Below are 57671 nucleotides of genomic sequence, written 5' to 3'. Positions count from 1 at the left end.
GCCCGCCGAAACGAAGGCGCCCAATGCCACTTTCAGAAGAGTTTTCATCTTATTCTCCCATTTGTCGTTGCAGTTCCAATCCCTCTGGCGCCGTTTTCCGGCCGCGACGATCGGCTCACGTCGCGGATCGGGTGGCCGCTTTGCGGGCCTTTGCCGACGCCAATCGCTGCTCGCCCGTGGTGTTGCCGCGGGCTGTTGTTGATAATCGCCCGGCCGAGAGCGCTACGCGAAGCTCCTCGCGCAACGGCTTCATGCCGATGACGTCGATCGGCTGTGCGGCGAGCCAGTCGCGAAAGCCCTGGTCGCGGAACAGTTCGTACTCTTCGGTGCGGATGTAGGCGGAGCGCGGCTCGATCAGCTCGAGTTCACCGGGCGCGTTGCAATGCAGGCAAAAGAAGGTCAGGCCGTCGCGCACACCGTCGATGAGCGCTTTGTAAGCCGGCTCGATCGGCCTGGAACGCGGCCGGCCCCAGGTCGTCTGGATGGCGGCGTCGAAAATGGCAAAGCCGCCGGCACGGGCCAGCGCCACGCCGCGCTGGAACGCCTCCTCGGTGACGCCGACCAGATTGTCGTTGGGGGAATAGGCGGACAGCGTCTTGGTCAGCAGCACGGGCAGTTGATATTCGAGCCCGAGCTTGATGTAGATGTTGCAGAATTCCGGCGACAATGCCGCTCCCATATGCGCGTCGAGATGGGTGACGTCGATGCCGGCGCGATAGGCGGTGTCGATCTGGGCGCGAAGCTCGGCCTCGACCGCCTGCGGCACCGCCTTGCGGCGCGTGGTCGCCACATCCGGCCACAAGAAGCCGAACTCGTCGGTCAAGCCGGCCGCCCGCGACGGCGCGGTCAACGGCCGCCATTTGTAGTGCTGCTTCTCGCTGTTCAGCGTAAGGTGGACGCCGAGGTCGAGGCCAGGGTTGGCGGCGGCGCTTTCGGCCATTTCGAGGAACCACGGGCACGGCACCATCACCGCGCCGGAACTGCAGACACCCAGCCCGCTCAATTCGAGGAAGGCGCTGTTGGCGCCGTGGCACATGCCGACATCGTCCTCGTGGAGTACGATCCGTTTGCTGGAGCCGGCGGCGTTCACGAACGGCCGCCTTTCCGCCGGCACGCCGGTTTCCAGGGTCTTCCAAAGTGTGTCCCGTATTTCATGGAACCAACCGTTTGCCCAACTGGCCGGAATGGAACGCCGAAACCTGCCTTTCCGACAGGGCCACTTTGGCGAATTCGGATGGGTACGATTTGCCTGCCGGCTGAGACACTTAGCTGCCGATTTCCCCAATCACGGTTCAAAACCAGTCATAGGAACCGTCTTCCGGGCGCAGATGGCTTGGTCGAATAGCGGCGGAGTGGTTCTTTCAAACCGTGCCGACAAGCCTACAGCTGTCCACACCATCAAGCGACCACATTATCAAGTGACCCACATTATCAAGTGACTGGAGGCCTGTCATGTACACCGCCGGCGAAGAGGAAATCGAAGCCATTGCCAGGGTGATCCGCTCGGGCGCGCTGTTTCGTTACGGCAAGGACAGCGAATGCGACCGCTTTGAGGCCCGCTATGCGCAGCATCTTGGCGTCGAGCATTTCGCGCTGGCCGCCAGCGGCACCTATGGGCTCGCCGCCGGCCTGATCGGCCTCGGCATCGGCCCGGGGGACGAAGTGCTGGTGCCGGCGCACACCTATATGGCGACAGCGACCGCGGTGCTGTCGGTCGGGGCCATTCCCGTCATCGTCGACATCGACGAGAGCCTGACCATCGATCCCATCGCCCTGCGCGATGCCATCGGGCCGCGCACCAGGGCGGTCATCCCGGTGCATATGTGGGGCGCGGCCTGCAACATGAATGCGATCATGGACATTGCTGCCAAGCGCGGCTTGCTGGTGCTGGAGGATGTCTGCCAAGGCATCGGCGGCGGCTATGAGGGCCGCAAGCTCGGCTCGATCGGCCATGCCGGCGCCTATTCCTTCAACTACTTCAAGAACATGACCTCGGGCGAGGGCGGCGGTATCGCCACCAGCGACCCGAAAGTGGCGGAGCGGGCGCGCTGCGCCATCGACCCTTGCCATTTCTACTGGCAGGGCAGAAGCGACAGCATCAAACCCTTCGCCGGCATCGGCGCGCGTGCTTCCGAACTGATGGGGGCGATGCTCAACGTCCAACTCGACCGGCTGGACGGCATCATCGAGGCGATGCGGGTCGAGAAGAAGACGGTGCTGGCCGGTACCCGCCACCTTAGCAATCTTGGGCTGACGCCGTCGCCGATGAACAGCGCGGACGACGATTGTGCCGCACAGGTGATGTACCTGCTGCCGAGCGAGCAGGCGGCGCAGACTTTTTCGAAGACCATTCCGAGCGTCGTTGCCGGCAAGACCGGCCGTCACAATTTCACCCAGTGGGACCAGGTGCTGATGCATGAAGGCGCGCATCATCCGGCGCTCAATCCTTACGCACTGCCCGAGAACCAGGGCCTGCGGCTGGATTATTCCGACGACCTCGGCAAGCGCTCTCTCGACATCCTCAACCGCACCGTGATGGTCGCCATGAACCCGGCGCACAGCGATACCGACATTCAGGACATGATCCACAACATCGACGCGGCGGCGCGGGTGGCGCTGGAGAATGCTTCGCTCGATGATATCGAATTGCGCAAGGCGGCACCGGTTGATCTGCAGAAGTTCGACAGTGTGAACTAGACCAGATCCGGCGCGGTTTGCTACCCTGCGGTCGAGTTCCTTGCCCGGTGGCCGGCCGAGGATTCCGGCCGGCATAACCGGCCGCCAAAAAATCCGCAGGCCCGTGTCGGATAGGCCGGGCTCCGCTCGTCCTAGGGGGCATCGATCACCAACACGGAGGATTAACGATATGCCCGGCACCGTACGGCTGCACCGCGTTCTGACAACCAGCTCGGAGAAAGTCTACCGCGCGTTCCTTGAAGCGGATGCACTTGCGAAATGGCTTCCGCCGAACGGCTTCACCTGCACGGTTCATCACTTCGAGGCGAAAGTCGGCGGTGCGTTCAAAATGTCCTTCCGCAACTTCACCACCGGCGACAGCCACTCGTTCGGCGGCGAATATGTCGAGCTCGTGCCCAATGAGCGACTGCGTTACACCGACCGGTTCGACGACCCCAACCTGGCCGGCGAGATCGAGGTGACCGTGACATTGAAGAAAGTGTCGGTCGGCACCGAAGTGAATATCACGCAGGCAGGTATCCCAGACGCCATCCCGGTTGAGGCCTGCTATCTCGGCTGGCAGGAGTCGCTGCGAAATCTGGCGAAGCTCGTTGAACCCGAGATCAACCAGTAAGGTAAAGCGCTGCGCTGGCGGGTTGGCGTCGCTAACCGGAAACCCAGGGATGACGCCGGTCTTCCCACCCAACATGCGCCGGGGCCGGAAAGGCGGGATCGGCGAAGCAGCCGACCGCGACGGCGATCCATTCAGGCTTTCGCTCGGGCTCCCAGAAGACGCTCGAGCCGCAGCCCGGGCAGAAATGGAAAGTGATATGGTGGCCGCTCCGAGCTGATCGCCTGTAGGTACTGGCGTCGCCTTCGGCTTCTACCTTGTCGCGCGCAAAGAAGGCGGCGACGCCGTATGTGCTGCCGGTCCGTTTCTGGCAGTCGAGGCAGTGGCACTGTGCGACCAGCTGCGGCTCTCCGTTACAGGAGATCCTCAGTTGCCCGCAGGCACAGGATGCGGTTCTCATGGCAATCCTCATGGTTCAGATGAATGCGTTGCCCGCCAATACCGGCGGTGGGCATGCTTCTGGTTTTCGGGGAGGTTCGGCCTTGGGAAGCGCGCTTTGCGCGAACGCCGAAAACAAGGACCGACGCCCCATATTCCTAATCACTGCGGGCGACCGACTCAACCCCGCGGTGAACGAGATGGAGAGCCTGGCTCTAGCTTCTATCCAATCTTAGGAACGCGGCGCGCAACGCCAGAACGGCGCGCAGGATCTGACGTTCGTCCATCGCCGCATAGCCGAGCAGCAGGCCGTGCTCGGGCTCAGTGGAATGATAGTTGATGGAGATGCCCTGAACGTCGAGCCCCTCCTTGAGGGCGGCGGCGACCACGTCGCTGTCCTTATAGGGCCTGACGAAGCTCGCCAGCAGCTGCATGCCGGAATCGTTTTCCGTGACGATCAGCCATTCGGCCAGATGCTCCTGGCACAGCTTGACGAAGTTCGCCTGCCGGCGCGCGTAGAGCCGGCGCATGCGCTTGAGGTGCGTGGCGAAATAGCCCTGCATGATGAAGTCGTTGACCGTTGCCTGCAGGATCAGCGGCGCGAACTGGCCGGTGATGCTCACCGCCCGGTCGAACGGAACCGACAATTCGCGCGGCACGATCAGATAACCGATGCGCAGCGCCGGAATCAGCGTCTTGCCGAAGCTGCCGATATAGACGACGCGGTCGGCATGGTCGAGCCCGCGCAGCGCCGGCACCGGCCGGCCGCGGAACCGGTATTCGCCGTCATAGTCATCCTCGACGATCCAGGCGCCGTTGCGTTCGGCGATGTCGAGCAGCTGCAACCGCTCCTCGATGCGCATGATGGTGCCGAACGGCCATTGGCAGGATGGCGTCACATAGATTAGCCGCGGCGGCGGCAGCTCCGGATCGGCAAGATGCCAGCCGCGCCGGTCGACCTTCAACGGTGCCAGCTTGGCGCCGCTGGCGAGAAAGGCGCTTTTGGCGCCGAGATAGCCGGGCTCTTCCATCCAGACATGGTCGCCTTCGTCCATCAGCACGCGCGAGACCAGATCGAGCGCTGCCTGCGCACCGGTGACGATGATCACCTGGTCGGCGGTGCAACTGATGCCGCGCGACAGGCCGATGGTCGAGGCAATGGCCTGGCGCAGGCCGGGGTGACCGGCAAAGGAGAGATAACCAAGCAGACTATCGTCGCGGCTGCGTGCATTGCGCACCAGAAGGCTTGACCAGATGGTGAACGGAAACGATGCCGTTTCAGGCACGCCGGGATGGAAATTGATGACGCCGGCATTACGCGGCGGTTGCGGGCCGTTGACGATGGTCTGACCGCGCCGCGACAGCTTTTGCGGCGCTGCCAGTCCGGCGCGCAGGGATGCCAAGGGGCGGTTCTGCTGGATCGGCGCCACCCAGGTGCCCGATCCGGCACGCGCCTCGATAAAACCTTCGGCAAGGAGCTGGTCATAGGCGGCGATGACCGTGTTGCGCCCGACCTTCAGATCTTCGGCCAGCGAGCGCGTCGACGGCAGCAGCGTGTTCTGCGGGATCTGGCCGTCAAGAATGAAGCGTCGCAAGGCGCCGTAGATCTGACGATGCATCGGTTCTTCCGAAGCGCGGTCGACCGACATGATGTCGAGGGAAAGGCGCATGTGGTCGGGCAAGGCACTATCCCCCGACGAACCGGGCGGCGCGGGCGATCTTTTCCTCGTTGAGCCGGCAGACGGTGTCGAGCACCAGCCGCCTGGTTTCGGGACGGATCTCGCGGCTGTTCTTCAGCGCGCGATGCACGGTGGCGGCGCCAAGTTCCGCCTTCTCGGCAATCTCGCGGATGGTGCAAAGCCGTTCCATGCCAAGCGCAGCTTCGAAAGCCATATCGCTCCTCCTCGGTTGCATCAAGGCACGGCTTCCGGTCGGCCTCAAGCTTGAAAGTCGGGGTTTGCAATCCAGAGCCGGGATTCTGCGATCCGCGCCGCGCAGGGAGCAAGGCGGCGCGGATCGCCGGGCGCTTTCGCGTCGCTAACCCCATCGCGGCGCGCGCTCATCGTGTCCCCCGGCTCGCAAATGCGGGCCGGTCAGTTTGCCTGCCGCGTCGCCACTTCGAAGCCGGCCTCGCGGGCGGTGGCGAGCAGCGAGAAATAGCCCTTGCTGGCATAGGTCAGCGGATGCGCCTTGGCCGGATCCTGCTCGGCCTCGACAACGAGCCAACCTTCATAGCCGCGCGCGGCGAGGGGCTTCAGCAATGACAGGAAATCGACCGAGCCGTCGCCGGGCACGGTAAAAATGCCGTCCATTACCGCCGCCATGAAGCTCATGTCCTCGCGGCGTGCCCGTTTCAGCATCGCCCTGCGAACATCCTTGCAATGGAAATGCACGATACGGTCGAGATGCCGTTGCAGCAGCGATTGCGGGTCGCCGCCCGAAAACAGGCAGTGGCCGGTATCGAACAAAAGGCCGACGCTTCGGCCCGTCGCCGCCATCAGCCTGTCGACTTCATCGTCCGTCTCGACGATGGTGCCCATGTGGTGGTGGAAGGCCATGCCGACCCCGAATGCGGCCATGCGGTCGGCGAGGGCGGTCAGTTTCTCGCCATAGGACGGCCAGTCCCTGTCGGCGAGGCGCGGACGCTCGGAGATCGGTGCGAAAATGCCGTCATGGCGACCGCGCGAGGTGTCGGCGTAGACGACGATCCTGGCGCCAAGGTCGCGCAACAGCTGAAGATGTGGGGTGATCGCCGCGAATTCCTCGTCGACCGTGCGGTCGAGAATGCGGCCATCATACCAGCCGGAGACGAGTTCCGGGCCATAGGAAGACAGGAGCGGCCCAAGCACTTCAGCCTGGCGCGGAAATTTGCCGCCGAGTTCGGTGCCGCGGTAGCCGGCCAGCGCCGTTTCCGACAGGCAGGTCTCCAAGGACGTATCCCCGCCAAGCGCCGGAACGTCGTCATTGCTCCAGGTGATGGGATTGATGCCGATCTTGACCGTCATGACGCCAGGCTTTTGCGGGCTTGGGAATACAAGCCGAGCCTGCAGACTGGCGACAAAGAGGCCCTGTCACTAGGTCCAGTTCAGCCGAATTTGGCAGAACCAATTAATGGAGACCGACCCTAATCTTCCTTTGGGCGGCCAAAAAGGGCGCGCAGCTCGTCTTTGGCGTCCTCCAGCACTTTCTTCTGCGCCGCCGGCAGGTTCTTGCCGGCGCGGTTGATGTAGAAATTCAGCATCGACATGGCGGATTGAAACGGCCCTGCCTTGCGTCGGTCGCTGTGCTCGGCCGATCGCTTCAAAGAGGCGGCGATCTTCTTGGGATCGTGGGATTCGAAGATGTGTTCCTCGAGGTCCAGCGCGTCGCTGTGCCCGGTGACGTCGGCGGACCATTTCCGTTGCGCGGTCATGGCAAACTCCTTCCACTAGGTCGTTGCCGGAAAACGCCTTATGGCGCACCCCTGTTCCACTTCGGCCCGAATCCCTGGAGCCACGGATTTGCCTGTCGTGGCGCTGCTCGGCGATGCGAATGCGCCGATAGTGGTCAGAACCGCCGATTCAAGAACTGCGGACAGGAAACGCTCTTGACCCCAATCGTCTCAAGCCAGGCAGGAAGTTCCGGCATCGACAGTGCCTATGCCTGGATACGGCTGGGCATCTCGATGCTGCTGGCAACGATCGGCGGGGTCGGCATGTGGGCGGTGGTCGTGGTGCTGCCTGCCGTGCAGGCAGAATTCGGCGTCGACCGCGCCGCTGCCTCGATGCCCTACACCGCGACCATGGTCGGCTTTGCCGCCGGTAATGTGCTGTTCGGCCGCGCCATCGACCGCATGGGGTATTGGATCCCGGCGCTGATTGCCGCGATTACACTTGGCGCCGGCTTCCTGCTGGCGTCGCTGACCAGTTCGATCCTGCAGTTCACCCTCGTCCAGGGCCTGTTGATCGGCGTTGGCTCGTCGGCGATCTTCGGGCCGCTGATCGCCGACATCTCGCACTGGTTCAACCGGCGCCGCGGCGTCGCGGTGACTGCTGCCGCATCCGGCAACTATCTCGCCGGAGCGATCTGGCCGACGGCGATGCCCTATGTCATGCAGGCGCAAGGCTGGCGCTTCACCTATGCCGCGATCGGCGTTGTCTGCCTGGTCACCATGGTGCCCTTGATCCTGCTGCTCCGGCGCGGCGCATCGCCCCAGGCGGCTCCGGGATCGCCGGGCAGCCGCGTGGTTCAGCCGATCTCCCTGTCGCCGGCCGCCTTGCAGGCGCTGCTCATCGTGGCCGGGCTCGGCTGCTGCGTGGCGATGTCGATGCCGCAAGTCCATATCGTCGCCTATTGCATTGATCTCGGCTACGGCGTGGCGCATGGCGCCGATATGCTGTCGATCATGCTGGCGGCGGGCGTCGTCAGCCGGCTTGGCTCGGGTTTCCTTGCCGATCGCATCGGCGGTGTGAAAACCCTGCTGATCGGCTCGGTGCTGCAATGCCTGTCGCTGTTGTTCTATATCCCGTTCGACGGGCTTGCCTCGCTTTATGTCGTCTCGCTGGTTTTCGGCCTGTCGCAAGGCGGCATCGTGCCCTGTTATGCGATCATCGTGCGCGAATATATGCCAGCCAAGGAAGCTGGCCAGCGCGTCGGCATCGTCATGATGGCGACCATCTTCGGCATGGCGATCGGCGGCTGGATGTCGGGCTGGATCTACGATCTGACCGGCTCCTATGCCGCCGCGTTCCTCAACGGCATTGCCTGGAACCTGCTGAATATTTTGGCCATGGTGCTGCTGCTGTGGAAGGCCCGGCGCAGCGCTGCTGTGGCGGCCTGAAGCACAGCGGTACGGATACAGTCTCTCCGGCCGTCGCTTGACAACAGCCGAAGGCTGCGCGACGCCAGACAAGGTGTGGCAACGGGCCAGTTTGGCATGGCAGCAGTTTCAAAAACGCTGAACATCGTTTCACGGTCGCGTGTGGGCGGTTGCCCGGCGTCCGGACGAGTACGGTGATCAAGCCGCGCTCACGCCGCGGCGGCGGCCGCCCGACCATCGCCGACGTCGCCCGCAAGGCCGGCGTCGGCGCCATTACCGTATCGCGCGCCCTGCGTGAGCCGGGGCGTGTCTCGGAAGATCTGCGCCGCCAGATCGAGTCGGCCGTGAACGAGCTCGGCTATGTGCCCGACCCGAATGCGCGGGCGCTGGCTTCGGCGCGCGCCGAGGTCTTTGGCGTTCTGGTGCCGTCGCTTACCAACAACGTCTTTGCCGAAGTGGTGCGCGGCATCTACGACAGCCTGTCGGACGGCCCTTTCCGGATTCAGCTCGGCAACACCCACTATTCCGGCCTTGAGGAAGAGCGGCTGCTGCAGGTGTTTGGCCCGCAACGCCCGGCGGCGCTGATCGTGGCCGGCATCGACCAAACGCCGGCCTCGCGAAAACTGCTGGAAACGGCAGGCTGTCCGGTGGTGCAGGTGATGGAGACCGGGCCCGATCTGGTCGACATGATGGTCGGTTTCTCACATTTCGAGGGCGGCAAGGCGGCTGCGGAACATCTGATCGAGGCAGGCTATCGCCGGATCGGCTTCATCGGTGCGCGCATGGATCCGCGTTCGCAGCGGCGGCTCGCCGGCTATCGCGCGGCGATGGAGGCGGCCGGCCTGTTCGATCCGAGGCTCACCACCACGACGCCGGTGCCCTCCAGCGTCACCCTCGGCCGCGAATTGTTCCGCGACGCGCTGGCCAAGGTGCCGAGCCTCGATGGGGTGTTCTGTAACAATGACGATATCGCCCTTGGCGTGCTGTTCGAATGCCACCGCGCTTCGATCGCCGTGCCGAAGACGATCGGCGTCGTCGGCTTCAACGATCTCGACATGATGGAGGTGGCGTTTCCGTCGGTCACCAGCGTTCGGACGTATCGCTACGAGATCGGCCGGCGGGCGGTCGCCATGGCGCTTGCGGCGATCGAAGGCAACAGGCCGGAACAGCGGGTCGTCGACCTCGGCTTCGAACTCAAGCGGCGTGAAAGCACGGCGCGCTGAAAGCTCGAAAAAAGGGTCCGGCGATCCGGTAGTACTCGAGCACCATCGCGATGCGCCGGAGGTGTTCGAGGAACTGAGTAGGTCTCGGACACCTACGCAGGCCAGGGTCCATGAACATCTGGGCGACTTCCTATGGGAAAATCCGGAGGCCGAACCGCTTCATTGAGGCGCATGGTTCTCCAGACGGCAAGGTCGTTCTTGGCCCAGTTCTCCACAATCTGGCGGTCTTCATCGGAAAGAAGGAGCGCAAGGCTCGCCAGTACATCGAATACGCCAGCTGAGTAGCCACGGCGGTACATGTGTTCCAGTTTTGGATCAATATGTCCTTCCATCATTGGCTCCCCACATCCAGCGTTGTTCTGCGCAAAGCGACGAAACAGTAATGCGTTTCATAGACGCTGTCGCCGTTTTGGATGCAACGGATCGACGGGTGGCGCAGGTGTCGTCGCGACCTCGGCTTCGAACTCAAGCGGCGTGAAAGCACGGCACGCTGAAGCGCGCTTCAACGCAATGGCGCTTTACACTACGTCATGGTAGCGCTACCAGTTATCGCCGGGCGGTACTTCGCTCAGAAGATGGGGGCTGTTTATTATACATAAGCGACAGCTCATGCTTGTTTATTATGTATAATATGATAGTTTTTGCGGGACTAGCCGGGCAGCAAAGGAGGGGATCGGGTCGGCATTCGGCCACCTGAACGCGCGACGGGTACGGCGGGAGGTGCCGGGCCGGAAAAGCGCAAATTCATCGGCGTAACAACAAACAAAACTGCAACTGGGAGGAATATCGATGATCAAGTCACTCGTTGGCGGTATCGTTGCCGCCACTGCTTTCGTCATGCTGAGCTCGTCGGCGATCGCCGATCCTGAAATCGTCAAGGGGCCATCGGCCGAGCCTGACTGCTTCGCGCCCTGGTCGGCCGATACGCAGTTCTTCAAGTTCCCCAAGAAAGACGGCCCGTACCGCATCGCTCTGGCCAACGGCTATATCGCCAACACATGGCGCATCCAGATGGTGCAGACGGCAAAGGCCTATGCAGCGCAGCCGGACGTCGCGGCCAAGCTCAAGGAATTCAAGGTGGTCTCGACCGGCGAAGACGTGCCGGCGCAGATTTCGGCGATCAACAATTTCATCGATTCCGGCTATGACGCGATTGTCGTCAACGCCCAGAACCCGACCGCATTCGGTCCTGTCATCAAACGGGCCAAGGAAGCCGGCGTGGTGCTGGTCGCCTTCGACAACATCCTCGACACCAAGGATGCCATCAACGTCAATGTCGACCAGAAAGGCCTTGGCGAATTGTGGGGCAACTGGCTGGTCAAGCACGTGCCGAACGGCGGCAAGGTGCTGGAAGTGCGCGGCGTCGCCGGCACATCCGTCGATACCGACCGCCATAACGGCATCCACGAGGTTCTCGACGCTTCCGGCAAGAAATGGGATGTCACCGAGGTCGTCGGCAAGTGGGATGACGGCGTTGCGCAAAAGGCTACGGCCGATGCCATTGCCACCAACGGCCCCTTCGACGGCATTACCGGACAGGGCGGCGATACCGGCATCGTGCAGGCGATGATCGATGCCAAGCATCCGTTCGTGCCGTTCGGCGGCGAGACGGAGAACGGCTTCCGCAAATTCTGCGCCAAGTTCGCCGCTGACGGCCTGAAATGCTCGTCGGCCGGCACCGGCCCGGCGCAGGTCGCGGTTGCCATCAAGACGGCGATTGCAGCACTTGAAGGCCAGGTCGTGCCGCAAGCGGTCAAGCTGCCGCTGGCGATCGTCGAGGATCCGAACTTCAAGGCAGGCCAGGACTACTTCCCCGACCAATCCGACAATTTCTTCGTCGGCAATTCCTTCCCGACCTGCGGCATCAATTTCACGGCGCAGGAAATCATGGGCCAGAGCAAGGAAAACCAGTAAACTCCGACAGCCCGACATCCTGATTGCCAAGCGCCTGGGGAGGGCCGATGGACGGTGCGGTTCCGCTCTTCCGCATGGAAGGCATATCCAAGCGCTATGGCGGCGTGCGGGCGCTGGAGAAGGCCGAACTGTCGGTCACTCCAGGCAGCATCCACGCCATTCTCGGCGAGAACGGCGCCGGCAAATCGACGCTGATCAAGGTCATGGCGGGGGTCGTCGCGCCCGACGAGGGCCGCATGATGCTGGACGGAAGCGAAGTTACCTTCGCTTCGCCGGCCGCTGCCAACCAGGCCGGCATCGTCTGCATCTTCCAGGAACTGTCGCTCGTCCCCGAACTCAGCGTTGCCGACAACATCGTCATTTCCGATCCGCCGAAGCGTTTCGGCATGATCGACCGCAAGGCGCAGCGCCGCATCGCCGAAGAAGCCCTGGCTCGCGCCGGCGCTTCCGATATCCATCCGCTGGCGCTGGTCAAGGATCTTCCCCTTTCAAGAAGGCAGATGGTCGAGATCGCCAAGGCACTGGCGCGCAAGCCACGCATCCTGATCCTCGACGAGGCGACCTCGGCGCTGACCGCGGCCGACGTCGCCAGAGTTTTCGCCGTGTTGAAGCGGCTGCGTTCGGAAGGGCTGGCGCTGCTCTATATATCGCACCGCATGAACGAGATCGCCGAGTTGGCCGACCAGTGCACGGTGTTCCGCAATGGCCGCAATGTCGCCAGCTACGCGGCCGGTACAAAAAGCGACAACGAGGTCGTCGAACTGATGATCGGGCGCGAATACAGCCACGTCTTTCCGCCCAAGCCCGCGCGGGCGGCTGCCGCAGCCACGCCGGTTCTGGAGGCGCGCAGCCTGTCCTGGACGGATCGGCTGCACGATGTCTCGCTATCGGTCGGGGCGGGCGAGGTGGTCGGGCTTGGCGGCCTCGACGGCCAAGGCCAGCGCGAATTGCTGCTCGCCTTCTTCGGTGTGCTGCGTGGCCTGTCGGGCCAGATCCTGATCGACGGCAGGCCGGTGGCGATCGCCAGCCCGGCCGCGGCGCGCGATGACCGGATCGGCATGGCGCTGATCCCGGAGGACCGCAAGACCGAGGGGCTGATGCTGCCGATGACGGTGCGCGAAAACCTCTCATTCGCTGCCCTCGACCGGCTGTCCAGGGCCGGCATCATCGATCGCGCCGCCGAGCAGCGGCTGATCGACGATATGGTGGGTCTCCTGGCGATCAAGACCGCCGGCCTCGACATTCCGGTCGGCGCGCTATCCGGTGGCAACCAGCAGAAGGTCGTCATCGCCAAATGGCTGATGCGGCAGCCGCGCATCATCCTGCTCAACGATCCGACGCGCGGCATCGATGTCGGCACCAAGCAGGAGCTTTACCAGTTGATGCGCAAGCTTGCCGACCAGGGTGCGGCGATCCTCTTCTATTCGACCGACTATGACGAGCTGATCGGCTGCTGCGACCGCGTGCTGGTGCTCTATGACGGCGCGGTCAAGCGCGAACTGGTCGGCGCCGAAATCACCGAGCGGGCGCTGATCGCCAGCGCGCTCAACATTCACGAAGAGATGCCAAAGCAAGGAGCGGACGCGTGAAGGATTGGCGCTACTGGCTTGCCGAACAGCGCGGAACGCTGCTGGCGTTCGGCATCTTCGTCGTCATGTTCGTCATCTACACCTCGAACCATCCGGCGGGCTTCACCGCCAATGTCGTGCAGACGGCCTCGAACAAGGGCGTGCTGCTCGCCTTCGTCGCCATGGCGCAAACGCTGGTGGTGATCACCGCCGGCATCGATCTTTCGGTCGGGATGATCTTCACCCTGACCAACTGCCTGGCGTCGTGGCTGGTCGTCGGCACCGGCATCGAGACCGCCGTCGGCGTCATCGCCGTGCTCGGCACCGGGCTGCTGTGCGGGGCAATCAACGGCGCCATCGTCATCTATGGACGCCTGCAGCCGATCGTCGCCACTATCGCCACCGGTGCGGTCTATTTCGGCATTGCGCTGCTGCTTCGGCCGTTTCCGGGCGGCTCGGTCAATGAGGGGCTCGCCGATGCGCTGACCGGGCGCCTGCTTGGTATTGTGCCGGCGAGCCTGGTGGCGCTGCTGGCGGTCGTGCTTGTCGTCTGGGTGCCGTTCAGCCGGTCGGTGCTCGGCCGCGCCGCTTATGCGGCCGGCTCCTCGGAGATGGCGGCCTACATGTCCGGCGTGCCGATCCGGCGTGGAAAGTTCGCCGCCTATGCGCTTGCCGGTCTGCTTGCCGCGATCGGCGGGCTGTTCCTGACGTTCTTCACCTATACCGGTGATGCGGCCTATGCCAGCGGCAACGCCTATACGCTGTTTTCGATTGCCGCGGTCGTGCTTGGCGGCGTGTCGCTGTTCGGCGGCAAGGGCAGCGCCATCGGCGCGATCTTCGGCGCGCTTGCCTTCCGCACCATCGGCGACCTGCTGTTCGTCTTCGATTTCGATCCGCTCTGGCAGCCCCTGTTCCAGGGCGTCATTCTGCTGATCGCGGTCAGCCTCGGCGCCTTCGCCCTGTTTCGGGTCCGCAATCGGCTGGAGTGGTTCCTGTGAGCGAAACGACTGTGAGTGGTCTCGCCGGCCGCATGCCGAAATTCCTCCGCCGCGCCGACCCGGCGGTGCTGACGGCGTTCGCCTGTATCGTGCTGCTGCTGTTCCTCGGCAGCCTCTATTCGCGCAGCTTCCTGTCGCCTGAATACCTTTTGCAGCAGCTCAAGGTGGCGTCGTTTCTTGGCGTCATCGCGACCGGCATGATGCTGGTCATCCTGCTCGGCCAGATCGACCTGTCGGTGCCCTGGTCGGTGGCGGCCGGCGCGATGATGGCCTGTGCCGCGGCCGCATACGGCCCGGTCGGCGTGGCGCTTGCCATTCCGTTCGGCATCTTCTGCGGTGTTCTGATCGGCATCGTCAACGGCATCGGCGTCGCCTATCTGCGCATTCCCTCGATGATCATCACGCTTGCCACCAACGCCGTCGCGCAGGGGCTGATGGTGGTCTACACGGGCGGTTTCTCGCCGCAGGATTCGGCGACCGGTGCGATGCGCTATCTGGCGACCGGCTTTGCCGTTCCTGCCGTGCCCAACGCCGTCCTCATCTGGGCGCTGATCGGCGCCGCAATGGTGTTCGTGCTGACCCGCACCGGCTTCGGCCGCACCGTCTATGGCATCGGCAATCGCGAGCGCGCAGCCTATCTTTCCGGCATCGATACAAGGCGCGTGGTGATGATCGCCTTTGCGGTTTCGGGCGGGCTCTCCGCCTTCGGCGGCGTGCTGTTGGCCGGCTATGCCTCCAAGGCGGCACAGTCGATGGGCGACGCCTATCTGCTGCCGTCGATCGCCGCGGTGGTGCTCGGCGGCACGTCGATCCTCGGTGGGCGCGGCTCCTATCTCGGCACAGTCGCCGGGGCAATCCTGATCACGCTTCTGCAGTCCATTCTCTCTGTCATGCAGATGCCGGAGGCGGGACGGCAGATCATCTACGGCGTCGTCATCGTCGCCATGCTGCTGCTCTATGGCCGCGCGCCGGCAAGCCGCTGACCTGCATGACCGGTAAAGACGTGGCATATAAGCCGGCGAGCACTGTTCGAACGGTACCCGCCATCGTGGTGATGGGCGTTGCCGGCTGCGGCAAGTCGGTTGTCGGCGAAGCGCTTGCAGCGGCATTGGGCGCCGTCTTTATCGAAGGCGACAGGCTGCATCCGCCCGAAAACGTCGCGCGCATGGCGAGCGGCCAGCCGCTCACCGACGCGCTGCGCGAAGGCTGGCTCGACGCGATCGGCCAGCGGATGGCCGCGTCGGTCGCAAGCCGGCAAGGTGTAGTCGCCGCCTGCTCGGCGCTGAAGCGCAGCTACCGCGATCGCCTGCGCGGCTTTTGCCCGGATATCGTTTTCGTTTACCTGGAGATCGACCCGGCAACAGCAAAACAGCGCGTCGGCAATCGCAAGGGTCATTTCATGCCGGCAAGCCTGGTCGACAGCCAGTTCGCCACGCTCGAGGCGCCAGCGGCGGACGAGGCGGCAATGGCCCTGGATGGCACGCGTCCGGTCGCCGACACCGTCGCGACTGCCTTGAGCCTGCTCGCGCGCTAGATTTGCGACGTCAGTTCGACTGGGAAATCGTCATTGTCGGCGTCGCGCATGGCCGCGAGGCTGCGGTTGTCCAGCACCTCGGCGATCGCCTGCCGGACCTCCAGCATCATGTGCCGAACCTGGCAGGTCGCCTCGTCGCAATCCTCGCAGCGCTGGTATTGGGTGCGGCTGGCGCAAGGGATCGGCGCCAGCGGCCCGTCGAGGACACGCACGACATGGCCGATCTTGATCTCGGAAGCCGGCCGGGCAAGGCGGTAACCGCCTTCCTTGCCCTTGCGGCTCTGGACGAAGCCGGCGTTACGCAACTCGCCCAGGATGGCATCCAGGAATTTCTTGGGGATGTTATTGGCGACCGCAATGTCGTTGACGAATGCGAGCTGGCCGACCGGCAGGCCCGACAGATGCACGAGGGCCTTGAGGCCGTATTTGCCTTTTTTGGTAAGCATGCCCCGAGTCAACCCATGAAGCCCCAACCACCTGCGTCTGGCGGCTGTTTGTGTGCAAATCATGACGGTTTGATCACGCGAAGCCGTTCGCGAAAACAAGCCGTCCGTTCTCACGGTAGGCACAAACGCGTTGATTCTTTGTAACGTTTTGGACGGAATGCGCCCGGAAAGTGCCAGAAATCACCTTTCGCGGCGCGAAAGCAAAGAAGCCGGCAAAGCCGGCTTCTGTCAAAGTTGGAACATCGCCTCAGCGGCTGCCATAAGTCTGGTCGAGCAGGCCGCCCGCTGCAAAGTGCTCGGCCTGGACCTTGGCCCAGCCGCCGAAGACCTCCTCCACCGTCAGCAGGCGGACATCGGGAAACTCAGCCTTATATTTGGCGGCGACCGCCGCGTCCCGGGCCCGCAGGCCGTTGCGGGCGGCGATGTCCTGGCCCTCCGGTGTATAGAGGAAGTCGAGATAGGTCTTGGCGAGATCGCGCGTGCCATGCTCGTCTGCAACGGTGTCGACGATCGCCACCGGAAATTCCGCCAACAGGCTGACCGAAGGCGTTACCTGCTCGAACTTGTCCTCGCCATACTCCTTGCGGACGCCGCGCGTTTCCGACTCGAAGGTGATGAGTACGTCGCCGATTTCGCGCTGCACGAAAGTGGTGGTCGCGGCGCGCCCGCCGCTGTCGAACACCGGCACGTTGTTGAACAGCTTTGTCACGAACTCCTTCACCTTGGCATCGTCGCCCTTGAAGGCTTCCTTGGCGTAGGCGGTGGCCGCGAGATAGGTGTAGCGCGCATTGCCCGATGTTTTCGGATTAGGGAAGATCACCTGGACGTCGTCGCGCACGAGATCGTTCCAATCCTTGATGTGCTTCGGATTGCCAGCGCGCACCAGGAAGGAGGGCAGCGAATAGAAAGGCGAGGCGTTGTCCGGAAAGTCCTTCTGCCAGTCGGCGGAGATGAGGCCCTTCTTGACCAGGAAGTCGATGTCGATGACCTGGTTGAACGTGACCACGTCGGCGCCGAGGCCTTCGGCGATGGCGCGTGCTTGTGCCGAGGTTCCGGCATGCGACTGATCGATGGTGACGCCGGGGTGGCCGGCGACGAACGCCTTGTTGACCTGCGCAAACAGTTCGCGCCCGACATCATAGGAAGCATTGAGCAATTTGTCGGCCGACCAGGCTTGGGAGGATGCGAGGAAGAGGCCGGCCAACGTGGCGATGCCAAGCAAAAATCGCTTCATGAAAACAGGCTCCAATGCCATGAGCTTAATGCCGGACCATAGCGGCAAGGCATCGTGCGCGACGAGGCACGCAGAGCGGCCGCTCCACGTTGTCGATAGAAGAAATATTCCCGCTGTGGGCGATTTCTGGTTTTTTCTTTCAAGCAGAGTCTCAGGACAGCTTGGCAGCGGCGCCGATGCCGTCGGCGTGCACGATGGTTCCCGGCCGGCCAACGCGGTGCAAGGCGATTGCATCGCCGCCCTGTCTGGCATATACAAATAGTATATACAAGGGAGCTGTTGTCATGTCTCAACACCGCCATTCAACAACCCCGCCGAAGGAGGCGAAGCTGTTTCGTAACAATCGCAGCCAGGCGGTGCGCATTCCCGTGGAGTTCGAACTTCCCGGCGAAAAGGTCTTGATCAGCCGTGAAGGCGACCGCCTGATCATCGAGCCGGTCCGCAAACCTGGCCTCACCGCACTGCTCGCGCAATGGGCGAAAGAGCCGCCGCCCGGTGCCGAGGAAGACTTTCCCGAAGTCGAGGATATGCCTGTCAAATCCGAGGAATTTTTTTGATGCGGTTCATGCTGGACACGAACATTGTCAGCGACATGATCCGAAATCCGGCCGGGAAAGCCGCAAGCGCTGTCCTGCGCGTGGGAGACGCCGCCGTGTGTACCAGCATCGTGGTCGCGTCGGAACTGCGATATGGCTGCGTCAAGAAAAGATCAGCCAAGTTGCACAAGAAGGTCGAGGAATTGCTGGCTGAGATTCCCGTCTTGCCGCTCGATGTGCCGGTGGATGCCGAGTACGGCGCGATTCGCGCAGAACTGGAAGGCAGGGGCCAGACCATCGGCCAGAATGACCTTTTTATTGCTGCCCACGCCCGTGCGCTTGGAACTACCCTGGTGACCGCCAACACCGGGGAGTTCAACCGGATCAAAGGCCTGAAGGTCGAGAACTGGCTGGTGTAGCGCCTGATAGAGGATCAAGCAGCCGGAAAAAGCTTCCAGCGCCGCGGCCTGAAAGCCACGCGACTTTTCTGCGCCGCCGGATGATCGACGGGCAATTCGATCTCGACCCGCTGACGTTCGCCGCCGATTTCGAGCTCGACCCGCCTGGTGCCGGCGACGCGGCGGCTGGCGGCGACCGTGCCGGCGATGCAGCCGTTGCATTCTTCCACCAGATCGACATCGTGCGGGCGGAAGAACAGCGTCGCTTCGCCTTGCGGTGCGTGCGGCGCGGAAAGCCCGATCGGCCGGTCGGCGATCCAGACCTGGCCGTCCTCGACCTTGACCGGAAGCGAACTCGATTCGCCGATGAAGCCGTAGACGAAGGGAGAGTTCGGCGTGTCGTAGATCTCGTCGGCGGTGCCGACCTGCTCGATGCGGCCCTGGCTCATCACCACGACACGGTCGGCAAGCTCCAGCGCCTCTTCCTGGTCATGGGTGACGAAGACCGTGGTGTGGCCGGTGGCGTCGTGGATGTCGCGCAGCCAGCGACGCAGTTCGCGGCGCACCTGCGCATCGAGCGCGCCGAACGGCTCGTCGAGCAAAAGCACGGCCGGTTCGATCGCCATGGCGCGGGCCAGCGCCACGCGCTGGCGCTGGCCGCCCGAAAGCTGTGCCGGATAGCGTTTTTCCAGACCGGAAAGCTGAACGAGGTTGAGGAGTTCCGAGGCGCGGCGTCGGATTTCCTTCGCCGACGGGCGTGACGGCCCGTGCCGGACCTTGAGTCCGAAGCCGATATTGTCGGCGACCGTCATATGGCGAAACAGCGCGTAGTGCTGGAAGACGAAGCCGACATTGCGCTCCTGAATCGACTTTTGGGAGGCATCCTCTTCGCCGAAGAAGATCTTTCCGCGGGTCGGCCGCTCCAATCCGGCAATCAGCCTGAGCAGCGTCGTCTTGCCGGAACCGGACGGTCCCAGCAGGGCGATCAGTTCTCCCGACTTGATGTCGAGCGAAACGTCGTGGAGGGCCGGAAACCGCTCAAACTCCTTGCGCACGTTGGCAACGCGAACTTCCATGCAAATCCCTTTTGTAGTTGATGCATGCCGTTATCCCAAAACCGGTTCCCACTTTTGGGCGACATCAAATCTTTGTTTTATGCATGTCGTTGTCCAAAAACCGCTACACACTTTTGGGCGACATGCATTTGTCAGTGTCCGCGCGTCGCGGCGATCTCGGCGCCGTAGCGCATCTCGAGAAGTGTTTTCAAGACCAGCGTGACGAGCGCCAGGCCGGCAAGCAGCGAAGCGACGGCAAAGGCGGCGGCGGCATTGTACTCGTTATAAAGGATTTCGACATGCAGCGGCATGGTGTTGGTCAGCCCGCGTATGTGGCCCGACACGACCGAGACGGCGCCGAACTCACCCATCGCGCGGGCATTGCACAACAGCACGCCGTAGAGCAATCCCCATTTGACGTTGGGCAACGTCACGTACCAGAACGCCTGCCAGCCATTGGCTCCAAGCGACAGGGCAGCCTCCTCGTCGCCATTGCCCTGTTCCTGCATCAGCGGGATCAATTCGCGGGCGACGAAGGGGAAGGTGACGAAGACGGTGGCCAGCACGATGCCCGGCACGGCAAACAGGATGACGATGCCATGTGCTTTCAGCCAGGCGCCGAGCAGGCCTTGCGCGCCGAACAAGAGCACGTAGACAAGCCCCGAAATGACCGGCGAGACGGAAAAGGGCAGGTCGATGAGTGTGGTCAGGAACGCCTTGCCCTTGAACTCGAACTTGGCGATCGCCCAGGCGGCGGAAATGCCGAAGACGATGTTGAGCGGCACCGAGATCGCCGCGACCAGAAGCGTCAGGCGGATCGCTGAGCGCGTATCCGGTTCGCCTAGCGCCTGTGTGTAGGCCTCGATGCCCTTGGCGAAAGCTTCCTTGAAGACGATGATCAGCGGCAAGAGCAGGAAGATGGCGAGGAACGCAAACGTTACCGCCATCAGCACGGCTTGCGCAGGGCGGCTTTCGGTTACCGCCGCCGAGCGGCTTTCGTGGTGCGGCGCGTAGGATTTGATCTCCGGGTCAGCCATAGCGCTTGCGGCTCCAGGTCTGCACCAGGTTGATAACCAGCAGCATCACGAAGGACAGCGCCAGCATGATCGCCGCGATCGCGGTCGCCGCGGCATAATTATATTCCTCGAGCCGGATGACGATCAGAAGCGGTGCGATCTCGGATTTGTAGGGCAGGTTGCCGGCGATGAAGATAACCGAGCCGTACTCGCCGACGCCGCGCGCGAAGGCCAGCGCGAAACCGGTGACGATGGCCGGTGCCAGTCCGGGAAGCAGAACACGGCTGATGATCTGGAAGCGATTGGCGCCGAGCGTGGCGGCCACTTCCTCTACCTCTTTGTCGATTTCCTCCATGATCGGCTGCACAGTGCGCACGACGAAGGGCAGCCCGATGAAGATCAGCGCGATGACGATGCCGAGCGGCGTATACGCGACCTTGATGCCGAGCGGCGTCAGCAGGCTTCCGATCCAGCCATTCGGTGCGTAAAGCGTGGTCAAAGCGATGCCGGCAACCGCCGTCGGCAGCGCGAAGGGCAGGTCGACCATGGCATCGGCGATGCGGCGGCCTGGAAAGCTGTAGCGCACCAGCACCCACGCGACGATCGTGCCGAAGACGACGTTGACGGCGGCGGCAATGAAGGCGGTGCCGAAGCTGATTTCAAGCGCGTTGATGGTGCGGCGGTCGGTGACGATCGCCCAGAAGTCGGTCCAGCCGAGCGCCGCCGAGCGCCAGATCAGCCCGGACAGGGGAATGAGGATGATGAGGGTGAGGTAGGCAAGCGAGAAGCCGAGCGTCAATCCGAAACCCGGAATGACGCTCGGCTGCCTGAATCGCCACCCCGCCTTGGCGGGTGCTGTGGTCATGTCGTCCTGATCTAAATGCTACTGGGCCGGCTTGTAGATCTGGTCGAATATACCACCATCGCCGAAATGATAAGGCTGTGCTTTCTTCCAGCCGCCAAAAAGCGGGTCGTCGATGGTGACCAGCTTGATCTCAGGCAGCTTGGCCAAGTCCTCCGCCGGCACCAGTTCGGGCTTCGAAGGGCGATAATGGTTTTTGGCGATGAGCGTCTGGCCTTCCTTGGAATAGAGGTAGCTCAGATAGGCTTCGGCAACTTTGCGCGTGCCTTTGGCGTCGACATTGGCGTCGACCACGGCGACCGGCGGCTCGGCCAGGATCGAGGTCGGCGGGTAGACGATATCGAAATTGTCGGCGCCGAACTCGTCGAGCGCCAGATAGGCCTCGTTTTCCCAGGCGAGCAGCACGTCGCCCAGTCCTTTTTGCGCGAAGGTCACGGTGGCGCCGCGCGCACCGGTGTCGAGAACCGGGACATGCGCATAGAGATTGCCGACGAATTCCTTGGTCTTGGCCTCGTCGCCGCCATCCTTGGCGCTGGCATAGGCCCAGGCGGCAAGATAGTTCCAGCGCGCGCCGCCGGAGGTTTTCGGATTGGGCGTGATCACCTGGACATCGTCCTTGACCAGATCGCCCCAATCATGAATGCCCTTGGGGTTTCCCTTGCGGACGAGGAAGATGATCGTCGAGGTGTAGGGCGCCGAATTGTTTTCGAATTTCGTCCGCCAGTCGGGATTGATCTTCTTCGTTTTCGAGACAATGGCGTTGATGTCGCCTTCGAGCGCCAGCGTCACCACGTCGGCGTCGAGCCCGTCGATCACGGCGCGCGCCTGGGCGCCGGATCCGCCATGCGACTGCTGGACGGTGACGGTCTCGCCTGTCTCGGCCTTCCAGTGGGCGACAAAGGCCTCATCGAATTGCTTGTAGAGCTCACGCGTCGGATCATAGGACACGTTGAGAATGGTGGTGTCGGCAAACGCGAAACCGAGCGTGCCGAACTGGACAGATGTGGCGACCAGTGCGCCGAGCAGTTTCCTGAAATGAGGTTTGGTCATTTCCGCCTCCGTTGAACTCGCGCCAATCTACCGAATTGATAGAATTTAGATGCATTCAATGTTGCCTTTTTTGGCCTATTGAAGCAATTTTTCGCCCAGTTTCGGCGATGCGAGAAACTATTTTCCCCGCATGGACCATGATTGCGATCCCGACGCGATTATCTAGAGACGGCTAGCTCTTCGGCAATGGCTGCGTCGCGCCCGAAGGTTGCGGCCGGCTATTCGGCGGTAACGGGAAAGTTGAAGCGCTCTTTTGGAAACGGCTCGTTCTCCAGCGTGAAGTGCCACCATTCGCGGGCGTAATTCTTGAAGCCGCGGGCACGCATCGCCTCGACAAGTCTTTTGCGGTTAGCCGCCGCTTCACTGGCTATCGGTCGGTGAGCCGTTTCGCTCGCTGGATCGAAACAGTCGAAACCCGTGCCGAAATCGAGCGTGTCGGCATCGGTCGCGCCGCAGGCCGGTTTCGGAGCGCTCTTGCGGTCGGCTCGCGCGATCGCGACATCGACCGTCGATCCGCGCGAATGGGTGGACAGTTCGCCGATATAGCCCTTGGCGATGAGATCCGATAGCAGTCGAACACGACCAGCGTCAGTCCTTCGGCGGCAATCGCTTTCTGCACTGCCGAAAGCGCTTGCGCCGCTTGCCTGGTGAGGATGCATACCGGCGCATCGTAGCCGCTTACCTTGCGATGCAGGAAATTCTCGAGGCCGGCATAGCGGATATCCTGCCGGATATTGGGATCGATGTCGGCTAGCCGAACAAAGCCGGCGGGGAGGGTGTCAGCAAAGGCCGAGGAAATACCGGCGCCCGAAAGCAAGACGTAAAACCCAATCCCCTGAATCACCTGCCGGAAATTATTCAAGGGAAACTTTCACTCGACGAAAACCTTCACACTGGCCGCGCGTCCCGCCGCGTCGATCACGGTCAGGGTCGAATAGCCGGCGCCGTCCGGCTGCCAGGTCGCGGTGCGCCGCCGGTCGATGCCGACCAGCGGCTTGCCGTTGGCCAGCCAGCGGAATGGTGCGCGGCCGCCTTGCAGCTTGAGCACCAGCGGCGAGGCGTCGGCCGAGGAAGTGCCGAGATCGACGCGAGCGCCGTCGGGCGGAAAGATGATGGTTGGCGCAGGTTCGGTCGGCGTCGCCTGCACCAGCCCATCGATGCCGGCGCCGAAGCGCGTCAGCGTCACCGGCAGCTCCTCGCGTTTCGGACGCCGGACGCCGGACGGCTGGCTCGGCAGTGGTACGGCGGCCAGGCCGGAACGGACAAAACCTTCGAACAGGATGGGCGCAGCCGAGACATAGCCGGACAGGCCGGGCACCGCACCGGCGTCGGGGCGGCCGACCCAGACGCCGAGCACGTAGCGGCCGTCGAAGCCGACCGACCAGGCGTCGCGATAGCCGTAGGAGGTGCCGGTCTTGTAGGCGATGCCGCGTTGGGCGGCACCCTGGGGAGGCTTGACGCCTGACAGGATGTCGGTGATCTGCCAGGTCGCCTGCCCGTCGAGGATGGTGGTGGTCGAGCGTTCGGCATTCGCCGGCTCGGTGCCGTCATGCAGCGTGTGTGCCTTGCCGCCATTGGCAAGGCCGGCATAGAGTTGGACCAGGTCGCGCAGGGTCACCCCGACGCCGCCGAGGCCGATCGCCAGGCCGGGCGCTTCGTTGACGGGCAGGATAGGGGTCACATCGGCCTGTCGAAAGCGTGCCATCAGCCGGGCCGGGCCGACCGCGTCGAGCACGCGGATCGCCGGCACGTTGAGCGACAATTGCAGCGCCTGCCTGATGCTGACATCGCCCTGATAGCCCATGTCGAAGTTCTTCGGCCGATACCCGGAGAAATCGGCTGGGCTGTCCTCGATCAGCATCTCCTGCGCCACCAGGCCTTGTTCGAAGGCGAGGCCGTAGATGAACGGCTTCAGCGTCGAGCCAGGCGAGCGAACGACCTTGGTCATGTCGATCCAGCCCGAACGGCTGGCATCGAAGAAATCGGCAGAGCCGACCTCACCAAGAATATCGCCGGTACGGGCATCGGCCAGTACCATGGCCACCGAGAGGCGAGGGCCGAGCCTGGCGGCCGCATCCTTGGCCACCTGCTCCAGCCCTTCCTGGACACTCTTGCGGATCGTCAGTTGCAGCTTCTGGCCGGGAATGGCCTTGGACAGCATCGTATAGGCCGCATGGGCAGCGAGCGCCGGCAAGGTCCGCCGCAGCCCCGACACATCGTCGAGCGCGGCACGCGCGGCCTCACGTTCGCCGAGCAGGCCTGCCGAGACCATGCGGGTCAGCACGCGGTCGCGGACAGCATGGGCGACGTCGAGGTTGCGGTCAGGGCGCCGCTTTTCCGGCAATTGCGGCAAAGCGACGAGCAGGGCCGCCTCCGAGACCGTCAGCCGTTTCGGCTCCTTGCCGAAATAGGCAAGCGAAGCGGCGCGCACACCTTCGAGATTGCCGCCATAGGGCGCCAGCGTCAGATAGCGTTCGAGGATCTCGCGCTTGGAAAGCCGCCGTTCGATCTGGAGGGCGCGCAGCATCTGCTTGATCTTCGAGCCGAGGCTGCGGCTGTCGCGCGGTTCGATCAGCCGGGCGAGTTGCATCGGCAGCGTCGAACCACCGGAGACGATATGGCCGCTGGTCGCGAACTGGCCGGCGGCACGCGCCAGTGCCAGCACGTCGACGCCTTGATGATCCCAGAAACGCTTGTCCTCATAGGTGACCAGCATGTCGACGAACTGCTTGTCGACCTGGTCCAGGCTGGTAGCGAGCCGCCAGTAGCCATCCGGCGTAGCGAAGGCGCGCAGCAGCTGGCCGTCTCGGTCCTGCACCTCGGTCGAGACCGTCAAAGCAGCCGGCAGCGGCGGCGGAAATGCGCGGTCGAGCTGCCAGAGGCCGAAGGCGGTGATTGCCGCGAGACCGGCCAAGGAAATGCCCGTGATGGCCGCTCGGCGCAGGAATTTTCTGGAGAGCATGGCGCCGCCCCTCATCCGCCTGCCGGCACCTTCTCCCCGTTTAGTGACGGGGAGAAGCGGGCTGTCGCGACCCTTGGCGCCTTTTCTGCGACGTTAAAGTTCGGCGAAAACTTCGGCGCATGGCTCTTTCTCCCCGTCTCTATACGGGGAGAAATGCCCGGCAGGGCAATGAGGGGCAGCGCCACCGCCATATTCCTATCCTTACGGCGCCTTGACCTCCATCATGCCGGTGGCGGTGCGGGCCGAATATTGCGGCCGGTACATGTCCTCGATCGTTGCCGCCGGGTGGGCATAGGTGCCCGGCGTCACCGCGCGCACGACGTAGGCGAGCGTGATGTTGCGGTCGCCGTCGCCGTCGTTGGGATTGAAAGCCGCGACGAAACGGTCGTCGCGGAATTCGAGATGAGCGGCATCGGTCTGCGCCAGCCAGGAGAAGTTCGTCAATTGGGCGCTGGAGACCAGGCCCGGATTGTCGATCTCGAAGCCGGCCGGCAACAGGTCGGTGATCAGCAGTCGCGAAGGCCAGGTGTTCTGCTCGTAAACCTTGAGCACGACGACATAGCGTTCGTTCTGCTTGACCTCCGTCACGTTGGCCTCTGTGCCGTCTAGCTTGTAGTAGGTACGGCTGATGGTAAAGCCGTTGCCGCCGGCCGGCAGAGGCTGGATCGGCGAGGCCACGGTGGTGACGACCGCCTGCAGCGGATTTCTGCCGGTGTTGACGATGGTCAGCGGACTGTCGGCCAGGTCGCCACCAGCGATCTGGTCCGAATAGCCGCCGGCATGCGGTGCGCCGTTGACGGTCAGCGCGATCGAATCATTGCCGGCCTTCAGCGCGCGGGCCGCCAGCAGCATCCAGGACTCGTCCTGTGTGCTGGTCCACCTGGCGTCGGCGCGTTCCCTGGTCACTAGTTGGATCAGCGCCGGCACGATGGTCGGCACCGGCTTGCTTTCCGCGGCAAGCGCCAGGATCGCCGCGCCGTCGCGCAGCGGCGAGCCATAGTCGGACCGGTAATAGTCATATTCGGGCGTCGACTTGGCCAGTTGCAGCGCGGCCTGGAAGGTTGCCTCCGAGCGCTGGGTGTCACCGTAGAGCGCGAGAGACGCCGCCAACTGGGCGACGGCCATCGGGCTGGTAAAGGCTTCGAGCTGGGTGTCGGCATAATAACGCAGATCGCCGACCGAGGCCTTCTTGTTGCGGGCAAGCACATAGAGCGCATAGGCGATCTCGCTGCCGCGATCCTGGACGTCCTGATCGTAGCCGATCGCGTTCTGCAGATTGCTCAGCGCCTGGTTCATCGCCAAAGCCGGCACGTCGTATTTCTGCTCGCGCGCCCGGGTCAGGAAATCGGTGACATAGGCGTCGAGCCACAGATCGCCGGAACCCGGACCCCACAGGCCGAAGCTGCCGGCCGATGCCTGGTAGCTCAGCACCTTGTAGATAGCGTCCTGGACGCGGCCATGCAGATCGGGGTCGCTGGCCATGCCGATGCCGGAAGCCATCTCGTTGACGTAGAGAAGCGGCATGGCGCGGCTGGTGGTCTGTTCGGCGCAACCATAGGGATAGCGGTCGAGCGTCATCAGCAGCGACGGTACATCGAAGGCAGCCGCCTGCGAAACGCCGACGCTGACCGAAGCGCCATCGAGCAGGCTTGCCGCCAGCAGTTCCTTGTCGACGCGCAGCGCGCCGCCATTGCCCTTGAGGTCGACGACCATGCGGGTGGTCACCGGCAGTTGCGCTGGGCGCACCGGCACATAGAGCGTCTGCTCGACGGCGGTGCCGTCGGCATGCGCAAGCTTGATGGTGATCGAGGCGTTGCCCGCGGTCCGCGTAATCAACGGCACGGTCAGCGTCTGCCGCTTGCCTTTGGCCAGCGTCAGCTTTTCAGGCAAGGCGGCACTCCCGGTAGACAGGTCGCCCGTCGTGTCAATGGTCAGCTTGTAGTCGCCAGCAGGGCCGTCGGTGTCGGCGACATCGAGCCGCATGACGGCGGAATCGCCGGGCGCCAGGAATCGCGGCAGGCCGGCGGTGATCACCACCGGATCGCGAACGATGACGTCGGACTGGGCATGGCCGACTGCTTCCTTTGTCCAGGCGACGGCCATGACGCGCACGGTGCCGTTGAACTGCGGTATGTCGAAGTCGATCCGCGCCTTGCCGTCGGAGTCGAGCTGGACCGGGCCGGAGAAGAAGGCGACCAGCTTTTCGGTCGGCGGACTGCCTTGCGATTGCATGTTGGCGCCGTCGCCGCCGGTGCGCAGCTTACCGGTTGTGCCCAGCGAGCCGTCGATCAGCCGGCCATAGATGTCGCGAACCTCGAGACCGAGCATGCGCTGGCCAAAGAACCAGTTCTCCGGATCCGGTACCTTGTAGTTGGTCAGGTTGAGGATGCCGACGTCGACGGCCGCGACCATGACATAGGCGTTGGTGCCGGGCTGCACGCCGGCTACGGCCACCGGGATCGACAGCTGCTGGCGCGGCATGGTCTTGTCCGGCGGCGCCAAGCTGACGGCAAGCTTCCGCGAGCCGGGATCGAGCTTCAGCCATTTGACGCCGATGGCGCGCGCCGGCATACGCGTCTCTTGCGCATCGCCCGGCCTGAACAGCGTTGCCGTGACGTAGGCGCCGGCACCCCAGTCGTCGCCGACCGGGATGTCGACGGTGCTGCCGCCGGCCGGCACGCTGGCGGTGACGGTCTTCAGGAGCTTGTCGGCGCCGATGGTGACGAGCAGCTCGCCGGCAAAGTGCGGCGACACTTTGAGCTTGGCCACTTCACCCGCCGCATAGGTATCCTTGTCGAGGGCGATCTCTAGGCCGTCGGGCGTTTCGGTGGTGGTGGAACTGACATACCAGCCGGCGTCGAACTCGTAGCTGGTGGCCGGGCCTTCCGGATCCGCTGTCTCGATCTCGAGCCGGTAGCGGCCCCAGTCGACCGGCAGCGACACCGTCGCCTCGCCATCGGCGCTCAGGTCGACCTGGCCGTTGGCCACCGCCTTGGTGAAGGTGACCGGCTCATAGTTCCAGGAGTTGCTCGAGCGGTACCACTGGTAGCTGCGCTCGACCTTGACCAGCGACCACTGCGCGCCCTTCAGCGCCTCACGCTTGCCGTCTGGGTCGACAGCGATCAGGCTGAACTTGGCCGTGCCGCCTTGCGGCACCTCGTCGTCGTCGAAATCCGGGCGGATGCCGATCATGTGGCCCTGCGGGCGGATGCCGATATTCAGCGAGCGCTCGACGGCACGGCCGCCGGTTTCACGCATCCTGACAGTGACCTTTGCATCGACCAGCTTGGTGGTGGATGGCAATTGATCGACGGAGACCGGGAAGGTCGCCTTGCCGTGCTCGCCGACCACCGGCAGGCCGGTGAAGGGCGTCACAGTCGGTTCAGCCGACTGTTCGTCGGCCAGACCGAAGGAATAGCCTTTGAAGCGGTCCCAATCGCTGGCGGTCGACAGCGTCAATTCGCCTTCGAGCGCGAGGCCCGCGGCCGGCGCGCCGTAGAGAAAGCGGCCGTCGACGGTAATGTTGGCGGTCTCGCCCTGGGCGATCTCCTGCTTGTCGGAGGACAGGTCGAACTCGATGCGGTCCGGTACGAAGTCCTCGACCAGGAACATCTGGCTGGCGACCGCCGCCTGCTTGGGATCGGTATGGATCGCCACCGTCCAGGTGCCGCGCATGGCGTTGGGTTCCAGCGGCAGGTCGACTGCGTGACCGCCGGCCGATGCGCCATCGCTGACGATGCGGCGGTCCTCGACGCCGTCGGGCCGCGAAAAGATGAAGGTCAGCGGCAGGTTCTCGACCGCCTTGGCGGCACTGTCGCGGGCAAGGGCCGCGACATGGACATCTTCGCCGGCGCGGTAGATGCCGCGCTCGGTCCAGGCATAGACGTCGAGCGCGCCAGGTGCCGGCCGTCCGGCGACGCCACGGTCGGACAGGTCGAAGCCGGCGCGGCCCATATCGAGGAAGACGAAATCGTCGTCGCCCTGTTTGGCCATCAGCACGGCCGGCGCCATGCCGCTGTCGCCGCGCGTCAGGCCGGGATTGAACACCGCCCGCCCTTCCGCGTCGGTGGTCGCGGTGCCGAGGATTTCATTGTTCCTGGCCAGCAGCGTCAGCTCGGCGCCGGCGATCGGCTTGGCGGTTGCGAGCGAACGGGCAAAGACGTTCAGCCCATCCTGTCCGGTATAGGTCGACAGGCCGATATCGGAGACGACGAACCATTGCGTGGCGTGCGAATCATAGTCGTCGCTGCGATCGTCGACGGCTTGTGCGGTCAGCACATAGACGCCGGGCTTGCGCTTCGGCAAAGCCTCGTCGATTGGGAAGGAGGTGGTGACTTCCTTGTTGAGGTCGTTGGCGATGTCGAGCTGGCCTTGCCAGACCGGCTCGCCCATCTGTTCGGAGATGTTCGAAATGTCGTAGCCGTCAAGCTGGCGCAGGAACTGATATCCCGACAGAAGCTGGGCCAGCGAGCGGTCGCCGATGCGGAAGAGCTTCATTTCGGCGGCATTCATGTTGACGGTGACGACCGGTATGCCGCGGCGTGCGCCTGCGGGCAGCACGAAGCTGTCGCCGGTGAAGCGGGCCGAAGGCGCGCGGTCCTGCACGTAGATCGACAGAACCACCGGTGCCGCGGTGACTTCGCCAATGGCGGCCGGCAAGCCGGCGCGGAAGGTCACGTCGTAATGTTGCCCGTGCTCGAGTCCTTCGACGCAGATCTGCTTGTCCTTGGCTTCGACGCCCTTGGGAGCGGCGTTGTCGACAGTAACGAACTGCGAGTAGTCGACGCCGGTCTTGACCAGTTCCTCGGAGAACTGCGCGCAGATGCGTGGCGCGCTGGTGTCGGCATCGACGGTATGATCGATGACGCGGAAGCCCTTGCGAGCCTTGAGATCCTGATAGGCGGCCCTGACTGCCGGCGAATTGACGAGAGCGAGGCTCGCCTCGTAGGCCTGCAGAGCCGGCCTGTAGAGATCGCGGCGATCAAGGCCATCCCCGAGCAGCGCCAGCACGTCGGCGCGCGTCTTGGTGGTGCGCAGCAATTTGTAGGCGTTGAAGGCGGCGGAAGTGGCGTTCGCCGGCAGGGTCGACGGCTCCGAGCTGTTGGCGGTCGGATGGACGGCAAGCGTTTCGCGCGCCAGCTCGAGCCAGAGCTGGCCATCATCCGGCAGCACCGAAACCGCCGCTTCGTATTTGTGCATGGCCGAGCGATGGTCGCCCGTCAGCGCCGACCGTTCGGCGGCGGCCCTCAGCGCCGTCAGCCCCTCGGTCGGCTTGGTGTAGGTCGGGCCAGTGAGGTTGTTGCGGTATTGCTGGGCCTGGTCGGCCATCCAGTTGGGGAAGAAGGCGAGTTCGGGTGGCGCGCCGATGTCGGGATCGCCATCGATGTTGACGACCTTGCCGGCGACGGCGCCACCGAAGGGTTTCAACGAATTGTAATCGGATTTAAGGAAGCACCATTTGGCCTTGAGGTTGTAGGTGAAGGCGCGGCAGGCCGGGTCGCCGAGGCAGGTGGTCTTGCACTGGTCGAGGCTGACATTCTGGTCGGATCTGAGATCGAAACCGAAATAGTCGGAATTGTCCGATGTCACCACCCGCCGGGCTTCGGCCGCTTGCGCGACACCGCTCCAGGCAAAAAAGAGAAGGAAAAGAATCGATAGACCACGAGCCGCGCGCATTGCCATAAACCCCTCCAGACAAGTGCTTACGTCCAGAAATCTTCAAGCTTCAGTCGCGCTTGTCAACATCGGGACGCGGCAGGATCCGCCTGCCAACGGTTTGCTTTCCGGCCGGTGACCGGTAGTAGCTCCATAGGACAGGGGATCACGCTTTCTTGCGGCGACGCAGAAGGTGTGAGTTCCAAGCCCTGTCTATTTCAGCAATTGGATTGTGGCCCCTTTACGAGTGCTTCAGAACTTCATTCCAATTTTAGGTTTGCGAGCTAGGCTAGGAGCGTAATGCCGGCGTATGAAAGGCAGATGTCGGGAGGAACCGCGCCACGGCGCGCGCTTTCGCGCGCCCTGCTTTTCGCATTGTTGTGCTCTACGGCACTTGTTGCCGAAACCGGAAGTGCGGCGGCCTTCGAGATTTTCGGCATCAAGCTGTGGGGATCCAAAGACGAAGATGCCGATATCGTCGACCCGCTGCGCTATGCGGTGACGATCGAGGCGCCGGACGCCGACAAGGATCTCGCCGAGAAGCTCGAAAACGCCTCGGCGCTGAAGGCCGACGAGGAACACCCGGTATCCGGTTCTCTCGGCCTGCTGGCCAAGGCGCGCAGCGACCGTGAGCAACTTGTTGCCGCACTCTACAGTGACGCCCGCTACGAGGGTGTCGTCACCATCACTATTCAGGGCAAGCCGCTCGACGATCTGCCGCCCGATGCCGAGTTTTCGGGTCCGCAGCCGATACCGGTGGTGATAAGCATAGCAGCCGGGCCGAAATTCACGCTTGGCAACATCAGACTGGAAGGCGATGCGGCGGGGCTGGCAAGTGCCGATTTCGGTCTGATCGCCGGCGGTGACGCCAGTTCGGGCGCCGTGCTCAAGGCCGAGGCGGCGATCGTGCGGGCACTCAAGCAAGAAGGCAGGCCGCTGGCCAAGGTGACGGGCCGCGAGATCGTCGCCGAGCACGCCGGTTCGACGCTCGACGTGACGCTTGCCGTCGCGGCCGGCCCGGTCGCCGGCTATGGCGACACCACTGTCGAGGGCACGGAAAAGGTCGACCGCGACTTCACCGAATATATGACCGGCCTTAAGCGCGGTCGCCAATATTCGCCCGATGAGATCGACGATGCGCGTGACCGGCTGCTCGGGCTCGAGGTCTTCAACAGCGTGACGGTGAAGGAAGCCGACGCACTCGACGCCGAGGGCAACATCCCGATCGGTGTCCAGGTAAGCGAACGCAAGCCGCGCTATTTCGGCATTGGCGGCAGCTTCTCAAACACCGAAGGGCTGGGCCTCGAAGGCTATTGGGGGCATCGCAATCTGTTTGGCCGCGCCGAAAAGCTGCGCATCGACGGCAAGATCAGCGGCATCGGCAGCAACGACTTGACCCAGCTCAATTACAATGCCGGCGTCATGTTCGAAAAGCCGGGCGTGGTCGGGCCGGCGTCGAAATTCATTGCCAGCGTCAATACCGTGCTGGAACACCCCGACGCCTACGACCATTTCTCGGTCAAGGGCAGCACCGGCCTATCCTACGAATTGGACAAGAAGCAGACGGTTTCCGCGCAAGTCGCGCTGGATTATTCGAGGATCCACGACGCTTTCGGCAAGCACACCTATCTGATCGCCAGCATTCCACTGCAATATGTCTACGACAATCGCGACAGCAAGCTCAATCCGACCCGGGGCTTCAGGGTGCTGGCCTATGGTGAGCCGAGCTACGACATTTTGAGCGGGGCTGCGTTTGTCAAGCTGAAGGGCGAGGGGTCGGCCTACCAGTCACTCGATTCGGCCTCGAAATTCGTTTTCGCCGAACGTGTCGCCATCGGCTCCATCATCGGCGCCAGTCTTCAAGATGTTCCGGCAGATCGACGCTTCTACTCAGGCGGCGGCGGTTCGGTGCGCGGGTATGCCTATCAAGGCATCGGCCCGAAGGACAGCAATGGAGAACCGATCGGCGGGCTTTCCTTCTTCGAGACCTCGGTCGAGATGCGCATCGCCGTCACCGACAAGATCGGCGTCGTGCCGTTCGTCGATGCCGGCACGGTGTCGACCAGGCAGGTCCCCGATTTTTCGGACATGAAGGTCGGCGCGGGTGTAGGCTTGCGCTATCTGACGGCGTTCGGGCCGCTGCGCGTCGACGCGGCGGTGCCTCTCAACCGCGGTCCTGACGATCCTCATTTCGGCATTTATGCCGGCATCGGCCAGGCATTCTGATGGCAATATTCAGGCGCATCCTCCGTATTCTTTTCTACACGCTGCTCATCGTCGTGGCAGCGGCGGTGGGGGCGGTCGTCGTGCTGACCAAAACCGAGCGCGGCCGCGAAAACCTTGCCGGCATCATCTCGACCATGGCCTCGACCGGCGACCGCAAGGTGACTGTCGTCGGCATCGACGGCATCTGGTCGGGCGCGCTGAGGGTCGATCATGTCGTTCTGGAGGATCGCGAAGGCGCCTGGATGGTGGCGCGCAACGTGGCCGTCGATTGGTCGCCGCTGGCACTCCTGTCGAAGAGCTTCAGCGCCGATCGCATTGGGGCCGAGCGTATCGAGTTGGCAAGGCTGCCGGTGGCCAATACACAGCCGAGCCAAAGCGGAGCGACGACGCTGCCGGTTTCCATCGACGTCAGGCAACTCGACCTTCCCGAAATCGCGCTCGGGCAGGCTCTGGCCGGCAGCGGTGTGGCCGAACTTGCAGCCAAGGGAGCGCTCAAGGCGGACGCCTCTCCATTGGCGATCGAGACCAACCTCAACATCGTTCGCCACGACGGCAAGCAAGGCACGGTCGACGCCAAAGCCCATTTCGCGCCGGCCGACAACAAGCTCGACCTCGACCTTAAGGCATCCGAGCCGGCCGGCGGCATCATCGCCAACCTGCTCAACCTGCCGGGCGCGCCGCCGGTCAACATTGTCGTTTCCGGCACCGGACCGCTCGCCAACTGGAATGGCATCGGGACCTTCGTTGTCGACGGCCGGATCGTCACCCAGCTTACCGGTCGCCATCAGCTCACCGACAAGGGTCATTATGTCGAGGCCAACGGCGATGGCGAATTCGAGCGCTTCCTGCCCGAAACCCTGAAACCGCTGTTTGCCGGCAAGACCACCTTCGACCTCGCCGGCACGGCGACCGCGGCCGGCGGCGTCGATGTCGAGCGCGCCAATATCGACAGCGGCGCCTTGCACGCGACCGCTGCCGGCATTGTCGATCCGAACGGCGCCAGCGACCTTTCGGTGAAGCTCGCCGCAAAGGGGCCGCCGATCGTGCTCAGCCTCGGCAGCGAGGCGCAACCGATAACCGTGGCAATCAAGGATGCCACGGCCCGCGCTTTCGGCGATGGCAAGGCGCCGATGATGGATATCGGCGCGTCGCTGGTCTCGGTGGTGGCGGGCGGCACGCGGGTGGACGACCTGATCGGGCAAGTGCATTCCGATGGTTTCGACATCCAGAACCGTAGCGGGCCGGTCACCATCAAGCTGACGGCGGCCGGCCTGAACACCGACGTCGCGACTTTGGCGCCGCTGATAACGGGCAGGGTCAGCGCCGGTCTCGCCGGCTCCGTCAGCAAGGAACAGATTGTCGTCGATAAAGGCACGCTACGCAGCGACGCGCTCAATGCGTCCGTAACAGCCACAGTGGCGCTTGCCGATCTGTCGATGACGCTCAAGATGAATGCCGACGCGGCTTCGACGGCGCTGCCGCCGCAAATCAGCTCGGTTCTCGGTGAGCGCGTGCAGTTTTCCGCAACCGCGACACGCGACCCGGACGGTGCGTTCGCCGCCAACGCATTGCAACTCACCTCCGGTACGCTTAGCGCCAGCGGCACCGCCAGTGTGCAAGGCACCGATATCCGAGCCGATATCAAGGGTACGCTGGGCGACGTGTCGGTGCTGTCGCCGCTGGTCGGCGCCAACGTCGGCGGCGCCGTCGGTTTCGGGCTTACCGCAAGCGGCGCGCGCAGCGCACCGGATTTCTCGGTTTCGGCCAACAGCGACAGCCTGACGGCGTCCGGCCATACGGTGAAGCAGATCAAGCTGAGCGCGAGCGGCAAGGCCGATATCGCCAGTCCCGCCGCCGATGTCTCGCTGACCGGCTCGGTCGACGACCAGCCGCTCGACCTCAAGGCATCGCTGGTCACAACCGACGGCAAGCGCTCCATCAATGGACTTGCCGTCTCGTTAGCCGACAACAAGGTCTCCGGCGACCTCGGGCTCGACGACAACCTGCTGCCGCTCGGCACGTTGACCCTCGATGCCGCCGATATTGCTCCGCTGGCCGCACTCACAGGCCAGTCGGTAGCCGGCGACGTGCGCGGCACCATCCGCTTTGCGAACGACAACGGAGCGCCGACGGTCGCGATCGATGCGACGAGCACCGTGATTTCGCGCGGCGAACTGGCGGCGAAGACAATCGCCGTCAACGCGCTGGTCGCCAATTATCTCAAAGCACCGGCAATCGCCGGCAAGATCAAGGCCGACACGATCACCTCCGGACCCACGGTGATCAGCGGCATCGATGTCGACCTGAAGCGCGATGGCGACTGGACCGGCTTTAGCGGCGGCGCCACGGTCGCCGGCATTCCGGCCAGCGCGTCCGGGTGGGTCAGGGTTGCGAACGGCACCACCAGCATCGAGCTTGCCTCGGGCGAGGCGACCATCCGCGGCATCAAGGCAGCTGTCGCGCAGCCATCAGCGCTGACAATCGCCAATGGCAGGGTGAGCATAGAGAAATTGGCGCTCGGTGTCGGCGGTGGTTCGGTTGCCGTGTCGGGTACGGCCGGCCAGACGCTTGATCTCGCTGCCACCTTGTCGGCGGTGCCGGCAGCGCTTGCCAATGATTTTTCACCGGGTCTCGATGCCGTGGGCGTGCTCAGCGGCACCGCGCAGGTCACCGGATCGTCGGCTGCCCCAGATATTCGCTTCACCGCCCGGCTCAACGGCGCCGAAACCAGCCAGACCCGGCAGGCTGGGCTCGGGCCGCTGGATCTCGACGCAGCAGGCCGTTTCTCGTCGGCCAGCGGCCTGGCCATCGAGCAGGCGACGCTTGCCGGCGAGAAGATCTCCGGCAAGGCAGCCGGCACCATCAATCCGAACGGTGCCAGCGATTTTTCGCTCCACCTGGCCTCTACCGGTCCGAGCCTGCCGTTGTCGCTTGGCAGCAAGGAGAGCCCGATCAAGCTCGAGCTACAGGCGATATCGCTAACGGCGGCCGGGCAGGGCGCCCAGCCGAAGCTCGACATTTCCGCGACGCTGCCATCGGCCGCCACCAATCTAGCTATGATCGAGGGCATCACGCTTGCGCTGCACTCCGATCGCTTTGATGTGAAAGCCCGGAGCGGGCCGATCTCCGGCACCGTGACTGCCGAAAAAATCGGCCTCGACAATCCGACTATCGCGCCGCTGATCGCCGGCAAGGTCACCGCCAAACTCGCCGGCAGCCTTGCCGCCGATGCCATCGTCATCGATAGCGGCACGGTGACCAGCGACGCGTTGAACAGCGGCTTCAAAGGGCGGGTCTCGCTGGCCGACGGCGCCGTCGACCTCAATGTCAAGGCGGACGCCGCCTCGGCGGCACTGCCGGGGGCGGTACGTGGCGTGCTCGCCGAGCGAACGCAATTCAGTGCCGCGCTGAAGCGGGACGCCAATGGCAGTGTCACCGCCAATACCGTCAGGCTGTCGTCCGGTTCGCTGACGGCAGACGGCCAGGCGAGCCTTGCCGACAACAAGCTCAGCGCCGACGTCAAAGGCGCGCTAGGCGACGTCTCGCTGCTATCCAAGGACGCCAAAGGCGCCATCTCTTTCGCGCTGAATGCGCAAGGTGCCAGCATCGCGCCGGATCTGTCGCTGACTGTCAACAGCGACAGGCTTTCGGTCGCGGCGCGCGAGATCACCGGTCTGAAGCTTACTGCCACCGGCAAGGCTGATGCCGCCAACCCGGCTGCGAATGTGCGACTCACCGGAAATGTCGGCGGCCAACCGCTGCAGGGCAGCGCCGTGCTGGCGACATCGGACGGCAAACGCGCCATCAACGGGCTTTTGCTGTCGCTCGGCAAGAACCGTATCTCCGGCGACCTGGCGCTCGACGATGCCTTCGTTCCGGCCGGCACCGTGGCGCTCGACCTGCCCGATATCGGTCCGCTTGCGGCCCTGGCACTGGAAAAGGCCGATGGCGATGTGCGCGGCACGATCGCCTTCTCCAAGGCGGGTACCGTGCCGCAAGTCGCCGTCAAGGCGACGACGGCCTCGATCTCGCGCGGCGATGTCTCGGCCAAGGCCGTGAGCATCGATGCGCTGATCGCCAACTATCTGGCGGCACCGGTGATCTCGGGCAAAATCCGTGCCGACAGCGTAACTTCCGGCGGAACGGCTATTCGGGGCGTCAACGTCGATCTCAAGCGCGACGGCGAATGGACCGGCTTTTCCGGTGGCGCCACCGTCAAGGATATTCCGCTGAGGGCGGCCGGCCGGGTCAAGGCGGTCAAGGGCACGACGACGGTCGAACTTGCCTCCGGCGAGGCGACCATCCGCGGCATCAAGGCGGCCATCGCCCAGGCCTCGACCATCAACATCGCCAATGGAGTGACCAGCCTCGACAGGCTGGTGCTCAACCTCGGCGGCGGCACGGCGACGGTCACGGGCAAGGCTGGGCAGGCGTTCGACCTCAACGCGACGCTGGCCCGCGTCCCGATCTCGATAGCCAACAGTTTTTCGCCGGGCCTCGATGCCGCCGGTTCCATCTCGGGCACGGTGAAGGTGACGGGCGCGCCGGCCAATCCGGCCGTTGCCTTCAAGATCGACGCCGCAGGCGTTCAGACGTCGCAGACCCGTGGTGCAGGTTTCGGCGGCATTGGCGTTTCATCCTCAGGTACGTATTCGGGCAACAGACTGACCTTCGACGCCAACATGAGCGATGCCGCCGGCCTCGGCCTCAAGGGCGGCGGCACGATGACGACATCAGGCGCGCCCACCCTTGATCTCAACTTTTCCGGCAAGGTGCCGTTCGCCTTCCTCACCAGGACACTCGCCGCGCAAGGCCTGTCCCTCAGCGGCACGGCCGACGTCGATGTGCAGGTGCGCGGCCCGGCGACGTCGCCGGTGATCTCAGGCACGGTCCGCACGTCGGGCGCCCGTCTGGTCGATGCGCGATCGGGGCTTGCGATCAACGACATCACTGCCGATGTCGCTATCGGCAATGGCGTGGCCAGGATCAACCGCCTGACCGGCACGCTGTCGACACGCGGCAGCCTTTCGGCCAGCGGCACCGTCGGCATCGATCCGGCAAAAGGTTTTCCGGCCGACCTGTCGGTCAAGCTCGTCGATGGCCGCTATACCGACGGCAAGGTGGTCACCGCCAATCTTGGCGGCGACCTGACCGTCAAGGGACCGCTCACCTCCGCGCCGGTGATTTCCGGTACGGTCAACCTGGCCAAGACCGTCATCACCGTACCCGAAAAGCTGCCCGGCTCGCTGGCCGAGCTCAACGTCAAGCACAAGAATGCGCCGGCCGCCGTGCGTGCGCAGGACAAGGCGTTGCGCCCGGCCGCTGCAAGCAGTGGCGGCGGCGGCAACGGCCTCAATCTCGACGTCACGGTCAATGCGCCGAGCCAGATCTTCATCCAGGGCAGGGGTGTCGACGCCGAGCTCGGCGGTTCGCTGCGGCTGACCGGCCCGGCATCGTCACCCCAGGCGGTCGGCACCTTCACCTTGCGGCGCGGACGGTTGACGATCCTTGCCAAGCGGCTGACCTTCACGGAAGGCACCGTCGGCTTTTCCGGCTCTCTGGTGCCCTACCTCAATCTCACGGCGCAATCGAAGACGACCAGCGCCACCGTGACTATCGTGGTGTCAGGCGAGGCGAACAACCCGAAATTCACCTTCTCCTCGGTACCCGCGTTGCCGGAGGATGAGGTGCTGGCGCAGCTGATCTTCGGCCGTTCGATGTCGAACCTGTCGCCGCTGCAGATCGCGCAGCTTGCCGAGGCTGCCGGACAACTGGCCGGCGTCGGCGGCTCGACCTCACTGCTGCAGAACCTGCGCAGCGCAATCGGCGTCGACGATCTCGACGTAATCACCGATGAACAGGGTGGCACCGCCGTCTCGGCGGGCAAGTATCTCAACGACCGTACCTATGTGACGATCCAGAAGGGCGACAGGCCGGGCTCGGGCAAGGCAACCGTCGATCTCGACGTTGGGCGCGGCGTCAAGCTGCGTGGCGAGGCAACCGACGCCGGCGAAGCAAAAGGCGGTGTTTTCTACGAACGGGAATATTGAAACCGGCCGTTCGCGCAGAACAACTGGTTGCCTGAGAACGAGTGGCGCAGCGGCGAATGTCCCAGTTTAATTGCCTGTGGGGATTTCGGACGAAATCCCTGGCGCAGTAGCAAATTTGCGCCAAGACTGTCGTTATCGCGCGAACCGCCCTGCTTTCAAAGTTGCACATTCCTTGGCATGTTCCCAATCCCTGCCGTCTTTGACATCATGGCGAGGATGCGGAATGTTAAAAGGCAGAAAGCCAACAATGGGAGTAAGTCATGACGATCTACAAGAGTAACGGCGACCGCGTTCCCGATCACATCCTGGCCATGGCCGAAGACGCCAAGGCAGGCAAGATGGATCGTCGCGAATTTCTAGCTCTCGCCAGCGTCTTCGGCGCGTCGACGGCGATGGCCTATGGCATGCTTGGCCTTGCAGACCCGACGCCGGCCAAGGCGGAAGAGGTCCAGGGCAAGAAAGGCGGCGTATTGAAGGTCGCGCAATGGATCAAGGATCCGAAGGATCCGCGCAAGGCCGACTGGTCGGAAATCGCCAATGCCGAGCGCCAGGCGCTCGAGCCGCTGGTCAAATACACCACCGAATACACGTTCCGCCCCTATCTGCTGGAGAGCTGGGACGTGAATGACGACGCTACCGAATACACGCTGCATGTGCGCAAGGGCGTCACCTGGAACAACGGCGATCCGTTCTCCGCAGACGACGTCATCTTCAACCTCAAGCGTTGGGCCGACAAGAAAGCCGAAGGCAATTCCATGCCCGGTCGCCTCGGTTCGCTGGTCAAGGATGACAAGCTGGATGAGAGCGCGGTTACCAAGGTCGACGATCACACGGTCAAGCTGACGCTCAGCAAGCCGGATATCGCCCTCATTCCCAACGTGTGCGACTATCCCGGCCTTATCGTCCACAAGACCTTCGACGAGAAGGGCGGCGACTTCAAGTCCTGCCCGATCGGAACCGGCCCGTTCGAGTTGGTCTCCTACGATGTCGGCCAGAAAGTGGTCTACAAGCGCCGCGAAGACAACAAATGGTGGGATGGTGACGTCTTCCTCGACGGCATCGAGTTCATCGACTACGGCACCGATCCGGCGGCGATGGTCAGCGCTTTCGAGGCAGGCGAGGTGCACACCAACTTCGAGACGTCGGCCGACTATGTGTCGATCCTCGACGGCATGGATTTGGTGAAGTCGGAGATCGTCACCGCCTCGACGATCGTCTGCCGTACCAATGTGACCAACAAGCCTTACGGCGACCAGAAGGTTCGCAACGCCCTGCAGCTCGCGGTCGACAACAATGTCGTCCTGCAACTCGGCTACGGCAATGCCGGCACGGTTGCCGAAAACCACCATGTCGCCCCGATCCATCCGGAATACTATGAATTGCCGAAGATTGCTCGCGACCCGGCCAAGGCAAAGGCGCTGATGGCCGAAGCCGGCCAGGCCGATTTCGAGCACGAACTGATCACGGTCGACGAAGACTGGCACAAGAACACAGGCGATGCGATCGCCGCGCAGATGCGCGACGCCGGCATCAAGGTCAAGCGTACGGTGCTGCCGGGTTCGACCTTCTGGAACGACTGGACGAAGTATCCGCTGTCGATGACCAACTGGAACATGCGGCCGCTCGGCGTCCAGGTTCTGGCGATCGGCTATCGCACAGGTGAGGCCTGGAACGAGACGGCCTGGTCGAATCCGGAGTGGGATGCCAAGCTCAACGCTGCGCTGGCAGTTGCCGACGCCGCCAAGCGCAAGGAAATGATGAAGGATATCGAGCAGATCCTGCAGGATTCCGGCATTATCATCCAGCCTTATTGGCGCAAGCTCTACAGCCATTCGGTCAAGGCGGTGCAGAACTACAAGATGCACCCGACCTTCGAGCGCGACTACGGCAAGGTCTGGCTCGACCAGGCCTGACCGGACGATCCGGAAAGGGGCGTGTCGCCCCTTTCCCTCGCTCTTTGCATGGTCCTTGGTCCGAAAGTCGGCGCGGCAAAAAGTTGCGGACTCTTCGGCCTGGGTCTGCAATAAAAAGGGTATTGCATCTGGGACTGGTCTGAAGGCTTGTTCTGCCGCTGGCGGCAGCGCACGGCTTGCAAACCGGTTCCACCCCCCAACCCGACCGGCAGGGGACCGCCATGCTTTCTTTCGTTATCAGGCGTCTCGGCACCATGGCAGTGACGATGCTGTGCCTGACGATGATCGTCTTCTTCCTGGTCAATCTCGGGCCTAATCTGAAGAAGCTCGCGATCAGCCAGACCGAAATGCACACATCCGCCGAGCAGCTTGAGGCTTGGCTGGTCAACCATGGCTATCGGCAGAATTTCTTTATCCGCTACGGTCAATGGCTGGGCATCATGCCCAAGCAGCCGGTGACCGACCCGGCGACCGGCAAGCCCGCACAGCGTTTCTCCTTCTGCAACGATCCGGTCGTGCCGACATTCTCCGGCATCCTGCAAGGCGATTTCGGTTGCTCGACCAAGTTCAAGACGACGGTCGCTTCGAAACTCTTTCCGGCGCTCAGCGCCACCGGCATCCTGATGCTCTGCGTGCTGGCCGTAATGGTGCCGATCTCGCTTTTGATAGGTATTCTCGCCGGTATGCGCGAGGGTTCACGCACCGACCGCACATTGTCGGTGGCTTCGATCGCCTCGACGGCGACGCCCGAATATGTTTCGGGCGTCATCTTCACCGTGATCTTTGCCTCCTGGCTCGGCGTGCTGAACGGTTCGGCGGCCTCGGCCAGCCAGGGCATCACCTTCTATAATTTCACCTTGCCGGTGATGACGCTGGCGATCTACGGCATCGGCTACATCGCTCGCATGACCCGCGCCTCGATGGTCGAGGTGATGACCCAGCAATATATCCGAACCGCCCGGCTGAAGGGCCTCTCCTTCGGCAGCGTGGTGATAAAGCACGCTCTGCGCAACGCCCTGATCGCGCCATTCACGGTCATCATGCTGCAGTTCCCCTGGCTGCTCACCGGCGTCGTCATCGTCGAGGTGATGTTTCGCTACCAGGGGTTCGGCTACACCCTGGTCGAGGCCGCCGGCAACAACGACATCGATCTTCTGCTCGGCTGCTCGCTGGTCTCGGTGTTTATCGTCCTGATCACACAGCTCATCTCCGATGTCGGCTACGCGTTCCTCAATCCGCGCATCAGAGTTCAATAGGAGACCGGGCGGATGCAGGTCGAATATCTCAGCGCCTTCAACGTCGTACTCGGCGTGCTTGCCCGCTTCTGGCCGGTCTGGATCGCTCTCGCCCTGGTGATGGGGGCGAGCTTCGGCTACAAGAAGAAGCTAGGGCTTTACGGCCAGCTTTTCGACAGCGGCGTCGGCATCGTCGGCGTCGGCATCTGCCTGTTCTGGCTGTTTACGGCGATCTTCGCGTCGACCATCTCGCCCTTCGATCCGCTCGCCCAAGTGCCGATCATGAAGGACGCGCTGCCGGGCGCAATCGAGCCGGCGTCGAAACTTGTATACTATTTCGGCGGCGACAAGCTCGCCCGGGACGTGTTCTCCCGCATGGTCTATGGCAGCCAGATCGTGCTGATCATCGCGCCGGCGGCGACCGGTTTTGCGCTGATGGTCGGCATTACGCTCGGCCTGCCGGCCGGCTATTATGGCGGCAAGATCGATACGGTGCTGTCCTTCCTCGCCAACCTTGTGCTGGCCTTCCCGGTGATCCTCCTGTTTTACCTGCTGGTGACGCCGGGTATCATGGACACGCCGATCCCCTACGCGATGGCAGGGCTGTTCTTCCTGTTTCCGATCATCTTCTTCAGTGTGCTGTTCTGGACGCGCTACAAGAACCGCCCCGACCGCCTCTATATCCTGCTTGGCCTGACGTTGGTACTTGGCGGCTGGATCTATGCAGGCCTTGTCTTCGATGCCGATCCGTTCAAGATCATCCACATCGATCCCAACCAGCTCAACATCTTCGTGGCGGTGGTGTTCGCCTCCAGCCCCGGCGTGTTCCGCATCGTGCGCGGCCTGGTCATGGATATCAAAACGCGCGACTATGTTGCGGCGGCACAAACGCGCGGTGAATCGCCCTGGTACATCATGCTGTGGGAGATATTGCCCAATGCGCGCGGGCCGCTTATCGTCGACGCCTGCCTGCGCATCGGCTACACCACGATCCTGCTCGGTACGCTCGGCTATTTCGGGCTGGGACTGGCGCCGGAAAGCCCGGACTGGGGCACGGCGATCAAGGATGCAAGCCGGCTGCTGCGCTCCTTCATCCACCCGGCGCTGCCGCCGACGATCGCATTGATGTCGTTCGTGCTTGGCCTCAACCTCCTGGCGGATTCGCTGCGCGAACAGTCTATGAAGGATTGATGCCGGCAAAGATTGACGCCGGGAAGATCGATGCCGGGTTCGGCCCGACATGCCTGAAGAACAAGGATTGGAGCGACCCATGAATGAGGCAGTTCGAAATCCCGCCAAGCCGACGAATGGCCCGATCATCGAGATCGAGAACCTGTCGATCTCCTTCTTCACCCGCAAGGGCGAGATCCCGGCCGTCATGGATTTTTCCTGCACGGTCATGCCTGGCGAGGCGATGGGTATTGTCGGCGAATCCGGCTGCGGCAAGTCGACCGTGTCGCTTGGCATCATGCGCGACCTCTCCAACATAGGAAAGATCGTCGGCGGAAAGATCAAATTCCAGGGCAAGGACATGGGAGAATTGTCCGACGAGGAACTGCGCGCTATCCGCGGCAACAAGATCGCGATGATCTACCAGGAACCGATGGCTAGCCTGAACCCGGCGATGAAGGTCGGCCAGCAGCTGATGGAAGTGCCACTGATCCACGACAAGGTGTCGAAGGACGAAGCTTACAAACGCGCCTTGGAAATGGTGCGCGCGGTGAAGCTGCCGGATCCCGAGCGCATGATGCGTTCCTACCCGCACCAGCTTTCCGGCGGTCAGCAGCAGCGCATCGTCATTGCCATGGCGCTGCTGTCGAAGCCGGCGCTGCTTCTGCTCGACGAGCCGACGACAGCGCTCGACGTGACGGTGGAGGCCGGCATCGTCGACTTGGTCAAGGGGCTGGGCGAGAAGTTCGGCACCTCGATGATCTTCGTGTCGCACAACCTCGGCCTGATCCTGGAGACCTGCGACCGCATCACGGTGATGTATTCGGGCGAAGCGGTGGAGACCGGCAAGATCAAGGACGTCTTCGACCGGATGCGCCATCCCTACACGCAAGGCCTGTTCCGCTCGATCCCGTTGCCGGGCGCCGACAAGAATTCGCGGCCGCTGATATCCATCCCGGGGCAGTTGCCGCTACCGCACGAGCGGCCGAAGGGCTGCAATTTCGGCCCGCGCTGCCACCATTTCGTCGAGGGCGTCTGCAACGCCGCCGAAATTCCGATGATCGCGGTCGAAGGCCATGACGGGCATTTCTCGCGCTGTGTGCGCTTCAACGAGATCGACTGGGAGGCGCTGCCACCCGGCGCCAAGAAGGTCAACGAGCGGGTGGTGCCCGGTGCGCCGGTGCTCCAGATCGAAGACCTCCGGAAGTACTACAAGGTCGGCGGCAGCGAAGTGTTCGGCTCGAGCGAGGGCCGTGTCGTCAAGGCCAACGAGACGATCTCGTTCATGGCGCGCGAATCCGAGACCGTCGCTATCGTCGGCGAATCCGGCTGCGGAAAATCGACCCTGGCCAAGGTGCTGCTCGGCCTCGAAACGGCAAGCTCCGGCCGCGTCAAGCTCGGCAACAAGGAGATTCAGTCGACCGGGATCGAGAAGCGCAGCGTCGACACGGTGTCATCGATCCAGATGGTGTTCCAAAATCCGTTCGACACGCTCAATCCCAGCCATTCGGTCGGTTCGCAGATCATCCGTACGCTGGAAAAGTTCAACGTCGGCGACACGGTGGCCGACCGCCGCAAGCGAATGCTGGAATTGCTCGACCTGGTGAAGCTGCCGAGGGCGTTCGAGTCGCGCAAGCCGCGCCAGCTTTCAGGCGGCCAGAAACAGCGCATCGGCGTTGCGCGTGCCTTTGCCGGCGACGCCAAGGTGGTGGTGGCCGACGAGCCGGTCTCGGCACTGGATGTGTCGGTCCAGGCCGCGGTGACCGAGCTCTTGATGGATATCCAGCGCAAGAACAAGACGACGATGCTGTTCATCAGCCACGATCTGTCGGTGGTGCGCTACATCGCCGACCGCGTCGTCGTCATGTATCTCGGCTATATCGTTGAGCAAGGCACGACCGACCAGATATTCGCGCCGCCCTATCACCCCTATACCGAGGCATTGCTGTCGGCGATCCCGATCGCCGACACAAGCGTGGTCAAGAAGCACATCGTGCTGGAGGGCGACATCCCTTCGGCGATGAACCCGCCGTCCGGCTGTCCGTTCCAGACGCGCTGCGGCTACAAGAAACTGGTGCCGGACAACCTTTGCGAAACCAAGGTGCCGCCAGTCAAAAATCTCGGCGACGGCCATATGAGCCTGTGCTGGCTGTCCGACGACGTGCTGGCGAAAATGGAGCCGGTGATCAAATTCGACAAGGAGCACGCCGCAAATGAGGGCGTGCCGGATGATGCAAACCACGGTGTTGGCCCGGGCTTTGCCGGAGATCCGCCCAAGCGCCCGCATGGAAAGACTGGCAGCGTTGAAGCCGATGCCGAGGGCCAGGCAGTGGAGAATGCCGAAGCGGTCGCCAAAGCCCGCCGTCACGAGGTTCGCGACGAGGTTTCAGAGACCGGCACCTCAAGCTCTGCCGGCAGCCAGGTGGCACCAATCATGCCGCCGACTGTCGGCGACGGCCGACAGGCCGAGGACGCCACGCGCAAGCCGCGCAAACCCAAGGGCGGCTGAGAGCCGTTAATAGGCTAGGGCGCGCATTGCCGTAGCTGCGCGGCGTAGTCCTGCGCCATCTGTTCGGTGGCATGCGCATAGCGCTGCACGTCGGCGTCGCCGCGACTGCCGCGCTTGTAGGCATTCCAGCCGAGATAGTAGGCGAGATACAGATTGTAGGTGTCGTTGCGGGCGACGCCGAGCGTGTCGGCGGTCTTGGAATGATACCAGCCGACGAAATCGACGGCATCGGCAAACCTGGTGCGGCGCGCCGCCCAGCTTCCGGTCTCGTTCTGGTATTGCGCCCAGGTGCCGTCGAGCGCCTGCGAGAAGCCGGTGGCGCTGGAGATATGTTTCCAGGGAATGAAGCCCAGCAGCTTGGTGCGCGGCGGCCTGGCGTTGCTCTTGAAGCCGGATTCCTTGCGCACCGTCGCCATCAGCACGGGAACCGGCACACCGTATTTCTGCTCGGTTCGTTGTGCCGCCGCCTGCCAATTGTCGAACCAGCCGTCATTCTGGTCGAAAACGGCGCACACATCGTTGATATGGTTCGGTGGCGTCGCGCAGGCCGAAAGCGCCAGCGGCGCGGCAATCGCTATAATTTTGCTAAAACTCGACCTACGCATTGGAAGAGCATTAGGCCGAAAACATAAAAGGAATCTTGCTGCGTTCCTTAACGGCTCATCGGCCGCTTTGCCTGACGCGGAACAAGTATAACCATTCCGACGTTTGTTGTCGCTTTTGCCGATGTGAAATTCCCGGAATGCCGCCTTGGCTAAAATCACGCCGCAGGTGGCGGATTCTTGACAGCTCGATCCTCGTGCCGGCGCTTTGATGCGCGGCATGAGCGAACCAAGACGCAAGCGCGGCGCCGAGCGAACCAGCAACAGGGGACCGACCGCCATCCCGCAACTGCCGTTGCGCCGCGTCACCAATCCCTATCCGCCAATGGCGATGCTCTCGGCCGACCAGATCGAGGCGATCCACCAGGCGTCGATGCATATCCTGGAGAATTTCGGCATCGAGGTGATGAGCCCGCGGGCGCTGTCGCTGTTCGACAAGGCCGGGGCCAAGGTCGATCATGCCACGATGAACGTCCGCATCGATCGCGGCATGATCGAGGAAGCGCTGAAGACGACGCAGTCCAGTTATACGCTGACGCCGCGCAATCCCGCCCATGCCGTCCACCTCGGCGGCAATACCATCAACTTCACGCTCGTCGCCGGGCCGCCGAATGTGCACGACATGGAGCGCGGCCGCCGTGCCGGCAATTTGCGCGATTATTCCGAGCTCGTCCGGCTGGCGCAGCATTTCAACTGCATCCACATGCTAGGCAACCAGGTCTGCGCGCCGGTAGAATTGCCGGCGAATTCCCGTCATCTCGACACCTATTTCGCCAATCTGACACTGACCGACAAAAGCTTTCACGTCTCGGCCATCGGCCGCGGCAGGGCGCTCGACGGCATCGAAATGATGGCAATCGCGCGCGGACTGACGCTTGACGGGATGCGCCACGATCCCGGCGTCACCACGATCATTTCGGTCAATTCGCCGCGCCGCTTCGACGAGATGATGGCCGAGGGGCTGATGACGATGGCCGAGTTCGGCCAGTCGGTGGCGGTAACGCCATTCACGCTGATGGGAGCGATGAGCCCGGTGACGCTTGCCGGCGCGCTCGCCCAGCAGAATGCCGAGGCGCTGTTCGGCGTGGTGCTGACGCAGCTCGTCCGCCCCGGCGCGCCGGTGATGTATGGCGCCTTCACCTCCAATGTCGATATGAAATCGGGAGCGCCGGCGTTCGGCACGCCTGAAAACACCAAGGCGAATATCGCGTCCGGACAGTTGGCGCGGCGTTACAACCTGCCTTATCGCACAACGCCGGGCTCGGCTTCCAATGCCGCCGACGCGCAAGGCGCCTATGAGACGCTGATGGCGCTGTGGGGCGCGGTGCTCGGCCATGGCAACCTCGTCTACCATGCCGCCGGCTGGCAAGAGGGCGGACTGACAGCGTCGTTCGAAAAGTTCATCATCGACGTCGAGATGATCCAGCACATGATGGAGTTTTTGCGCCCGATCGAGGTCAACGAGGCCGAGCTTGCCGTCGAGGCTCTGGGTGCGGTTCCGACCGGCGGCCACTTCTTCGGCGAGCCGCACACGCTGGAGCGCTACGCCACGGCCTTCTATCAGCCGATGCTGTCCAACTGGCAGAATTTCGAGGCTTGGCAGGAAGCTGGTGGGCTAGACGCCACGGCGCGAGCGACGAGGCTGTGGAAGAAGGCGCTGGAGGACTATGTCGAGCCGGTGATGGAAATCTCCAGACGCGAGGCGCTTGAGGCGTACGTGGCCAAGCGCAAGGAAGCGATCGGGGCGGGCGAGCCTTAAGCCGCTCGTCTTGTTCGACTTCATTCTCTTCTCCTCCAGAATCATGAAACCCATCCAACTCTTTGAAACGACGAGAATCCCATGAAATCGCATGCAAAGGTCGTGGTTATCGGCGGTGGCGTTGTCGGGTGCTCCGTGCTGTTCCATCTGGCCCGGCACGGCTGGACAGACATCGTGCTTCTGGAGCGCGATGAATTAACCTCCGGCTCGACCTGGCACGCCGCAGGCGGCATGCACACGATCAATGGCGATCCCAATGTCGCCAAGCTGCAGAAATACACAATCTCGCTCTACAAGGAGATCGAGGAACTGTCCGGCCAGGCGACCGGCGTGCATTTGACTGGCGGCGTCTTGCTGGCAGCGACGGAGGCGCGGCTCGACTGGCTGCGCGGCGTCGTCGCCAAGGGCCGCTATCTCGGCATCGAGCTCGAGGAGATATCGCCTGATGAGGCGGCCGAGCTGATGCCGTTGCTCGATCCCAAGCAGTTCGTCGGTGCCGTGCGCAACAAGGAGGACGGTCATCTCGACCCGTCCGGCGTTACCCACGCCTACGCCAAGGCGGCGAGGAAGCTTGGTGCCGAGGTCGAGCGTTTCACCAAGGTCGAGGACATTGTGCGGCGCGCCGACGGGTTGTGGCGCGTCATCACCAACAAGGGCGAGGTTGTGGCCGAACATGTCGTCAATGCCGGCGGCCTGTGGGCGCGTGAGGTCGGCCGCATGGTCGGGCTGGAGCTGCCGGTGCTGGCGATGGAGCACATGTACCTGATCACCGAGGACATGCCGGAGGTCGCCGCCTGGAACCAGAAGACCGGCACGGAGATCATCCATGCGGTCGACTTCGACGGCGAGCTCTATCTGCGCCAGGAACGCGGCGGCATGCTGATGGGCACTTATGAAAAGGCCAACAAGCCATGGTCCGAATTCCAGACGCCATGGAATTTCGGCCACGAACTGCTGGAGCCCGATATCGACCGCATCGCACCGTCGCTGGAGGTTGGCTTCCGGCATTTCCCGGCGTTCCAGAACACCGGCATCAAGCAGATCATCAACGGACCCTTCACCTTCGCGCCGGACGGCAATCCGCTGGTCGGGCCGGTGCGCAGCCTGCCGGGGTTCTGGGTGGCCTGTGGTGTCATGGCGGGGTTCTCGCAGGGCGGCGGCGTCGGCCTGGCGCTGTCGAACTGGATGATCGAGGGCGATCCCGGCGCCGACATCTGGGCGATGGATGTGTCACGCTACGGTGACTGGGCCACGATGGCCTATACCAACGCCAAGGTGCGCGAGAATTATTCGCGGCGGTTTTCGATCCGCTTCCCGAACGAGGAGTTGCCGGCTGGGCGACCGCTCAAGACGACGCCGGTCTATGATCTGTTGTCGGCCGAGGGCGCGCAATGGGGCGTCGCCTATGGGCTGGAAGTGCCGCTGTGGTATGCGCCCGAAGGGGTCAAGGACGAATTCTCCTGGTGCCGCTCGAGCGACTTCGAGCATGTCGCTAAAGAAGTGGAGACGGTTCGGCAACGCGTTGGTCTGTCGGAAATCTCGTCATTCGCCAAATACAGAGTCACCGGTGAGGGCGCAGCAACCTGGCTCGACAGTATGCTCGCGTGCAAATTGCCAAGGCCCGGCCGCATGACGCTGGCGCCGATGCTGAAGGAAGACGGCAGGTTGATCGGCGATTTCACGCTGGCCAATCTCGGCGGTCCAAATTCTGCAAGCAAGGATTGGTTCCTGGCCGGCAGCGGTGTCGCCGAGCAGTACCACATGCGCTGGTTCGAAGCGCATCTGCCGAAGGACGGCTCTGTTAGCATCGAGGCGCTGGGAGCAAAACTCACCGGCCTGTCGATCGCCGGGCCGAGCGCGCGGAACCTTCTTGAAAAGGTCACACGATCTGATGTGTCGAATACGGCCTTTCCGTTCATGGCCATCAGCAGGATGGATATCGGCATGGCGCCGTGCCTGGTCGGGCGCGTCAGCTACACCGGCGACCTCGGCTACGAAATCTGGGTGGCGCCGGAATATCAGCGTGCAGCCTATCAGGCGCTGATGGCGGCGGGCGAGGAATTCGGCATCGGCCTGTTCGGCTCGCGCGCGCTCAATGCGCTGCGGCTCGAGAAGAATTACGGCTCATGGGCGCGCGAATACCGGCCGATCTATGGGCCGCTGGAGGCCGGCCTCGACCGCTTCGTCGCGTATGGCAAAGAGGCCGATTTCATCGGCAAGCAGGCAGCGCTGGCGGAGCGCAAGCAAGGCGGCAGACTGCGGCTGCGGGCCTTTGTCGTCGATGCTGCCGATGCCGACGTCATCGGCGACGAGCCAATCTGGTATGGCGGTGCCGTGCGCGGCTGGGTCACGTCAGGCGGCTACGCACATCATTCAAAAAAATCCGTCGCCATGGGTTATGTGCCGAAAGAGATCGCCGATGAGGCCAACGGTTTCGAGATCGAGCTATTGGGCAAGCGTTACGCCGCACGCATGCAGCAGACACCGCTGTTCGACGCCAATTTCGAGCGGATGCGCGGTTGAGGAACCGAGTGGCATAGCGAAGTCGCCGTGCCGGTGGCACGATGAAAGGGGGAGGACGATTTCGCGATAGTGAAAATTCTTTCGCGCGGTGACCTTTGGTTTTATTGTCGAGCTGCGGCGGAAGGCTGGGCAATTGCTTCGGAGGTCCACCATGCCCGACGTGTATGCGCAGATCACAACCGCTGATCCGGCTGTTGTCGCGGTTCTTATCAACGCGATGGAGTTGCGGGCCGCAGACCCGCGCCAGAAGGCAATTCGCCACTCGTTTTTCTCCTCGATCGATTTTCCGGAAAGGGCACGCGTCCTCGAAGGCGGCTGCGGCTCGGGACCGATCAGTCGCGAGCTTGCGCGCTGGCCGGGGGTGAACGAGGTTGTTGGGCTCGATCCGTCGCCGATATTTCTGGCGAAGGCGCGCGAGCTTGCCGCGGATATCCCCAACCTGAACTTCGTCGAAGGGGATGCCAGGTCGCTGCCGCACGAGGACAACTCGTTCGATGTGGTCATCTTCCATACCTGCCTGACCCATGTGCCCGGTCCCGAAAAGGCCCTGACGGAATCGTTGCGCGTGCTTCGCCCAGGCGGCTGCCTGGCGATCTTCGACGGCGATTACGCGACGACGACGGTCGCCATCGGCGATCATGATCCGCTGCAGGATTGCGTGGATGCCGCAATGGCGGCGCTGGTGAATGACCGCTGGCTGACGCGCCGGCTGCCGCTGCTGGCGAAATCGGCGGGCTTTGTCGTCGAAAAATTCGACAGCTACGGCTACGCCCAAATTGCCGCGCCCGACTACATGCTGACTCTGGTCGATCGCGGCGCCGATATTCTGGCCGGCTGGAAGCGACTCGACAAGGCGCTTGGCGACGGGCTGAAGCACGAGGCGCGCCGGCGTGTCGAAGCCGGAGAGTTCTTCGGGTTCATCGCCTTCGCGGGCCTGATTGCGCGCAAGTCGGGCTGAGCGCGCGCTGATCCGCCCGGCTACGATGTTTTGCGGTTGTCCAGTGCCAGGGCGCCGGGGCCGGCGAATACCAGATAGAAGAAGATGAAGCAGAAGGAGATCGCGGCATCGCCGCCATTGTTGACCGGGAAGAAGCTCTGCGGCATGTGCGCCATGAAATAGGCGATCGCCATCTCGCCGCTGAGAAGGAATGCCACCGGCCTGGTGAAAAGCCCCAATACCAGCAGGATGCCGCCTCCGAATTCCAGGATGGCCGCGGTCAGCGATAGCCCGCTCATGGTGCCGGCATGGTCGCTGACGGGGAAATTGAACAGTTTCTGGGTGCCGTGCTCAATGAACTGCAGCGCCGTCATGATGCGCAAGGCGGCAAGGGCGAACGGTTGATATTCGGCGAGGCCTTCGAAAAGCTTCATCTACGACTCCATTTTTCACCTAGCCCGGCCATAGGTCATCGCCAAAGGCCGGACCATTCACATAGTCCGGCCTGCATTCAACTGTCGGTGAGTGAGTCGTGAGGCGTGCTGCAGCCTTGGGGCCGCACGATGGCGGCCCCGCAATTGGCGCGGCCTGTTACCGCGTCGGTGCCATTAGCGCGAAATGGGCGCCTTGCGGATCCGTGCACTGTACGATCCAGCTGCCGCCGGGGACCTCCATCGGACCCATCAGGATCTTGCCGCCATTGTCGGTGACGCGCTTGGCTGCCGCGTCGATGCCGGGCACGTTGAAATAGAACTGCCAGACCGGCGTCGGGATCTGCTCGGGCTTGTTCATCATGCCGCCAACGGGCTCGCCGCCGAAGGCGAAAAGCTGGTAGACGCCCATCGGACCCATATCCATGGCGTCGCCCTTCTCCCAGCCGAACTGGCTGGAATAGAAATCGAACGCCGCCTTCCAGTCTGACGTGTAGAGCTCATGCCAGCCGATGTTGCCGGGGGTCGCCAACGGTAGCGGCGGCTGGTCGGGGCCGCTGGGCTGCAGGAAGTTGAACATCGCGCCTTGCGGGTCTGCAACGACGGCGAAGCGGCCGACGCCAGGAATGTCGTCGGGCTCGCGGTGAACCGCGCCACCAGCCTTCTTGAGGGAGGCCGTTGCGGCATCGATGTCCCTGGTGAGGATATAACCGACCCAGGCCGGCGGCATGCCCATCTTGCGCGCGTCATCGGGCAGCGTCATCATCCCGCCGACGCCGCGCTCGCCGACATTCATGACGATATAGCGCGGCATGCCCTGGGCCCCTTCGAAAGGCTGCCCCCTCCAGCCCACCACTGAGGTGTAAAACGCCTCGGCGGCGTCGAGATCGGTGGTCATCAGCTCGTACCAGAAGAAGGGCATGGGGGACTGTGGCATTGTCGTGCTCCTTGCGGTTTGTACATCGATCATGCGCGATCCATTCTAGGACGATCTTCACGACGAAAATCCGACAGCCAACCAAAAAAGATGACGGCAAATTGGAAATGTTACCGGGTTGCGCGCCCTGCGGTTTTCGACTTTGCTCGCAGTCAACGAGGGGTTGTTGATCCATGCGCCGGATGTCGCTCACTTCCGAACTTGTCGCGCTGTGCCATCGGGAGGAGGCCGATCCCGGCCCCGATGGCAGCTGGACGCAGCTGACGGACGAAGACTTCAGGGCCCTTTGCCTTCGGTGATCAAAACCAACGCTAAGCTTACCAGGCTGACCACTCAGTCCAGCAACGGCAGTGCCGCTATGGCCAAGCTTCCCTGTCGGCGGCTTTGGTAACATGAGTAAACTTGTCATGTTTATTCGTGGCTTTTCAGCAGTTTGCACAGAAAATTGACCAATTGATAAAAAAATAAAACGTGCTAGCCTTCTCCAAAACAAGAACATGGGGAACTGACGATGCCAGAAGGCCAGTTCAAGCAAGGCATTGCCGGCGGGCGGCTTTCGCCGGGACAATATGCCGATAATTTTGCCGACCTGCACCCGCCGCTCGATCATCACGAGGCGCTGGTCGAGTCCGACCGCTGCTATTTCTGCTATGACGCGCCGTGCATGAATGCGTGTCCGACCTCGATCGACATCCCGCTGTTCATCCGCCAGATTTCGACCGGCAATCCGATCGGTTCGGCCAAGACGATTTTCGATCAGAACATTTTGGGCGGTATGTGCGCCCGCGTCTGCCCGACCGAGACGTTGTGCGAAGAGGTCTGCGTGCGGGAGGTGGCCGAAGGCAAGCCGGTGCAGATTGGTCGCCTTCAGCGCTACGCCACCGATGTCGCCATGGCCGAAAACAAGCAGTTCTACAACCGCTCCGAACCGACCGGCAAAACGGTCGCCGTGGTCGGCGCCGGACCGGCCGGGCTTGCGGCCGCGCATCGGCTTGCCCGCCACGGCCACGACGTGACCATCCTGGAAGCCCGCCCGAAGCCCGGCGGCCTCAATGAGTACGGTATCGCCGCCTATAAGAGCGTCGACAATTTTGCCCAGGCCGAAGTCGACTATGTCACGTCGATCGGCGGCATCGACATCCAGAACGGCAAGGCGCTCGGCCGTGATTACCAGCTGTCGGACCTGACCAGGAATTACGATGCGGTGTTCCTCGGCATGGGGCTTGCCGGCGTCAATGCCTTGCGAGCGGATGGCGAGGAGGCGCAAGGCGTCACCAATGCCGTCGAGTTCATTGCCGAGCTTCGTCAGGCCAGTGATCTGGCCAGCCTGCCGGTCGGCCGGCGTGTTGTCGTCATCGGCGGCGGCATGACGGCGATCGACGCGGCGGTGCAATCGAAGCTGCTCGGAGCCGAAGAGGTGACGATCTGCTATCGGCGCGGCCCGGAGCACATGAATGCCTCCGAATTCGAGCAGGATCTGGCTGCCGCCAACGGCGTCATCATCCGGCACTGGTTGCAGCCGAAGCGGGTCATTGCCGATGCCGGCAAGGTGTCGGCGATCGAGCTCGAATACACCGCGATGGACGGCGACAGGCTCGTCGGCACCGGCGAGCGGCTGACGCTCGTCGCCGATCAGGTGTTCAAGGCGATCGGCCAGAGCTTTGTCCCAGCTGCGCTCAACGGCAGCGGTGCGGAGGTCGCGCTGGAAGCCGGCCGCATCAAGGTCGACGCGGAAGGGCGCACCTCGCTGGCCAATGTCTGGGCTGGCGGCGACTGCATTTTCGGCGGCGACGACCTGACTGTTTCAGCCGTCGCGCAAGGCCGCGATGCGGCGGAGAGCATTCATCGGGCACTGACCTCGAACGGGAGGGCATGAGCATGGCAGACATCCGCAACAATTTCGTCGGCATCAAATCGCCGAACCCGTTCTGGCTGGCTTCGGCGCCGCCGACCGACAAGGCCTATAACGTCATCCGCGCCTTCAAGGCTGGCTGGGGCGGCGTTGTCTGGAAGACGCTCGGCGAAGAAGGGCCGCCGGTGGTCAACGTCAACGGGCCGCGCTACGGCGCGATCTGGGGCGCCGACCGCCGCTTGCTTGGCCTGAACAATATCGAGCTGATCACCGACCGCGACCTGCAGGTCAATCTGCGCGAGATCAAGCAGGTCAAGATGGACTGGCCCGACCGGGCGATCGTCGTCTCGCTGATGGTGCCGTGCGAGGAGCATGCCTGGAAGGCGATCCTGCCGGTGGTCGAGGAGACCGGCGCCGACGGTATCGAGCTCAATTTCGGCTGCCCGCATGGCATGTCGGAACGCGGCATGGGTGCGGCGGTCGGCCAGGTGCCGGAATACATCGAAATGGTGGTGCGCTGGTGCAAGGCCAACACCCGCATGCCTGTCATCACCAAGCTGACGCCCAACATCACCGACATACGCAAGCCGGCACGAGCTGCCCTTGCCGGCGGCACCGACGCGGTGTCGCTGATCAACACCATCAATTCGATCACCGGCGTCAATCTCGACAATTTCGCACCGGAGCCGACGATTGACGGCAAGGGTTCGCATGGCGGCTATTGCGGCCCGGCGGTGAAGCCGATCGCCATGAACATGGTGGCCGAGATCGCGCGCGACCCGGAAACGAAGGGCCTGCCGATCTCCGGTATCGGCGGCATCACCACCTGGCGCGACGCCGCCGAGTTCATGGCGCTTGGCGCCGGCAATGTGCAGGTGTGCACGGCGGCGATGACCTATGGCTTCAAGATCGTGCAGGAGATGATCGCCGGCCTGGAAAACTGGATGGACGAGAAGGGCCATGCCTCGCTCGACGACATCATTGGCCGCGCCACTCCCAACGTCACCGACTGGCAGTATCTCAACCTCAACTACGTCGCAAAGGCGCATATCGACCAGGAGGCCTGCATCAAATGCGGCCGCTGCCACATCGCCTGCGAGGACACCTCGCACCAGGCCATCACCAGCATGGTCGACGGCGTCAGGCATTTCGAGGTGATCGAGGCCGAATGCGTCGGCTGCAATCTCTGCGTCAATGTCTGCCCGGTCGAGAACTGCATCACCATGGAGCCACTGGCGGTTGGCGCGATCGATGAGCGCACTGGTAGGCCAGTGTCGCCGATCTATGCCAACTGGACGACGCATCCCAACAATCCGATGGCCAAGGTGGCGGCGGAATAGCATTTCGAAAAAAGCGGCGTCCATGGGCGCCGCTTTTTGACTTTCCTATTGCGGATAAAAGATATCCAAGATAATCTATATCCATGAACAGGAGAGCGAAATGAAGCTGGGCGAAGGCGTCGAAGCAGCCATCCACTGCGCCGCGATGCTCGCCGGCGTTGATGGCGCCGCGACCTTGCCAGGTGCTGCCATGGCCGAAGCGTTCGGGCTGTCGCCGAGCTATCTGCTTAAGCATCTCAACGCGCTGACTGCGTCCGGCATTCTGGAATCAGTGCCGGGGCCGTCCGGCGGCTACCGGCTGGCGCGGCCGGCGGAACGCATAACGCTGCTCGATATCGTGCTGGCCGTCGAGGGGCGTGAACCGGCGTTCCGCTGCGCCGAAATCCGCCAGCGCGGCCCAGCGAAGCTCAATGCCTCGGTCTATGCCAAACCCTGCGGCATCAACGTAGCCATGCTGAAGGCCGAGCGCGCCTATCGCGCCGCGCTCGCCGACGCCTGGCTGTCCGACATCGTTGCAGAATACACCGCCGATGCCGATTCCCGTTCGGTCGCCGCGAACTGCGCCTTCGTCGAGCGCCATCGGCGGCCGCAGAAATCAAGTTCAACCAAGCAAGCATGAAAGGCTACAGACGATGAAACAGAGGCTGCAATTTTTCGGCGCGGCGCCGGAGATCATGAAGGCGGTGTCAGCGCTCAACAAGGCAGTCGACGAATGCGGGCTCGAAAAAAGCCTGTTGCATCTGATCAAGCTCAGGGCGTCGCAGATCAACGGCTGCTCGTATTGCGTCGAGATGCATAGCCGCGAAGCGCGCCGCGACGGCGAAAGCGAGCAGCGGCTCTATCTCGTCTCCGCCTGGAAGGAATCGCCGCTGTTTTCAGAGCGCGAACGCGCGGCCTTGGCCTGGACCGACGCGCTGACCAGGATTGCCGACAACGGTGTGTCGGACGAACTCTATGCAAGGACGCTCGAATATTTCTCGGAAGAGGAGCTGGTCAAGCTCTCGGTTGCGCTCGGCATGATCAACACCTGGAACCGGCTTTGCGTTCCGTTTCATGCAATCCATCCGATGCCAGCAGTCTTGGCCGCCTGAGCATGGACCAGGGCTGGGGGGCGGGGGGGGGGGCGCGCGCGTCATCAACCCCAGTCGCACGGGGGCGGTGGGCGTTACCTACCAACCCCCCCGCGCCCCCGTCGTCGGGCCCCTCTCTCACCCCCCCGGGGGGGGGTGGGCGCGCGCCGCGCCTCTTTTCTG

At 63.2% G+C, this 57671-nt stretch carries 45 protein-coding genes and 2 pseudogenes (1 of these 47 running past the window's edge); 26 read left to right on the top strand and 21 right to left on the bottom strand.

Features of this window, described 5'->3' with window-relative positions:
- Together NKH59_RS24195 and NKH59_RS24190 are read right to left on the bottom strand one after the other, a co-directional pair.
- Positions 1–48, bottom strand: partial view of a hypothetical protein gene (locus tag NKH59_RS24195; RefSeq protein WP_353023310.1) — the 5' portion only. The gene continues 234 nt to the left of window position 1, outside the view; 48 of the gene's 282 nt are visible here — the first part of the coding sequence; it begins with the start codon at positions 46–48; its stop codon lies beyond the left edge, outside the window.
- 67 nt (positions 49–115) lie between these two features.
- Positions 116–1090: a polysaccharide deacetylase family protein gene (locus NKH59_RS24190; protein WP_352922328.1), complete on the bottom strand. Its 975-nt coding sequence runs from the start codon at positions 1088–1090 to the stop codon at positions 116–118.
- A 362-nt stretch (positions 1091–1452) separates the two neighbouring features.
- On the opposite strand from NKH59_RS24190, the gene NKH59_RS24185 reads away from it, so the two are divergent.
- Both NKH59_RS24185 and NKH59_RS24180 read left to right on the top strand, forming a co-directional pair.
- Positions 1453–2697, top strand: a complete 1245-nt coding sequence (locus NKH59_RS24185; protein ID WP_352922326.1) for a DegT/DnrJ/EryC1/StrS family aminotransferase — start codon at positions 1453–1455, stop codon at positions 2695–2697.
- 169 nt (positions 2698–2866) lie between these two features.
- Positions 2867–3310 carry an SRPBCC family protein gene (locus NKH59_RS24180; RefSeq protein ID WP_352465254.1) on the top strand — a complete coding sequence of 148 codons (444 nt, stop codon included), beginning with the start codon at positions 2867–2869 and terminating at the stop codon, positions 3308–3310.
- Positions 3311–3341: 31 nt separating this feature from the next.
- On the opposite strand, the gene NKH59_RS24175 is transcribed toward NKH59_RS24180, so the two are convergent.
- From NKH59_RS24175 to NKH59_RS24155, 5 genes are all read right to left on the bottom strand, one after another.
- Complete coding sequence (locus NKH59_RS24175) at positions 3342–3707, bottom strand: GFA family protein (protein WP_353023309.1); 366 nt, start codon at positions 3705–3707, stop codon at positions 3342–3344.
- Positions 3708–3900: 193 nt separating this feature from the next.
- Entirely contained in the window at positions 3901–5367 is a 1467-nt protein-coding gene (mocR, locus tag NKH59_RS24170) for a rhizopine catabolism transcriptional regulator MocR (RefSeq protein ID WP_352740684.1), read from the bottom strand.
- 4 nt (positions 5368–5371) lie between these two features.
- Positions 5372–5578, bottom strand: a complete 207-nt coding sequence (locus NKH59_RS24165; protein WP_352453276.1) for a LacI family DNA-binding transcriptional regulator — start codon at positions 5576–5578, stop codon at positions 5372–5374.
- 200 nt (positions 5579–5778) lie between these two features.
- Complete coding sequence (gene iolE, locus NKH59_RS24160; protein WP_353023307.1) at positions 5779–6690, bottom strand: myo-inosose-2 dehydratase; 912 nt, start codon at positions 6688–6690, stop codon at positions 5779–5781.
- A gap of 119 nt (positions 6691–6809) precedes the next feature.
- Positions 6810–7097, bottom strand: coding sequence for a DUF3175 domain-containing protein (locus tag NKH59_RS24155; RefSeq protein ID WP_352473504.1), 288 nt, complete (start codon positions 7095–7097; stop codon positions 6810–6812).
- 174 nt (positions 7098–7271) lie between these two features.
- Between NKH59_RS24155 and NKH59_RS24150 the strand changes: the two genes are divergently transcribed.
- The 8 genes from NKH59_RS24150 (at position 7272) to NKH59_RS24115 (ending at position 15720) form a co-directional block, all read left to right on the top strand.
- Positions 7272–8504, top strand: a complete 1233-nt coding sequence (locus NKH59_RS24150) for an MFS transporter (RefSeq protein ID WP_353023305.1) — start codon at positions 7272–7274, stop codon at positions 8502–8504.
- Between the two features lie 173 nt (positions 8505–8677).
- Entirely contained in the window at positions 8678–9706 is a 1029-nt protein-coding gene (gntR, locus tag NKH59_RS24145; protein ID WP_353023304.1) for an HTH-type transcriptional regulator GntR, read from the top strand.
- A 110-nt stretch (positions 9707–9816) separates the two neighbouring features.
- Positions 9817–9987 (top strand): hypothetical protein, encoded by a 171-nt coding sequence (locus NKH59_RS24140; protein ID WP_352750391.1) that lies wholly within the window; start codon positions 9817–9819, stop codon positions 9985–9987.
- A gap of 508 nt (positions 9988–10495) precedes the next feature.
- The gene (locus NKH59_RS24135; RefSeq protein ID WP_352473506.1) at positions 10496–11620 is read left to right on the top strand and encodes a sugar ABC transporter substrate-binding protein; all 1125 of its coding nucleotides are present in this window, start codon (positions 10496–10498) and stop codon (positions 11618–11620) included.
- A gap of 47 nt (positions 11621–11667) precedes the next feature.
- A complete protein-coding gene (locus NKH59_RS24130) occupies positions 11668–13209 on the top strand; it encodes a sugar ABC transporter ATP-binding protein (protein WP_352819117.1) in 1542 nt (513 codons plus the stop codon).
- The gene (locus tag NKH59_RS24125) at positions 13206–14186 is read left to right on the top strand and encodes an ABC transporter permease (protein ID WP_353023302.1); all 981 of its coding nucleotides are present in this window, start codon (positions 13206–13208) and stop codon (positions 14184–14186) included. The genes NKH59_RS24130 and NKH59_RS24125 overlap by 4 nt, the downstream gene beginning before the upstream one ends.
- Entirely contained in the window at positions 14183–15169 is a 987-nt protein-coding gene (locus tag NKH59_RS24120) for an ABC transporter permease (protein ID WP_353023300.1), read from the top strand. Before NKH59_RS24125 ends, NKH59_RS24120 begins: the two co-directional genes overlap by 4 nt.
- 5 nt (positions 15170–15174) lie before the next feature.
- Entirely contained in the window at positions 15175–15720 is a 546-nt protein-coding gene (locus NKH59_RS24115) for a gluconokinase (protein ID WP_353023299.1), read from the top strand.
- Here the strand turns inward: NKH59_RS24115 and NKH59_RS24110 are convergent.
- Both NKH59_RS24110 and NKH59_RS24105 read right to left on the bottom strand, forming a co-directional pair.
- A complete protein-coding gene (locus NKH59_RS24110; protein ID WP_006202816.1) occupies positions 15717–16166 on the bottom strand; it encodes an RrF2 family transcriptional regulator in 450 nt (149 codons plus the stop codon). The genes NKH59_RS24115 and NKH59_RS24110 overlap by 4 nt on opposite strands.
- A gap of 247 nt (positions 16167–16413) precedes the next feature.
- Positions 16414–17400 (bottom strand): sulfate ABC transporter substrate-binding protein, encoded by a 987-nt coding sequence (locus NKH59_RS24105; RefSeq protein ID WP_352473511.1) that lies wholly within the window; start codon positions 17398–17400, stop codon positions 16414–16416.
- Positions 17401–17684: 284 nt separating this feature from the next.
- On the opposite strand from NKH59_RS24105, the gene NKH59_RS24100 reads away from it, so the two are divergent.
- Both NKH59_RS24100 and NKH59_RS24095 read left to right on the top strand, forming a co-directional pair.
- Positions 17685–17957 carry an antitoxin gene (locus NKH59_RS24100; RefSeq protein ID WP_352473543.1) on the top strand — a complete coding sequence of 91 codons (273 nt, stop codon included), beginning with the start codon at positions 17685–17687 and terminating at the stop codon, positions 17955–17957.
- Positions 17957–18355 (top strand): type II toxin-antitoxin system VapC family toxin, encoded by a 399-nt coding sequence (locus tag NKH59_RS24095; RefSeq protein ID WP_352771334.1) that lies wholly within the window; start codon positions 17957–17959, stop codon positions 18353–18355. The genes NKH59_RS24100 and NKH59_RS24095 overlap by 1 nt, the downstream gene beginning before the upstream one ends.
- A gap of 14 nt (positions 18356–18369) precedes the next feature.
- On the opposite strand, the gene NKH59_RS24090 is transcribed toward NKH59_RS24095, so the two are convergent.
- From NKH59_RS24090 to NKH59_RS24050, 9 genes and pseudogenes are all read right to left on the bottom strand, one after another.
- Positions 18370–19410, bottom strand: a complete 1041-nt coding sequence (locus NKH59_RS24090) for a sulfate/molybdate ABC transporter ATP-binding protein (protein ID WP_352465240.1) — start codon at positions 19408–19410, stop codon at positions 18370–18372.
- A gap of 131 nt (positions 19411–19541) precedes the next feature.
- Positions 19542–20426 (bottom strand): sulfate ABC transporter permease subunit CysW, encoded by an 885-nt coding sequence (gene cysW, locus NKH59_RS24085; protein WP_352473513.1) that lies wholly within the window; start codon positions 20424–20426, stop codon positions 19542–19544.
- Positions 20419–21270 carry a sulfate ABC transporter permease subunit CysT gene (cysT, locus tag NKH59_RS24080; protein WP_352771332.1) on the bottom strand — a complete coding sequence of 284 codons (852 nt, stop codon included), beginning with the start codon at positions 21268–21270 and terminating at the stop codon, positions 20419–20421. The genes cysW and cysT overlap by 8 nt, the downstream gene beginning before the upstream one ends.
- Positions 21271–21288: 18 nt before the next feature.
- A complete protein-coding gene (locus NKH59_RS24075; protein ID WP_352473515.1) occupies positions 21289–22317 on the bottom strand; it encodes a sulfate ABC transporter substrate-binding protein in 1029 nt (342 codons plus the stop codon).
- Positions 22318–22535: 218 nt separating this feature from the next.
- Positions 22536–22976 carry a M15 family metallopeptidase gene (locus NKH59_RS24070; protein WP_353023297.1) on the bottom strand — a complete coding sequence of 147 codons (441 nt, stop codon included), beginning with the start codon at positions 22974–22976 and terminating at the stop codon, positions 22536–22538.
- A pseudogene (locus NKH59_RS24065) lies at positions 22925–23161 on the bottom strand (M15 family metallopeptidase); the annotation flags it as partial. The gene NKH59_RS24070 and the pseudogene NKH59_RS24065, both read right to left, overlap by 52 nt.
- A 27-nt stretch (positions 23162–23188) precedes the next feature.
- Positions 23189–25279: a penicillin-binding protein 1C gene (gene pbpC / locus NKH59_RS24060; RefSeq protein WP_353023295.1), complete on the bottom strand. Its 2091-nt coding sequence runs from the start codon at positions 25277–25279 to the stop codon at positions 23189–23191.
- An 11-nt stretch (positions 25280–25290) separates the two neighbouring features.
- A complete protein-coding gene (locus NKH59_RS24055; protein ID WP_352769180.1) occupies positions 25291–25470 on the bottom strand; it encodes a hypothetical protein in 180 nt (59 codons plus the stop codon).
- A gap of 10 nt (positions 25471–25480) precedes the next feature.
- Positions 25481–30961, bottom strand: coding sequence for an alpha-2-macroglobulin family protein (locus tag NKH59_RS24050; RefSeq protein WP_353023294.1), 5481 nt, complete (start codon positions 30959–30961; stop codon positions 25481–25483).
- A gap of 273 nt (positions 30962–31234) precedes the next feature.
- Here NKH59_RS24050 and NKH59_RS24045 point away from each other — a divergent pair, with 273 nt between their 5' ends.
- The 6 genes from NKH59_RS24045 (at position 31235) to NKH59_RS24020 (ending at position 46037) form a co-directional block, all read left to right on the top strand.
- On the top strand, positions 31235–33160 hold the full coding sequence (locus NKH59_RS24045) for an autotransporter assembly complex protein TamA (protein ID WP_352831264.1): 1926 nt from the start codon (positions 31235–31237) through the stop codon (positions 33158–33160).
- A complete protein-coding gene (locus NKH59_RS24040; RefSeq protein ID WP_353023293.1) occupies positions 33160–39210 on the top strand; it encodes a translocation/assembly module TamB domain-containing protein in 6051 nt (2016 codons plus the stop codon). Before NKH59_RS24045 ends, NKH59_RS24040 begins: the two co-directional genes overlap by 1 nt.
- Before the next feature lie 260 nt (positions 39211–39470).
- Positions 39471–41123 (top strand): ABC transporter substrate-binding protein, encoded by a 1653-nt coding sequence (locus NKH59_RS24035; RefSeq protein ID WP_352473524.1) that lies wholly within the window; start codon positions 39471–39473, stop codon positions 41121–41123.
- Between the two features lie 221 nt (positions 41124–41344).
- On the top strand, positions 41345–42379 hold the full coding sequence (locus tag NKH59_RS24030) for an ABC transporter permease (protein ID WP_352453204.1): 1035 nt from the start codon (positions 41345–41347) through the stop codon (positions 42377–42379).
- A 12-nt stretch (positions 42380–42391) separates the two neighbouring features.
- A complete protein-coding gene (locus NKH59_RS24025; protein WP_352473527.1) occupies positions 42392–43549 on the top strand; it encodes an ABC transporter permease in 1158 nt (385 codons plus the stop codon).
- A 79-nt stretch (positions 43550–43628) separates the two neighbouring features.
- Entirely contained in the window at positions 43629–46037 is a 2409-nt protein-coding gene (locus NKH59_RS24020; RefSeq protein WP_352542435.1) for a dipeptide ABC transporter ATP-binding protein, read from the top strand.
- A gap of 14 nt (positions 46038–46051) precedes the next feature.
- On the opposite strand, the gene NKH59_RS24015 is transcribed toward NKH59_RS24020, so the two are convergent.
- On the bottom strand, positions 46052–46642 hold the full coding sequence (locus tag NKH59_RS24015) for a transglycosylase SLT domain-containing protein (protein ID WP_352453201.1): 591 nt from the start codon (positions 46640–46642) through the stop codon (positions 46052–46054).
- Between the two features lie 217 nt (positions 46643–46859).
- Here NKH59_RS24015 and NKH59_RS24010 point away from each other — a divergent pair, with 217 nt between their 5' ends.
- From NKH59_RS24010 to NKH59_RS24000, 3 genes are all read left to right on the top strand, one after another.
- Positions 46860–48398 carry a trimethylamine methyltransferase family protein gene (locus tag NKH59_RS24010; RefSeq protein WP_352542434.1) on the top strand — a complete coding sequence of 513 codons (1539 nt, stop codon included), beginning with the start codon at positions 46860–46862 and terminating at the stop codon, positions 48396–48398.
- A gap of 81 nt (positions 48399–48479) precedes the next feature.
- Complete coding sequence (locus NKH59_RS24005) at positions 48480–50921, top strand: GcvT family protein (protein WP_352542433.1); 2442 nt, start codon at positions 48480–48482, stop codon at positions 50919–50921.
- 151 nt (positions 50922–51072) lie between these two features.
- Positions 51073–51879 (top strand): class I SAM-dependent methyltransferase, encoded by an 807-nt coding sequence (locus NKH59_RS24000; RefSeq protein ID WP_352542432.1) that lies wholly within the window; start codon positions 51073–51075, stop codon positions 51877–51879.
- 20 nt (positions 51880–51899) lie between these two features.
- On the opposite strand, the gene NKH59_RS23995 is transcribed toward NKH59_RS24000, so the two are convergent.
- Positions 51900–52292, bottom strand: a complete 393-nt coding sequence (locus tag NKH59_RS23995) for a DoxX family protein (RefSeq protein ID WP_352542431.1) — start codon at positions 52290–52292, stop codon at positions 51900–51902.
- A gap of 157 nt (positions 52293–52449) precedes the next feature.
- Entirely contained in the window at positions 52450–53226 is a 777-nt protein-coding gene (locus tag NKH59_RS23990) for a VOC family protein (RefSeq protein WP_352542430.1), read from the bottom strand.
- A gap of 173 nt (positions 53227–53399) precedes the next feature.
- Between NKH59_RS23990 and NKH59_RS23985 the strand changes: the two are divergent.
- The 5 genes and pseudogenes from NKH59_RS23985 to NKH59_RS23965 all read left to right on the top strand — a co-directional run.
- Positions 53400–53522 (top strand): annotated as a pseudogene (locus tag NKH59_RS23985) (gamma-glutamylcyclotransferase); the annotation flags it as partial.
- 215 nt (positions 53523–53737) lie between these two features.
- Positions 53738–55102 carry an NAD(P)-dependent oxidoreductase gene (locus NKH59_RS23980; RefSeq protein WP_352473535.1) on the top strand — a complete coding sequence of 455 codons (1365 nt, stop codon included), beginning with the start codon at positions 53738–53740 and terminating at the stop codon, positions 55100–55102.
- A 2-nt stretch (positions 55103–55104) separates the two neighbouring features.
- Entirely contained in the window at positions 55105–56418 is a 1314-nt protein-coding gene (gene preA, locus NKH59_RS23975) for an NAD-dependent dihydropyrimidine dehydrogenase subunit PreA (RefSeq protein WP_352542429.1), read from the top strand.
- Between the two features lie 100 nt (positions 56419–56518).
- Positions 56519–57037: an RrF2 family transcriptional regulator gene (locus tag NKH59_RS23970; protein WP_353023290.1), complete on the top strand. Its 519-nt coding sequence runs from the start codon at positions 56519–56521 to the stop codon at positions 57035–57037.
- A 13-nt stretch (positions 57038–57050) separates the two neighbouring features.
- Complete coding sequence (locus NKH59_RS23965; protein WP_352505556.1) at positions 57051–57509, top strand: carboxymuconolactone decarboxylase family protein; 459 nt, start codon at positions 57051–57053, stop codon at positions 57507–57509.
- Positions 57510–57671 lie beyond the last annotated feature (162 nt).

The sequence above is a fragment of the Mesorhizobium sp. M0998 genome, from assembly GCF_040318885.1.
In the GTDB taxonomy this organism is placed as follows: Bacteria; Pseudomonadota; Alphaproteobacteria; order Rhizobiales; family Rhizobiaceae; genus Mesorhizobium.
The sequence above is the reverse complement of the archived record's forward strand: the minus strand, read 5'-3'. Positions and strand labels throughout refer to the sequence as shown.

Bases quoted from the DNA above. Each gene is read 5' to 3' on its own strand.
- NKH59_RS24055 (WP_352769180.1), bottom strand. From the start codon at position 25,470: ATGGCGGTGGCGCTGCCCCTCATTGCCCTGCCGGGCATTTCTCCCCGT.
- preA (WP_352542429.1), top strand. From the start codon at position 55,105: ATGGCAGACATCCGCAACAATTTCGTCGGCATCAAATCGCCGAACCCG.
- NKH59_RS23965 (WP_352505556.1), top strand. From the start codon at position 57,051: ATGAAACAGAGGCTGCAATTTTTCGGCGCGGCGCCGGAGATCATGAAG.
- NKH59_RS23970 (WP_353023290.1), top strand. From the start codon at position 56,519: ATGAAGCTGGGCGAAGGCGTCGAAGCAGCCATCCACTGCGCCGCGATG.
- NKH59_RS24030 (WP_352453204.1), top strand. From the start codon at position 41,345: ATGCTTTCTTTCGTTATCAGGCGTCTCGGCACCATGGCAGTGACGATG.
- NKH59_RS24070 (WP_353023297.1), bottom strand. From the start codon at position 22,976: ATGCATCCTCACCAGGCAAGCGGCGCAAGCGCTTTCGGCAGTGCAGAA.
- NKH59_RS24180 (WP_352465254.1), top strand. From the start codon at position 2,867: ATGCCCGGCACCGTACGGCTGCACCGCGTTCTGACAACCAGCTCGGAG.
- cysW (WP_352473513.1), bottom strand. From the start codon at position 20,426: ATGGCTGACCCGGAGATCAAATCCTACGCGCCGCACCACGAAAGCCGC.
- NKH59_RS24185 (WP_352922326.1), top strand. From the start codon at position 1,453: ATGTACACCGCCGGCGAAGAGGAAATCGAAGCCATTGCCAGGGTGATC.
- NKH59_RS24165 (WP_352453276.1), bottom strand. From the start codon at position 5,578: ATGGCTTTCGAAGCTGCGCTTGGCATGGAACGGCTTTGCACCATCCGC.
- NKH59_RS24090 (WP_352465240.1), bottom strand. From the start codon at position 19,410: ATGGAAGTTCGCGTTGCCAACGTGCGCAAGGAGTTTGAGCGGTTTCCG.
- NKH59_RS24175 (WP_353023309.1), bottom strand. From the start codon at position 3,707: ATGAGAACCGCATCCTGTGCCTGCGGGCAACTGAGGATCTCCTGTAAC.
- NKH59_RS24110 (WP_006202816.1), bottom strand. From the start codon at position 16,166: ATGCTTACCAAAAAAGGCAAATACGGCCTCAAGGCCCTCGTGCATCTG.
- NKH59_RS24100 (WP_352473543.1), top strand. From the start codon at position 17,685: ATGTCTCAACACCGCCATTCAACAACCCCGCCGAAGGAGGCGAAGCTG.
- NKH59_RS24075 (WP_352473515.1), bottom strand. From the start codon at position 22,317: ATGACCAAACCTCATTTCAGGAAACTGCTCGGCGCACTGGTCGCCACA.
- NKH59_RS24140 (WP_352750391.1), top strand. From the start codon at position 9,817: ATGAACATCTGGGCGACTTCCTATGGGAAAATCCGGAGGCCGAACCGC.
- NKH59_RS24015 (WP_352453201.1), bottom strand. From the start codon at position 46,642: ATGCGTAGGTCGAGTTTTAGCAAAATTATAGCGATTGCCGCGCCGCTG.
- NKH59_RS24130 (WP_352819117.1), top strand. From the start codon at position 11,668: ATGGACGGTGCGGTTCCGCTCTTCCGCATGGAAGGCATATCCAAGCGC.
- pbpC (WP_353023295.1), bottom strand. From the start codon at position 25,279: ATGCTCTCCAGAAAATTCCTGCGCCGAGCGGCCATCACGGGCATTTCC.
- NKH59_RS23980 (WP_352473535.1), top strand. From the start codon at position 53,738: ATGCCAGAAGGCCAGTTCAAGCAAGGCATTGCCGGCGGGCGGCTTTCG.
- NKH59_RS24095 (WP_352771334.1), top strand. From the start codon at position 17,957: ATGCGGTTCATGCTGGACACGAACATTGTCAGCGACATGATCCGAAAT.
- iolE (WP_353023307.1), bottom strand. From the start codon at position 6,690: ATGACGGTCAAGATCGGCATCAATCCCATCACCTGGAGCAATGACGAC.
- NKH59_RS24010 (WP_352542434.1), top strand. From the start codon at position 46,860: ATGAGCGAACCAAGACGCAAGCGCGGCGCCGAGCGAACCAGCAACAGG.
- NKH59_RS24045 (WP_352831264.1), top strand. From the start codon at position 31,235: ATGCCGGCGTATGAAAGGCAGATGTCGGGAGGAACCGCGCCACGGCGC.
- NKH59_RS24135 (WP_352473506.1), top strand. From the start codon at position 10,496: ATGATCAAGTCACTCGTTGGCGGTATCGTTGCCGCCACTGCTTTCGTC.
- NKH59_RS24000 (WP_352542432.1), top strand. From the start codon at position 51,073: ATGCCCGACGTGTATGCGCAGATCACAACCGCTGATCCGGCTGTTGTC.
- NKH59_RS23990 (WP_352542430.1), bottom strand. From the start codon at position 53,226: ATGCCACAGTCCCCCATGCCCTTCTTCTGGTACGAGCTGATGACCACC.
- NKH59_RS24155 (WP_352473504.1), bottom strand. From the start codon at position 7,097: ATGACCGCGCAACGGAAATGGTCCGCCGACGTCACCGGGCACAGCGAC.
- cysT (WP_352771332.1), bottom strand. From the start codon at position 21,270: ATGACCACAGCACCCGCCAAGGCGGGGTGGCGATTCAGGCAGCCGAGC.
- NKH59_RS23995 (WP_352542431.1), bottom strand. From the start codon at position 52,292: ATGAAGCTTTTCGAAGGCCTCGCCGAATATCAACCGTTCGCCCTTGCC.
- NKH59_RS24105 (WP_352473511.1), bottom strand. From the start codon at position 17,400: ATGAAGCGATTTTTGCTTGGCATCGCCACGTTGGCCGGCCTCTTCCTC.
- NKH59_RS24115 (WP_353023299.1), top strand. From the start codon at position 15,175: ATGACCGGTAAAGACGTGGCATATAAGCCGGCGAGCACTGTTCGAACG.
- NKH59_RS24050 (WP_353023294.1), bottom strand. From the start codon at position 30,961: ATGGCAATGCGCGCGGCTCGTGGTCTATCGATTCTTTTCCTTCTCTTT.
- NKH59_RS24040 (WP_353023293.1), top strand. From the start codon at position 33,160: ATGGCAATATTCAGGCGCATCCTCCGTATTCTTTTCTACACGCTGCTC.
- NKH59_RS24035 (WP_352473524.1), top strand. From the start codon at position 39,471: ATGACGATCTACAAGAGTAACGGCGACCGCGTTCCCGATCACATCCTG.
- NKH59_RS24005 (WP_352542433.1), top strand. From the start codon at position 48,480: ATGAAATCGCATGCAAAGGTCGTGGTTATCGGCGGTGGCGTTGTCGGG.
- NKH59_RS24020 (WP_352542435.1), top strand. From the start codon at position 43,629: ATGAATGAGGCAGTTCGAAATCCCGCCAAGCCGACGAATGGCCCGATC.
- NKH59_RS24025 (WP_352473527.1), top strand. From the start codon at position 42,392: ATGCAGGTCGAATATCTCAGCGCCTTCAACGTCGTACTCGGCGTGCTT.